We start from the raw sequence: 57671 nt of genomic DNA, 5'->3' as shown, positions 1-57671 counted from the left end.
CGCGGAGCTGCTGAGGTACCGGGAGGTGCGGGAGCAGTACGTGCGGGTGACCAGGGCCGGAACCGCCGTGGGGTGAGTTCGCGGGAAGTGGATCACTCGTCGGGGTGGCGGGGTTTTCCACAGGAGGCCGGTGGTCCACAGCGCTCAGCGGGCTCGGCCCGACGGAGGCAGTCTGGCTCTGCGGCGATCACGACGGAGGACGAAAGCGGTCGTGGCAGCAGACGCAGCCGTACGGGACGGGCCCGTACGCATGCCGGCCCGGCGTCGCAGACCCGGGCGAGGGAGGGGTTCACGATGAACGAGACGACGCTCTGTGTGGTGGGCAACGTGGCGACGCAGCCGGTGTACCGGGAGTTGGCCTCAGGTCCGTCGGTGCGCTTCCGGATGGCGGTGACGTCGCGTTACTGGGATCGCGAGAAGAATGTCTGGACGGACGGGCACACCAACTTCTTCACGGTGTGGGCCAACCGCCAGCTCGCGGTCAACGCGGCGGCCTCGCTGAACGTGGGCGAACCCGTCGTCGTCCAGGGCAGGCTGAAGGTGCGCACGGAGACGCGCGAGGGGCAGCAGAACTGGGCCTTGGCGGACATCGACGCGGTGGCGATCGGCCATGACCTGGCGCGCGGCACCGCGCTCTTCCGCCGCGCGGCCAAGCCCGAGGCGGCAGCGGCGCCGCAGCAGCCCGAGCCCAACTGGGAGACACCGACGGGGCAGTCGGCGGACACCCCGGCACAACAGCACGCGGAACCCGCTGTGGTGACGTGATATCAGCCACAATGACCGGTTGACCGAACTGCGGCTTATCGATGAATGCGCTCTGAACGACCCAGTGGATTTGTCGATAAGCCCTGCTCGCGAACCGTCATCGCGATAACGATTCCGATTCGGATCGGTCATCCGACGATAGGACCGGCAAGGCTGGTGTGCTTGATCCCTAGGATGCCGGGCGTAGCTCTCGGGGCTGCTGATTCTGCTGGTAGGACCGCACCCCCCACGTCAAAGGGTCCTGCTCGAAGGGGAATTCCGTGCATCTTGCATTCTCTGGGCTCTCCGGTACGTCCGCGCCGTCCGTGCGCGGGCGGGGTGCGGCCCGCCTCGCCACCGCGACGCTGGTGTCGGCGCTCGTGGCCGCCGGTGTGCTCGCCGGGGCCGCGCGGCCGCCGCGGAGGGGGCCCCGCAGAACCAGGGCGGGGCGACCGCCACCATCCAGGGTCTGAAGACGTACGGCGAGGCCGTCGTCCACGAGGGCGGCAGCGACCTCAGAGTGGCCGCGGGCCTGTTCGAGATGTCGGTGGAGGGCGGCGGCACCTTGCAGACGTACTGCGTCGACCTCCACAACCCCACGCAGAAGGACGCCAAGTACCAGGAGACGCCCTGGAGCAGCACGTCGCTGGGCACCAACAAGGCCGCCGGCAAGATCCGCTGGATCCTGCAGAACTCCTACCCGCAGGTCAACGACCTGGCGGCGCTCGCCGGGCGGGCGGGCGTCACCGGCCTCACCGAACAGGACGCAGCGGCCGGCACCCAGGTGGCCATCTGGCGCTACTCGGACGGAGCGGACGTCGACGCCGTCGACCCGCAGGCCGAGAAGCTCGCCGACTACCTCGAGAAGAGCGCACGCGACCTGGCCGAGCCGAGGGCCTCGCTGATCCTCGACCCGCCCGCGGTCTCCGGCCGTCCCGGCGACCGGGTCGGGCCGGTGACCGTCCACACCAACGCACGCACGGTGACGGTGACACCACCGGCGAACGCTGCCACCAGCGGAGTCCGGATCGTCGACGCCGCCGGCAAGGTCATCACCTCGGCGCAGGACGGCAGCCGGCTGTTCTTCGACATACCCGAGGACGCCGCCGGCGGCGCGGCCGAGCTGACCGTGCAGGCGTCGACGACCGTGCCGGTCGGCCGCGCCTTCGCCTCCGAGAGCCGCAGTCAGACGCAGATCCTGGCCGGCTCCAGCGAGTCGACGGTCTCCGCCACGGCCAGTGCGACCTGGGCGGAGAAGGGCGCGATACCCGCGCTGTCGGCCCGGAAGAACTGCGCCGTGGGCGGCGTGGACATCAGCGCGGCCAACAAGGGCGACAAGCCCTTCACCTTCGAGCTGATGGGCACCGAGTACTCCATCCCGGCGGGCAACGCACGCACCGTGACCATCCCGCTGCAGGAGGACCAGGGCTACGACTTCACGATCACCGGGCCGAACGGCTTCGCGCAGCGCTTCAGCGGCGTCCTCGACTGCAAGACCCAGGCCGGCGCGGGCGGCGAGTCCACCCAGACGCTCAGCGAGCCGAGCCCGGCCACGGTGGGCGGCACCTCCGGCGGCACCAACCTCGCCGCCACCGGCGGCACCAGCGCCACCCCCGTGATAGTGGGCGTGGCCATCGCCCTCGTCGTGATCGGCGGCGCGGCCCTCGTTCTGCTCCGCAAGCGGGAGACGCCGACCGGGGACTGAGCCGTACGACCCGTACGACCCGCGCGATAGGGCACTGGCGGCCCGGCATGAGCCGTACGGCACGTGCGGTACCGCACGAGCGTGACTGCATCTTGAGAACTCAACAGTGAGTGGCCGACACGTGACTCTCCGAACAAACGGCCCCGGCCCGCGCCCGCACGGCACAGGGGCCACCCCCGCACCCCGACGACCGACGGTCACCAGCCGGTTTTCTCCGGTGCCCGGCCATGCGGCAAGATGGGGTGTGTCTGCCCACTGCCAGATTTCAAGCTGCCGGACGGTTTCTCTTGGCTGAGTTCATTTACACCATGCGCAAGGCGCGCAAAGCGCACGGCGACAAGGTGATTCTCGACGATGTCACCCTGAACTTCCTGCCGGGTGCCAAGATCGGCGTCGTCGGTCCGAACGGTGCCGGTAAGTCGACCGTGCTGAAGATCATGGCTGGGCTGGAGCAGCCGTCCAACGGTGACGCCTACCTCTCGCCCGGCTACAGCGTCGGCATCCTGCTGCAGGAGCCCCCACTGAACGAGGAGAAGAACGTCCTGGAGAACGTCCAGGAGGGTGTCGCCGGGATCAAGGGCAAGCTCGACCGGTTCAACGAGATCGCCGAGCTCATGGCGACCGACTACTCGGACGCGCTGCTCGACGAGATGGGCAAGCTCCAGGAGGAGCTCGACCACGCCAATGCCTGGGACCTCGACGCCCAGCTGGAGCAGGCCATGGACGCCCTGGGCTGCCCGCCCGGCGACTGGGCCGTCACCAACCTCTCCGGTGGTGAGCGCCGCCGCGTCGCCCTGTGCAAGCTCCTGCTCGAGCAGCCCGACCTGCTGCTCCTCGACGAGCCCACCAACCACCTCGACGCCGAGTCGGTGAACTGGCTGGAGCAGCACCTCGCCAAGTACGCGGGCACCGTCGTGGCGATCACCCACGACCGGTACTTCCTGGACAACGTCGCCGAGTGGATCCTCGAGCTCGACCGCGGCCGCGCCTACCCGTACGAGGGCAACTACTCCACGTACCTGGAGACCAAGGCGACCCGTCTCAAGGTCGAGGGCCAGAAGGACGCCAAGCGGCAGAAGCGCCTCAAGGAAGAGCTGGAGTGGGTGCGCTCCAACGCCAAGGGGCGCCAGGCCAAGTCCAAGGCCCGTCTCGCGCGGTACGAGGAGATGGCGGCCGAGGCGGACAAGATGCGGAAGCTGGACTTCGAGGAGATCCAGATCCCGCCGGGCCCGCGTCTGGGCAACGTCGTGGTCGAGGTGAACGACCTCCAGAAGGGCTTCGGCGAGAAGATCCTCGTCGACGGCCTGTCCTTCACTCTGCCGCGCAACGGCATCGTCGGCGTCATCGGCCCGAACGGCGCCGGCAAGACCACCCTGTTCAAGATGATCCAGGGCCTGGAGACGCCGGACGCCGGAGACATCAAGGTCGGCGAGACCGTCAAGATCTCCTATGTCGACCAGGGCCGCTCCAACATCGACCCCAAGAAGACGCTGTGGGAGGTCGTGTCCGACGGACTCGACTACATCAACGTCGGCCAGGTCGAGATGCCCTCGCGCGCCTATGTCTCCGCCTTCGGCTTCAAGGGCCCGGACCAGCAGAAGCCGGCCGGCATCCTCTCCGGTGGTGAGCGCAACCGTCTCAACCTGGCGCTCACCCTGAAGCAGGGCGGCAACCTGCTGCTCCTCGACGAGCCCACCAACGACCTCGACGTCGAGACCCTGTCGAGCCTCGAGAACGCTCTGCTGGAGTTCCCGGGCTGCGCCGTGGTCGTCTCCCACGACCGGTGGTTCCTGGACCGCGTCGCCACGCACATCCTCGCCTACGAGGGTGAGTCCCGGTGGTTCTGGTTCGAGGGCAACTTCGAGTCGTACGAGAAGAACAAGATCGAGCGGCTCGGACCGGATGCCGCGCGTCCGCACCGCGCCACCTACAAGAAGCTGACCCGGGGCTGATCTTGCGGCACATCTACCACTGCCCGCTGCGCTGGGCGGACATGGACGCGTACGGCCACGTCAACAACGTGATGTTCCTCCGCTACCTGGAGGAGGCCCGTATCGACTTCCTGTTCCGCCCGGAGAAGGACTTCAAGCAGGGGTCCGTGGTGGCGCGCCACGAGATCGACTACAAGCGGCAGCTCGTCCACCGGCACGCGCCGGTGGTCATCGAGCTGTGGGTCACGGAGATCAGGGCGGCGTCCTTCACCCTCACCTACGAGGTGAAGGACGACGACCTGGTCTATGTCCGGGCGTGCACGGTGATCGTGCCGTTCGACTTCCAGGCGCAGCGGCCGCGCCGGATCACCGCGGAGGAGCGGGAGTTCCTCCAGGAGTACACGGACGACAAGACCGCCGACAGCGAGGAGGAGGCCGTCGCCGCATGACGGTGCTCCACCTCGCCGACGAGAGGGAAACGGCCGACCTCGCGGCCTTCCTCTCCCGGCTGCTCCGCTACGACCGTGGAGCGGCGGTACGCCTCCAGGCGGCGGGGAAGGCGCTCGCCGTGTTCGGGCGGCCGCCGTCCTTCGAGGTGCTGGCGATCCGCGCGGTGCGGCTGGCGAAGCCGTACGAGAACGGGCTCGACGCCACGCTCGACGTGACCGTGTCCGCGGGTGAGTTCCTGGAGTCCGTGGACGAGTCGGCGGCCACGGCCGCCGTCCCGGCTGCGGTGACCGGGCCGCCGTGGGCGGGAGTCCTTCCGCCGCGCGCCGGCTGGCGCGCCGCGCCGGGGCTTCCCGCACCGGACGCCCTGCGTGCCATGGTCGGCGCGGCGGTCGCCGAATTCCGGTCCCGTACGCAGGAGTTGGCGCCGGAGCGGCGTACGCGGGCCGAGCTCGACCGGGTCGGGCGGGAGATCTGGTCCCGTACGGTCGGCGAGACCCCTTTGCCGGTACGGGCCGTGCACGCGGCCCAGTCACTGGGATTCCTCCGGACGCCCGCCCCACCGGGCACTGCGCACCCGACCACTGAGCCGCCCCCGGCGCTCCTCTCCTGCGGTGCGTGGCTGAGGCTGCGCACGCCCTACGGTTCGATCGCCGTGCGCAGGGCGGGCCTCGGTGAGCTGGACGTCAGCGTCCGCTGAGAGACGCTTTTCTTGCCGGTCTGGGCTCCGGCCGGTGATCATTCGCTTGACCGGATCGTGATCGGATTCCAGTGCCGTACGACCGGAATCCGACGCTCAGGGTGGCGGCGAGCACCGCCGTGCTTACTCCGGGGTGTTCACCATCGAGGCCGCCGCGTACGTCAGGTAGTTCCACAGCGTCTGCTCGTGCTCCTCGGACAGGCCGAGATCGTCGACGGCCACCCGCATGTGCTTCAGCCAGGCGTCGTGCGCGGCCCGGTCGACCGTGAAGGGGGCGTGGCGCATACGCAGGCGGGGATGGCCGCGGTTCTCGCTGTAGGTCGTCGGGCCGCCCCAGTACTGCATCAGGAACAGGACCAGCCGTTCCTCGGCAGGGCCCAGGTCCTCCTCCGGGTACATCGGCCGCAGGAAGGGGTCCGCGGCCACCTCCTGGTAGAACCGGTGGACCAGCCGGCGGAAGGTCTTCTCCCCGCCGACCTGCTCGTAGAAGGTCTGCTCCTGAAGCGTGTCGCGCCGAATCTCGTTCACCCGTACATGGTCTCAGACCGGGTGGCCCAGGACTCAAGGCCCAGGACCGGCGGGCAGCCGCCCGTGCTCGCCTCCCGTCGTCCGGCGCCGCACAGTGGAGCCATGGGCGCGCATGCTCCCGGCTGGGACCTGGACGACGTCGCCGCCTCGGCGCGGGCGGCGCTGGCGCGGGAGATCGACGCGAGCGGCGCCTGGGACGAGGACCCGGTGTGGCGGGAGGCCTTCGAGCAGGTGCCGCGGCACCTCTTCGTGCCGTACTACTACATCGGTGTTCTGGGCGGCTACGAGCGCTGCTGGAGCGAGAGCCCCGATCCGGGGGAGCGCGAGCGCTGGGTGAGCGGTGCCTACGCGGACACCCCGCTGGCCACGCGGGTGCGCGACGGCGAGCTGGTCACCTCCAGCAGCCAGCCCTCGCTGATGGCCGACATGCTGGTCGCGCTGCGGGTGCGGGACGGCGACCGGGTCCTGGAGATCGGTACGGGCACCGGATACAACGCGGCCCTGCTCGCCCACCGGCTCGGCGACGACGACCTCGTCACCACCGTCGATCTGGATCCGGAGATCACCGAGTCGGCCCGGCAGCACCTGGCGGCGGCCGGGTACCACCCGGTGGTGGTCACCGGCGACGGTGCGCGCGGAGTCCCGGAGCGCGCCCCCTTCGACCGGATCATCGCGACCTGCACCCTGCCGACGATCCCGCGTGCCTGGCTCGCCCAGTGCGGCCCCGGCGCCCGGATCCTGGCACCCCTGTCCACCGGTCTGATCGCGCTGACCGTGCGGGACAGCGAGCAGGCCGAGGGCCGCTTCCTGCACACGCCCGCCTACTTCGTGCCGCTGCGCGGCGAGCACCGGCGCGAGGCGGAGCCGCCGCCCCTGGCCGGAGTGCCGCGCCGGGCCCGGGGACACGAGCTGTTCCGCTTCCTGCTGGCGCTGACCCGGGGCGCCCTGGAGCCGCGGGAGGCGTACGTGCTCTGGGACCACGAGGGCATGCCGGAGCGCGAGCGCTACGGCATCACGGTCGGCGCCGAGCGCGCGTGGGCATGGCTGGACGACCCGGAGGGGCCGTACGCCTGGCCCCTCCCGGGCTGACCGCCGGCGTCAGCCGCGCCGGATCGTGATCGTCGTCCAGGCGCCCACGTGCACCTGGTCCCCGTCCTGCAGCGGTACCGGCACGAAGGGCTGGATCGGCTCCTCCGAGCCGTTGACCGTCGTACCGTTCGTCGAGTTCTGGTCGACGACCGCCCAGGTGCCGTCCGGCTGCTGGACCAGGACCGCGTGCTGGTGCGAGACGCCCGGGTCCTCCGGCGGCACCGCCAGGTCGATGTCGGGGGTGTCGCCGGTGGAGTGGCGGCGGCGGCCGATGGTGACCTGGTTGCCGGTGAGCGTGCGCTGCTGCTCGGGCGAGTACGCGGGCAGGTTGAGACCCGTGGCCTCCGGTCCCGAGCGCTGCATCATCGCCATGAAGTAGTCACGGTCCGGGCCGATGGTCGCCGTCCAGGTGACCGGCCCCTGTGGCACCTGCCCGAAGGCGGGGCCGGACGGGGCCTGGGTGGCGCCGGGCTGCGGGTAGCCGTAGCCACCGCCCTGGCCGGACGGGCCGGCGGACGGCGGGGAGATGACCCAGTCGTCGTCACCGCCGCCGAAGGACGGACCACCGGCCGGCGGACGGCCGGTCTCCTGCGGGAAGGCCGGGGGAGCGGGCGGGGCGGGCTGCTGGAAGGCCTGCGGGGGGCCACCCGCCGTGCCACCGGGGCCCGGGGCGGCGGAACCGGCCGCGAGGGGTCGCCGCCGAAGGCGCCGGGGGCACCGGGCGGCCCGGGAGGACCGGAGGGCTCACGGCCGAAGGGCGGCGGACCGCCCGGAGCCTGGCCCCCGCCGAAGTCCGGGCGGCCGGAGGGACCCTGCCCGCCGCCGAACGCCGAGGGGCCGGGGCCGCCGGGGCCGCGCTCATTGCCGAAGGGCGGCGGACCGGCCTGGCCGCGATCGTTGCCGAACGGCGGCGGACCGCCCTGGCCGCGATCGTTGCCGAACGGCGTCGGGCCCGACGGCTCGCTGCCGAACGACGGGATCGGCTCCGCGGGACGGTTCATCTGCGAGGGGCGTGAGCCCTGGTACTCGTACGAGTCACCAGCGCCGTAGGACTGGCCGGGCGGCGGCTGGAAACGCGGTGCGCCCTGGCCGGGCCCGGCAGGGCGCGGAGGGGCGGCCGGGGTGTACGAGGTGGCCGTGTTGGTGAGGAAGTTCCACCGGCACTCCTCGCAGAACGGCGCGCCGCCCTCGCGGGGCGTGCGGCACTGCGGGCAGAGCTCCGGCTCCAGGTCCGGCACGGCGGACAGGTTCGGTCGGCCGGCGGGGCGTTGGCCGGGGCCGCCCGGAGGCGGTGGCGGGAAGCCGTATCCGCCGCCGGCGGGCGGGGGCGGAGGAGGCGGAGGTACGGCACCGGCCATGCGGTGACCGCAGACCTCGCACCAGTCGTCGGAACCCGACTGGTGTCCGTTCGGGCAGGTCGGCATGTCGGCGCTTCCCCCTCTCTGTCAGGATCTTCCTGAGGTCGCTCTAGGTCACTTCTTTACACGAACAGTCTTTGTGGACCGGGTCTCGAGGGTCATCTCGTCGGCCTCCGCGACCTTCGCCTTCAGTCGCACAGTACCCGTCGCGGCATCGACCACGTCCACCACCTTCGCAAGCAGTTTCGCAGTATCGGCGTTCCCGGAGACGCTCGCGAGCTGAACGGCCCGGCCCAGTTTGGCCGTTGCTCCATCCATATCGCCCGCTTTGCGAAGGTCCAGCCCTTGCTGGATGACCTGTGCCAGTTCGGCCTGGCCCGTGTAGTGGGCGACCTGGGGGTTGATCGAGGTGGACGCGACCATGTCGTCGGTCCACACGGCCCTCACCAGGCCCTGGGCGCCGAGGTTCTGCACGGTTCCGTCGGGCTGCGGTACGACCAGGGAGACCCGGGCGGCCAGCATCTCCTGGCCCAGACCGGCCGTGGGGACCTCGACGCAGATGTGGTAGTCACGGGACTCGTCTCCCCAGGAGCCGGTCGGATAGTCCCCGGCGCGCGGGCCGGCCTCCGTGCGACGGTCCGTCAACTCCACCACGGTGGGCGCCACTTGCTTGACGAACTTGATGGCCGTGCCGACCGGCGTCCACACCCGCAGGGCGACGTCCGCGACCTCCTTGCCCATCGCCGTCTCCATCATCTGCGTGAAGTCGGCGGCGAGGCCCGTGGGGTCGGCGACGATGTCGGCGGTGCCAAGCAGGGCGGAGGCGATTCCTGTGACTTCTTTCACTTCCCAGTCGGTGCCCACGCCCCGGGCGTCACAGGTGAAGCGTCCGGCGCAGGAGTCGAGCGCGGCGCGCAGGTCCTCGGGTGACTCGTGCTCGTTGCGGCCGTCGGTGAGCAGGATGCCGTGCCGGATGGCGACGTCCGCCGAGGACAGCAGACGGTCGGCGAGCCGCAGCCAGGTGCCGATGGCCGTACCGCCGCCGGCGCTGAGCTTGCGCAGCGCCTGCTTGGCCTGATCGCGGGTGGTGGCGTCGGCGACGGCGAGCCGTCCGTTGCCGGGGTAGACCTCCTTGGCGATGTGTGTGCCGCCGATCACCGCGAAGTGCACGCCGTCGCGCAGGGTGTCGATCGCGGCGGCCGTGGCGTCGCGGGCGTTGCGCATCTTGGTCGGCGGGTAGTCCATCGAACCCGAGCAGTCGACCATGATCGCCACGGCCGCGGAAGGGCCCTGCCCGGCCGAGTACAGATGCGGCGCGCCGACCGCGCTCCCGATGGTGCCGCCGCCCGTCGCCGTCACGGTGACGATCGCGTTGACCTCGCGGCCGCCCTCCGGCAGGTACTCGTTCTGGTACACGTCCATCGAGAACTGCGGCACGTTCGATTTCGAGAAATTGGCCATGACTGCTCTGAATCCCCCTCTGACCCCACGGGTTGCGTGGGTGACGACTGTATGCGGACCGGTCCCCTCCGGTCCGCTCAGGGTTCCCCGTATGTGACTGTTGGCTCCGTATGCGGCCTCAGGCCGATCCTGCCCCCTGCGGCGGCGCGGGGAACGGGACGACGGCCACTGTTACGTTGTCGTGGCCCCCGCCGTCCAGCGCGTGCCCGACCAGGACCCGGGCGCTGTGCAGCGGGCGGTCGGCGGCGTCCGACGGGATGGCCTCGGACATCTCCTCCGCCGACTCCGCGTAGTTCCACAGGCCGTCGGTGCAGACCACCACCACACCCGGCCGGTCCGGCTTGAACGCGGCGGTGTGCGGCTCCAGTTCATAGGCGTCCGCGCCGAGCCAGCCGGTGATCGCGTGGGCGCGCTCGTCGGCGTACGCCTCCGCCTCGCTCATCAGGCCCGCGGCGACCATCTGCGCGGCCCAGGAGTCGTCCTCGGTGAGCCGGGCCGGGGGCGAAGCACGGTCCACCGGCACCCAGTAGGCGCGGCTGTCGCCGACCCAGCCGACGACCAGCAGACCCGAGGTGACCACCGCGCCGACGATCGTGCAGGCCGGGGCGTTCTGGTGCGGGGCGTGCTCACGGGCCGTCGCGGGCTCCTCGGCCAGCGCGTTGACCGCGTGCGAGGCCGCGACGATCGCCTCGTGCATCGCCTGCTGCGGATGCGTACCGCGCGGCAGGGCGGCCAGCAGCGACTCGCCGGCCGCCTGCGACGCGGCGAGCGAGGCGTCGTCGGGACGGGTCGCCGAGGACACGCCGTCGCAGACGATCGCCACCAGCGTGGGCGTGCCGTCGGGCAGCGCCGTGTGGCCGATGGCGAAGGCGTCCTCGTTGCGGTGGTGGCGCAGCCCGCGGTCGCTGACCGCGGCGACCGGGCCGGACTCCTGCTCCATGTGGTCGCGTTCGCGCGGCTGCGCGTGCCCGCAGTTCTCGCAGTAGCCGTCGCTGTCGACCCGGCCCGCCCGGCAGGCCACGCACACTTTGCTCTCCCCGGCCGCCGCGAGGTCGGCGGCCACCCGCGGGTCCGGAGCCTGCAGCGGGTACTCCTCGGGCTCCGGCGGCCGGTCGAACCGTACGCCCGAGGCCGGGGACACGGCAGAGCCCGGCGCGGGCGGCAGCGGCGAGCCGCCCGAGTCGGTCCCCGCCAGGTCCGTCGGCAGGTGCACCGCCGCTGGTGTGTCGGAGCCGGACGGCTCGGACGCTACGGGCCAGGGTGCACCGTCCGCGGACGCGGAGAAGCCGTTCATGGCGAGCGTCGGGTGGTCCTGCGAAGGCGTGGGCACCACCGACAGGTCGTGCCCGCACGCACCGCAGAAACGGTCACCCGACTCAAGCGGCTCCGCGCAGTTCGGGCACTTCGACGGTGCGGTCTGCTGGGGCATCTGCGACATCAACTACACCCACGTCCGGGGGCGGTAACGGTTGGCCCGTTCCACCAGGTCGATCCTCTCCTCGCCGCCGGGCGCGAGCCGGGCCAGCGTGCGGTACGAGCGCTCCAGACCGAAGCGGAGGCCCCGCTCGTCCAGGCCGCTGCCGAGCAGTACCCGTTTGCCGGCGGGAGGCTGTGCGTGCTGGCCACCGGAGAGTATCCAGTCGAGCGCGCTGCCGAGCACCTCCGCCGACAACTGCTCGCGCCGTGCCGGGTCCAGACCGTATGCGTCCAGGGCCTCGACCTGCCCGGCGGCGGCGGTCAGGTCCTCCAGGAACGGCGCGTCCCCGGCGGTCGCCGTGCGCCGACGCAGCCGCGCCCGTACGGCGGCCACCCGCGCGGCCGTGTAGTGGATCGAGGACTCCGGGACCGACTCCAGCGTCCGTACGGCGCTGCGCCGGTCGCCCGCCGCGAGCTGCACGCGGGCCAGGCCGAACGCCGCGCTCACATAGCTCGGGTCGGTCGACCACACCAGCCGGTAGTACTCCGCGGCGTTGTCCAGCTGGCCGAGCACCTCCGCGCACAGGCCGAGTGCCAGCTTGGGCGCCGCCTCGCCGGGGAAGGCGTCGTAGACCGCGTCGAAGGCGAGCGCGGCCGCCTCGAAGTCACCGGTGACCAGCGAGGTCACGCCCCGGTACCACACCACCCGCCAGTCGTCGGGCTGTTCGTCCTCCAGCTTCGCCAGGGACATCAGCGCGGCCTCGGAGTCGTCGTTCTCCAGCCGGGCACGGATCTGCCGCAACCGTGTCTCGACGGTCTGCTGCGGAGCCGCGGCGAGCGCGCCGAGCAGCTCACCCGCCGCGGAGGCCATCAGACCCGCCAGGAAGCCGGCGTTGGGGTCCGAGGGGTCCACCAGCGGAACGGGCAGCGCCAGGGCGGCGGCGGGCGTGGCGACCGGCTTGACGAGTCCGAGGGCGCCGTTCGGGGACGCCGGAGCGGGAGCGGCGGAGGCGCCCTGTTGTCCGGAGGTCCCCTGCTTTCTGGACGGCACCTCTCTCGACCCCAGCCGCGACACGTCCCCGTCCAGCTTCGGGAACAACTCCGTGTCGGTGACCTTGAGCTCGGGCCCGAGCAGCGTCGACAGCGCGGGCCGTGCCCGCCCCGTCTGCAGGGACACGACCTCCCGCAGCACACCCGTCAGCTGCTCGGACATCTCCTGCGCGGAGGCGAACCGGCGCGCCGGGTCGGGGTCGGTGGCGCGCACCAGCAGCCGGTAGAAGGACTCGTACTGGCGGAAGACCTCGATGTTGTCGGGGTCCGGCAGGGAGTCCACGAAGACATTCGTGTAGCCCTGGAAGTCGAAGGTCAGCACGGCGAGCGTGCGGCCGACCGTGTAGAGGTCGCTCGCCACCGACGGGCCGACCTCCGCGACCTCCGGCGCCTGGTAGCCGACCGTGCCGTAGATGGCCGACTCGTCGTCGTCCATCCTGCGCACCGCGCCCATGTCGATCAGCTTGAGCTGGTCCTCGGTCTGGATCGCGTTGTCGACCTTGAAGTCGCAGTAGAGCAGATTGCGGCTGTGCAGATGGCCGAGCGCCTCCAGGGCCTCGATGCCGTACGCGCACGCCTGCTCCACCGGCAGCGGATCGCGTCTGCCGTCGGGCGTGCGGCGCGCGTTGGCGATCTCCTTCAGCGACTTGCCGCCGACGTACTCCATGACGATGTAGCCGTCGAGCGAGCCGGTGCGCTGGTCGAGGTGCTCCACGAAGTTGTAGATCCGCACGATGTTGGCGTGCTCGATCTCCGCCAGGAAACGCCGCTCGGAGATCGCCGCCGCCATCGCGTCCTGGTCACCGGTGTCCAGCAGGCCCTTGAGCACCACCCAGCGGTCGGAGACCGCACGGTCCACCGCGAGGTAGATCCAGCCCAGACCGCCGTGCGCCAGACAGCCCACAACCTCGTACTGGCCGTGCACGATGTCGCCGGACTTCAGCTTCGGCACGAACGAGTACGGGTTGCCGCACTTGGTGCAGAAGCCCTCCGTACGGCCCTCGCGCTCACCCCGCGACCGCCCCACCGGCGCCCCGCAGTCCGAGCGCGAGCAGAACCGCTTGCGCTCGGGCACCTCCGGGTTCTCCAGCACCATCGCGCGCGGGTCTGGCCGCGGCACCTGGGGCACCGTCACCAGTCCGGCGCCCAGCCGGGCGCGCCCGGACGAGCCGGAGGCGGAGCCGGAGCTGCGCACCGACACCGAGCGGCCCGTGGACTTGCCCGACACCGAGCGCGACAGCCGCCCCGACACCGAGCGCCGTGACTTCGACGACTGTGACGACGTACGCGAACTGCGGGCGCTGGCGCGCGAACCGGCGCTGCCCGCCGAGTCCTTGCCGCTGCCGCTGATCCCGGTGGGCGGCGAACCGACCGTACCGTTCGCGGAGACGACGGGAGCCAGACCGCACGTGTCGCAGTACAGCTCACCGCCGCCCACGTCCTCGTACGACCCCTCACACCCGGGCCGCTGACATGTCTGCCCTGCCTGACTCATGGCTGACTACTCCCCCCTCCGGTCCTGAGGCCCGCCCTGCCCCGGCACCCGCGGGGCGCCCAGCAGTTCGGCCGCCGCCCGCTGATAACGCAGGACGGCCTGTTCGGCTACGCGCAGGTCGCACGGAGCGCTCCACAGCATGCGGCGCGCTGCGTCGTACCGTTCCACGAGGAACGGATCCTCCGCGAGTCCGTGCCGGGCGACCTTCGCCTTGTACGCGTCGAGACGGCCGCGCAGCTCGGCGCGGACCGCCAGCGGCGCGGTGACCGCGGTCAACGACTCGCGGGCGCGCAGCAGTTCGTCCTCCGCCTTCTGCTCCAGGGACTCCAGGAGCGGGGACAGGCGGTGCCACTGGGCCTGTCTGCGGTACTCGGCGGCGGTCGCCAGCTGCTCCTGCAGCACGGTCGGCGGCCCGCTGACGACCGGCACCTCCGTGGCGGCGATCTTCGCCAGGACCTCGCCGCGCGCGGTGCGCGCCTCGGCGAGCGTGCGGTCCGCGCGGGAGAGCACGTCCCGCAGCTTCACCAGACGCTGCTCCGCGTCCTGGCGGACCGTCAGTACGGCATCGATCTCCCGCCGTACTTCCTCCAGGGCCCGCGCCTCACGGTCGTACACGGTTGTGTCCGGACGGCCGCCGCCCGGTGCCGAACTGCCCGGCGCCGGCACCCAGAAGGCGAGCGGGTCGGAGACGACCTCCTCACGCAGCTTCGTCAGCGTGCGTGTGATCCGCTCCAGGTCGTCGCCGGACGGGTGCTCGCCGGGGCGCACGCCGACGGAGTGCGCGAGCTTGCGGGTGCGCTGGAGCTCCGCGGCCAGTAAATCGATGCGGGCGGGCAGCGCCGACCACACCGCGTCGGCGGTCACGACCATGTCCAGCGAACTCGCGTACAGCTCGTTCATCCGGTCCACGAGTGCCGCCAGCGTGAACCGCTGGCTGAGCCGGCCCGCCGCGGACAGCAGCGTCGGCGCGTTCGCCGTCGCTGTGGCGCTGCCCGCGACCGTGACGGACTCGCCGCGCAGCAGCTCGGTCAGCTCCACCAGGTCCTCGCGGCTGGACCAGCGGCGCCGGGCGCGGATCTCCCGGGCGCCGCGCAGCGCGGCCGTGTACGCGTCGAAGTACGCCCACAGCAGGGTGATCGACGCCTCCGCGGCCGTCCAGCGCTCCTTGGTCGTGCCGGTGAGCTCGGCGCCTTCGAGGAGTCTGCGGCCCGCGTGGTCCTGAAGGGCGAGCAGCGAGCTCTCGATCGCCTCGTGCTCCGCGCCGAGCCGCGCCAGCGCACGGTCCACCTCGTCCCGGTCCATCACCGGCCCGGCGGGGTCCGTGACGCCCATCGATCACCTCTCGCTGCTGTGTGGGGTCTGTGTCGGCTGTGTGTTCGCGATCCGTTCGACCGGAGGTCTTCCCGGAGGTCTTCCCGAAGACCGCCCGGGTGACGCCCGGTCAGCTCTTGCGCAGGTATTGCGGCGCGGGCGGCTTCGACGGTGTCGCGTCCTCCCCCAGTGTCGCCGACAGCCACTTGTCGTACGACGCCTGCCAGCCGTTGGCGCGGTAGCCCACCAGGATCTGATTGACCCGGCGTACCAGATCGTCGGCGTCCTTCTTCATCGCCACGCCGTAGTACTCGGTGGTGAAGGCGGAACCCTTCAGGGCGACCGTCGGGTCCTGCGCGGCCTGGCTCGCGGCCAGCGCGCCGTCGGTGATCACGGCGTCGACCTCGCCCAGTTGCAGCCGCACCAGGCAGTCGAGCTGGTTGGGGACGTTGTGGTCGATGTCGGCGGAGGAGACCAGCTTTCCGGCCTTGCGGTCCGCGTCCAGCTTGGCGTACGCCGTGGACCCCGACGCCGTGCAGATCTTCTTGCCCGCCAGCGACTTGTCGTAGCCCGTGATGGACGAGGACTTGGGCGCCAGGACCGTCTGGCCCGTCTTGAAGTACGGGGCGGAGAACGCGACCTGGTCCAGACGGTCGCAGTTGATGGTCATCGTGCGGACGACCATGTCGACCCGGCCGTCCTGGATCGCCGTGATGCGCTGGCTGGTCGGGATCGCCTTGAACTGGACCGCGTTCGGGTCGCCGAGGATGTCCTGGGCGATCCGGTGGACCAGGTCGATGTCGAAGCCCTCCAGCTCCGCGTCCTTGTTGTTCGGGTTGCGGTAGCCCCAGTGGTAGCTGTTCTGGTCGACGCCGACGATCAGCTTCCGCTTCGCGCCCGTGCGGGCCTTGATCGCGTCGATCGTCTCCCCGTCCGCGCCGGACGGCGACAGCGTCTGCTTCTGGGCCTCCGAGTCCTCGCAGCCGTCCGCCCGCGCCTGGCTGCCGTTGGCCACGCCCTGGCCGCCGAGGCCCGCGGCGCCGTCCGTGTCGCCGTGCGTCTGGGTCAGCGGCAGCAGCAGGGCGGACGCCAGCGCCACGGCGCAGACGACCGCCATCGCGCCCACTCCGCCCCAGCCGCGCAGGGAGGCCCGCACACGGCGAAAAAAGCCCTTGCGCGCGTTCATCGTCACGCCCCCTCTCACCGGTACTCCGAAAGCCTGCGCCCGATGCCGAGCAGTGCGCCCGCCGCGCCCAGGCCGGCCAGCACGGCCGCACCGATGGGCAGTCCGGTCATCGCGTCCCGGCCGTCACCGGCCGACTGCCCGAACTCGGCCTGCTCGTGCGCGATCGCGGTCCTCAAATTGTTGTCGACACTGTCGAAGCATTCGCCGGTGGCGCCCTTGGCGCCGATCACCTTGTCCAGCGCCTGCTGGTAGTTGCCGTTCTCGTCCTCGGTACGGGCCGAGGTGTGGCGCTGCTTCCACACGGTCATGTTGGCCTCGGCCGCCTTGACCGGCTCGCCGCCCGACTTGTCGTCGGCCAGCCGCTCCGCCTCGGTCAGACCCTTGCCCAGGGCCTTCATGTCCTTGTCGAAGTCGTAGTAGAACGCGTCGTACGTCGTGTCGCCGACCGTGATCGTCTCGGCCCCGCGGGCCACCAGGCTCAGGTTCTCGTTGCCCCGGGCCTTCAGGGAGGCGATGCGGGCGTCGTGCAGCACGTTCAGCGAGCGGACGCCGTGGTCGTAGGAGTCGTTCAGGCCCGCGCGGGCGACGCTGTGGCCGACGACCAGCCACAGCAGGACCACTGTCGCGAAGGCCGTGGCGCCGACCAGTCCGTGGTTCAGTACCCGGTTGGTGCGCCGGTAGTTGCGGTGCTGGGCCCAGCCGAGCGCGGCCAGGGCGAGAACGCCGAGGGCGATCGCCGCCCACGGGTAGGGGGTGGCGTTCCCGTAGTCGGACCGGAGCTTGTCGTTCTCCTTCTTGTAGAGGTCCTCCGCCGCCGGGAGCATCTCGCTCTGCATCTTGTCGTTGGCGTAGCGCAGATAGGCGCCGCCGACCGGGTAGCCCTGCCGGTTGTAGGTGCGGGCCCGCTCGACCAGCCCCTTGTACTCCGGCAGGAGCTTGTTGAGCTTGGATATCGCGGCTTCGGAGGGCGAGCCGGGGTCGGAGGCCGCGGCCGCCGTGACCAGCTTGGCGGCGGCCGTGCTGATGTCCTTCTCGTACCGGTCGCGGGAGGCGGCCGTCTCCTGGCCGCCCGCCAGGAAGCCGCTGGAGGCGGCCGTGTTGGCGTCCGCCAGGGAGCGGTAGATGTCGGCCGCGTCCGAGCTGAGCGGCTGGCTGCTGTGCAGCACGTCGTCGGCGGCGGCCGCGCGGTCGGTCGTCTGCCAGGCGGTGACCGCGCCGAACGCGACGACCAGGAGGGCCAGTACGGCACCGATGATGCGCAGCCGGCCGGGTTCGGTGGTCGCCGCGGCGCGCAGCCGCTCGGCGCCCTCGGCGAACGCCGTACGACGCGGCTGCCCCGGCCGGCCCGCGGACGCGGGGGTCGGGGCTGGGGCGGGACGGCCGGCATGGTGGGCATGCCGGACCCCGGTCCTGGTGGTGCCGTGCTGCTTGTCGGCGGGTGTGTCACTGCTGACCTCCCCCATGGTCATCGTTCGCCGCCAGTATCGCTGCCCGGACCGACATTCCGCACCGGCCTTCACTGGATCTTGATCGGATCGCAGTCCAGTCGACTTACGGCGCGGTGCGGTGTCCGCACCACCCCTGCCCATGAATACGCTGCGGGAATCTGTTCGGTTCCCTGGTGCGGGCCGCCCCGCTCAGGACTCCCAGTGGGCCCGCGCCCGCTCCTGCGCCTGCGCGCCCGCGCCCACCCGGTCGAGCCCCAGCAGCGCCGCCCCCAGCACCGGGCTCGCCGTCACCACGCGCGCCACCGCCTTCGGTGCCCGCGCCGACAGCAGGTCCCGGATGCCGTCGTCGAGTTGGGGGTGGCCGGCGGTGAGGACACCCCCGCCCAGCAGCACGGGCGTCTCCTCGTCGAGCAGCCGGAGCCGGGTCAGGGCGACGGTGGCCATGGTCACCACCTCCTCGGCCAGACGCGCGACGACCGAGCGCGCCACCGCGTCACCGCGCGCGGCCGTCTCGAACAGCACCGGCGTCAACTCATGGCGCCGGGCGTGCGCGACGTGCTCCAGGTGCAGGGCCTCGATGAGCGCGTACATCGAGTCGAGCCCGAAGTGGGCCGGAAGGGTCCGGGTCAGTTCCGTCGGGCCCCCGCGCCCGTCCTCCGCGCGGGCCGCGAACCACAGCGCCTCCTCGGCCAGCCCCCAGCCGCCGCCCCAGTCGCCGGAGATACGGCCGAGGGCCGGGAAACGGGCGGTGCGCCCGTCGGGGCGCATGCCGACGCAGTTGATGCCCGCGCCGCAGACCACCGCCACACCGCGCGGCTCGGCCACGCCCGCCCGCAGGATCGCGAACGTGTCGTTGCGGACCTCCACCGACGCGCCCCACCCGCGCGCGTGCAGCGCGGTCGCCAGCTGTTCCTCCTCCACGGGCAGATCGGCGTTCGCCAGACAGGCCGAGACATGGGAGACGGAGGTGACCCCGGCGTCGGCGTAGGCCCGCGCGATGGCCGCGGCCAGTTCGTCCACCGCCGTCTCCACACCCACCGCGGGCGGCCGGAACCCGCCGCCGCGTGCCGTGGCCAGGACGTTCCCGTCCCTCGTCAGCACCGCGACGTCGGTCTTGCTGTTGCCCGCGTCGATGGCGAGGACACTTGCGGTCAGGCCCACGCGAGGTGCTCCCGGTTGTGCGCGACCAGTCGGTCGGTCAGGGCTTCGGCGTACTCGTACTGGCCGATCAGCGGATGGGACAGCAGTGCCTTGAAGACCCGGTCCCGGCCGCCGCGCAGCGCCGCCTCCAGGGCCAGCTCCTCGTACGCGGTCACGTTCGCCACCAGGCCGGCGAACAGCGGGTCCACCGCGGGCACCGGCAGCGGGACGGGTCCCTTCGGGCCGACCGCCGCCTGCACCTCGATCACCGCGTCGTCCGGCAGGAAGGGCAGCGTGCCCCGGTTGTACGCGTTCACCACCTGGTACGTGCTGCCGGCGCCGCCCAGCAGCGACGCGGCCAGGTCCACGGCGGCCTCCGAGTAGTAGGCGCCGCCCCGCTCGGCGAGCAGCTCCGGCTTCTCGTCCAGGGCCGGATCGCCGTACATCCGCAGCAGTTCGCGTTCCATGGCGGCCACTTCCGCCGCCCGGGAGGGCTTGGTGCGCAGCTCCCGCACCACCGCGTCGTGCGCGTAGAAGTAGCGCAGGTAGTACGAGGGGATCACGCCAAGTCGGTCCAGGAGCGGACGGGGCAGCCGCAGGTCGTCGGCGACGGCGTCGCCGTGTTCGGCCAGCAGCTTCGGCAGGACGTTCTCGCCCTCGGGGCCGCCGAGGCGTACACCTGTCTCCCAGGTGAGGTGGTTGAGGCCGACGTGCTCCAGATGGACGTCGGCCGGTGCCACGCCGAGCAGCGCCGCGAACTTCCGCTGGAAGCCGATCGCCACGTTGCACAGCCCGACGGCCCGGTGTCCGGCCTGGAGCAGCGCACGGGTCACGATGCCCACCGGGTTGGTGAAGTCGATGATCCAGGCACGCGGGTTGGCGCGCCGCACCCGCTCCGCGATGTCGAGGACGACGGGCACCGTCCGCAGCGCCTTGGCGAGACCGCCCGCGCCGGTGGTCTCCTGGCCGATGCAGCCGCACTCCAGGGGCCAGGTCTCGTCCTGCTGCCGGGCCGCCTGCCCGCCGACGCGGAGCTGGAGCAGCACGGCGTCGGCGCCGTCGACGCCCGCGTCCAGGTCGGACGTGGTGACGATCCGGCCCGCGTGGCCCTGCTTTGCGAAGATCCGGCGGGCCAGGCCGCCGACCAGCTCCAGGCGTTCGGCGGCCGGGTCGACCAGCACCAGCTCCTCGATGGGCAGGGTGTCCCGGAGCCGGGCGAAGCCGTCGATGAGTTCGGGGGTGTAGGTCGAGCCTCCGCCGACCACGGTGAGTTTCACTGAAGGATCCCTCGCTTTCTGGTGCCGGGGGCGGTGATCAGAGGCCGGGGGTCCGGGGGTTGTCCCCCGGGTGAGCACAGCATGAACGGTTCAACCCTTCACTCCGGTGAGCGTGACGCCCTCGACAAACGCCTTCTGTGCGAAGAAGAACACGAGGATCACGGGGGCCATGACCAGCACCGTCGCGGCCATGGTGAGGTTCCAGTCGGTGTGGTGCGCGCCCTTGAAGGACTCCAGGCCGTAGCTCAGCGTCCAGGCGCCCGGGTTCTCGGACGCGTAGATCTGCGGGCCGAAGTAGTCGTTCCAGGCGTAGAAGAACTGAAAGAGCGCGACGGCCGCGATGCCGGGCTTCGCCATGGGCAGGACGACCTTCAGCAAAGTCCGCAGCTCGCCGCAGCCGTCCACCCGGGCCGCGTCCAGATACTCGTTGGGGATGGTCATCAGGAACTGGCGCAGCAGGAAGATGGAGAACGCGTCGCCGAACGCCATCGGGATCATCAGCGGCCACAGCGTCCCGGACAGATCGAGCTGCTTCGCCCAGAACAGATACATCGGGATGATGATCACCTGCGGTGGCAGCATCATCATCGAGATCACCAGCATGAGTGACAGATTCCGGCCCCGGAAGCGGAACTTGGCGAGCGCGTACGCCACCGGGACCGACGACAGGACCGTGAGGACGGTGCCCAGGCCGGCGTAGATCAGGGTGTTCTTCCACCAGGTCAGAAAGCCCGGGGTGTCGAACACCTTTTTGTAGTTGCCCCACTCCCAGGTGTGCGGGATCAGATCCCGGCTCAGCGCCTGGCTGTCGCTCATCAGCGAGGTCAGGAACACGAACACGAACGGCAGGGTGAAGAAGAGGGCGGCGGCGAGCCCGAGGGAGTGGACCGCGATCCACTCCAGGAGCGCCCTGCGGCGGGCGGTGCGCTCGGCGGGCGACGCGGCAGGGCGCAGCTCCACCGGCTTGTCCAGTACCTGGGCCATGGTCAGTCACCTGCCTGGATGAGACCGCCCCGGCGCCGCATCAGGAACGCGGTGAACACCATCGACAGGGCGAAGAGGACGAGGGCGACGACACACGCGGAGCCGTAGTCGAAGCGCTGGAAGCCGAGGTTGTAGACGAGTTGCGGGAGGGTGAGCGTGGACTTCTCCGGGTAGCCGGGCTCGAACTGCGTGCCCGCGCCCTGGATCACACCGGAGGCGACCTTCCCCGCGATCAGTGGCTGTGTGTAGTACTGCATCGTCTGGATCACTCCGGTGACGACCGCGAACATCACGATGGGGGAGATGTTCGGCAGCGTGACGTACCGGAAGCGCTGCCAGGCCGACGCGCCGTCCAGCTCGGCCGCCTCGTACTGCTCCGTCGGCACGTCGAGCAGCGCGGCCATGAAGATGACCATGAGGTCGCCGACGCCCCACAGGGCCAGCAGCGTGAGGGCCGGCTTGGACCAGGCCGGGTCGTTGAACCAGCCCGGCGCCGGGATGCCGGCCTTCTCCAGGAGCGAGTTGACCGGGCCCGTACCGGGGTTGAGCAGGAAGGCGAAGGCCATCGTGGCCGCGACCGGCGGGGCGAGGTAGGGCAGGTAGAACAGGGTGCGGAAGACGCCCGTACCCGTCTTGATCTTCGTGATGAGCATGCCGACGCCGAGTCCGAAGACGACCCGGAGGGTGACCATCACGAGGACCAGCCACAGGGTGTTGCGCAGGGCGGGCCAGAAGAGGGGATAGTGCTCGAAGACGTACGTCCAGTTCTTCGTTCCGCTCCACGTCGGCGGTTTGAAACCGTCGTAGTGCATGAACGAGAAATACACCGTCGAGATCAGCGGATACGCGAAGAACACCGCGAAGCCGATCAGCCAGGGCGACATGAAGGCGGCCGTGCGAAGCGCCGCCCGGCGGCGCTTCGACGCGAGAGTGATGGCGCTCATCACTTCGCCTGGGCGATGTCCGTGTCGATCTGCGCGGCCGTCTTCTTCAGCCCCGCCTTCAGATCGGTGGCCTTTCCGCTCTCGTAGTCGTATCCGAACTGCTGGATCGTCACCAGGTACACACCGCCGTTGATCGAGGCGGGCGTCGTCGTCGAATTCGGGTTCGCGGCGATGTCCAGGAACGTCTTGAACCGCGGGTCGTACTTCAGCTTCGGCGACTTCAGCGCGGCCAGCGTGGACGGCACGTTGTGGATGGCGTTGGAGAAGCCCACCACCGCGTCCGTGTCGGTGGTCATGTACTTCACCAGCTCCCAGGCCGCGTTCTGCTTCTTGCTGGTGGCGGCGATGCCCGCGATGGTGCCGGTGATGTAGCCCTTGCCGTACTGGGACGCCCGGTCGTCGGGGACGGGCAAGGGAGCGACGCCGATCTCAAACTTCGGCTTGGCCTCCTCGGCCATGCCCAGGCGCCACTCGCCGTCGAGCTGCATGGCGACCTGGCCGGTGTGGAAGGGGTGCTTGGCGCCCCATTCGTCGCCGAGCGTGGAGCGGAACTTCTCCAGCTTCTGGAATCCGCCGAGTTCGTCGACGAGCTTCTTCTGCAGCTTGAAACCGGCCTCGAACGCCGGGTCCTTGGCAAGCTCCGACTTTCCGCTGCTGTTGAAGTACGTCGGGGAGAACTGGGCGAAGTAGTGCTCCGTGGTGGATTCCCAGCCGTGGTAGTTCGGCATGAATCCGAGCTGCTTGTAACTGTTGCCCTGGGTGATCGTCAGCTTCTTGGCGTCGGCCTCGAATTCGGACCAGGTCTTCGGCGGGTCGGTGATGCCCGCCTTCTCGAACGCCGTCTTGTTGTAGTAGAGCCCGTACGCGTCACCCAGCAGCGGCACCGAGCAGCGGTTGCCGTCGAACCGGGTGTACTCGTTCATCGCCTTCGGGAAGGTCGTCTCCGGGTCGATGCCCGACTTCTTGAAGAAGGGGTTCAGATCGACCAGGGCGCCCGACGAACAGAACTTGCCGACGTTGTTGGTGGTGAAGGAGGAGATGACGTCGGGGGCCCGATCGCCGCCGGTGCGGAGCGCCTGGTTGATCTTGTCGTCGGTCATGTTGCCGACGACGTTCACATGGATGTTGGGGTGGGCCTTCTCGAAGCCGGCGATCAGCGCCTTGATCCCGGCGACCTCGTTCGGCGCGCTCCAGGCGTGCCAGAAGTTGATGGTGGTGTCCTTGGAGGCGTCGTCGTCGGCGCCCGAACTCGACTGGCCGGTACAGGCGGTGGTGAGCAGGACGGCGGAGGCGGTGAGGGCAAAAGCCGCCTTTCGGGCGACTCCGGGTATGGGTGTGGGCATGGCGAGGTCTCCCAGGGACGGGGCGTGGGTGAGAGAGGAGAGAGGAGGCGGAAGGAGAGGGGGGAGGTACGAGGGCTCAGTGCGAGGTGTCGAAGACCTCGTCGCGGGTGGCAGCCAGCGCGGTCTCCAAAGCGCCGCGCAGCACGGGGTGTTCACGGACGTCGCCGACGACGAGCCGCGGACGCGGCGCCGCCAGCTCCTCCAGTTCGGCCTGGACGAGAGCGCGCAGCACCTCGCCGCCGGCGGTGAGGGCGGCGCCGCTGAGGACGACGAGTTCGGGGTCGAGGACGGAGACGAGGGAGGCGAGACCGGTGGCGAGCCGGGTCGCGTACGTCCGCAGCAGCTCGCGGTGGGGTCCGGTGGTGTGGTCGGCGGCCCGGGCCACGAGTTCGGCGGCGACTTCCTCGTGCGGGCCTGTCGGCAGGTCCTCGATGCCGAGCTCCCGGGCCAGCCGGGGTACGGCCTGTGAACCGGCCAGCTCCTGGTAGCCGCCGCTGTTGGCCTTGGTCACCTGGCGCACCAGGGGAGTGCCCGGCACCGGCAGGAAGCCGACCTCGCCCGCGCCGCCGGTCCAGCCGCGGTGCAGCCGTCCGCCGAGGACCAGGGCGGCGCCGAGGCCCTCCTGGTTCCACAGGAGCACGAAGTCCGCGTGGCCCCGGGCCGCGCCCAGCCGCTGCTCGGCTATCGCGACGAGGTTCACGTCGTTCTCGTACTCCACCGGCATCGGCAGCGCGGCCGCGAGTTCGTCGAGCAGCGCGGGGGAGTGCCAGCCGGGCAGATGGGAGGCGTAGCGCAGCCGGCCGGTGTTGGGGTCGAAGGCGCCGGGTGTGCCGATGACCAGCCGGTGGACGTCGCCCCGGGCCAGCCCCGCCGCCTTCACCGCGCCGTCCAGGGCGTCGGTGACCTGCTGGACGACCGGATGGGCGGGACGCCGTCCCGGGGTCGGGAGTTCGTACTCGCCCACCGTGCGCCCGGTGATGTCGGCGACGGCGGCGCGGATGCGGCCGGGGGTGACGTCGAGCCCGGCGGCGTACGCGGCGGCCGGGTCGACCGAGTACAGCTGCGCGCTGGGGCCTGGCCGGCCCTCGCTGGTGCCGGTGGCCCGGACCAGTCCCGCCGACTCCAGACGGGCCAGCAGCTGGGAGGCGGTCGGCTTGGAGAGGCCGGTGAGCTTTCCGATCCGCGTGCGCGACAGCGGGCCGTGCTCCAGCAGCAGGTCCAGTGCGGCGCGGTCGTTCATGGCGCGCAGGACGCGCGGGGTGCCCGGCGTACCGGCGGTTCCTGCCATGGGGGTTCGACACCTGCCTTTCCGACTGACCAGCTTCCCAGTGACCTGGGCGGGAAGTCCACCCGGTGATCATCGGGCGGGGTACGCCGTCGATCGCCGTTGATCACTGTTAGGAAAGTTTCCTATTGGGTGGAAGGAACGTAAGCCCAGGACGAAGGGGGCGTCAATAGACACCGCCCCCGAGGCAACAGACTCGTTACCTCGGGGGCGGTGGGGTGGGCCTCGGCCGGCTCAGTCGGTGAGGAACGGGGCCGTGTCCAGCGTGGGGTAGGGGGCCGGGAGGGGGAGCGGGTCGCCGAGGCCGACCTTGTGGTCGGTGTTGTAGTAGGCCTCGGTGGGGTCGTCGCCGGGGAGGACGGGGTCGGTGTAGCAGTGGGCCGTCTTGGCGTGGCGGTCGATGAGGACGTAGACGGGGACGCCGGCGGCGGCGTAGGTGCGGAATTTGAGGCCGGTGTCGATCTCGTGGTTGGTGGAGGTGACCTCGCCTACGAGGGCGATCATGTCGATGGGATACCAGCCCTTGTTGGCTCTGCGGTACGACTCATCGAGTTCGGTCGGCTCTCGGCGCAGGATGTAGAAATCAGGGATGACGAGAGCCATCGTGTTGCCGTCCTTGCCGGCGGCCCGAAAGCCATTTCCCACGCCCGCCAGATCGAACCCCACGGTGAAGAACTGGACGGCGAGCTTGAACGCGCCGTGGTTGTGTTCGTGGTTCGGCTGCGGTGACACGATGACGGTCCCCTCGATGAACTCGGGCCGAGTCGGCGCCACAGACGCCTCCTCGAACGCGATCAACAAATCGATGGGGTCCTGCTGCGTCATCACCGGCTCCATGATCGGTTCGGCGCTCATCGCGGTTCTCCTCGTCATGCTGGTGCCAGGCTAATCCCGCCCTGGGTGCCCCGGCAGAACGATGGGGCACCCAGCGCCTGCGCGGCGCCGGATGCCCCGGCTGTTCACTCGAACGAGTGTGCTGAAACCGTTCCTCGGATTCCGTGCCCCTACTTGATAGGAGGCGCCGCCCGCTGCGGAGCGATCGGTGTCGCTGCCATCGACTGCGGGGAGTCAGCGTTGGAGAACACCGACGGGGCCGCGACCACCGCCGTGGGGTCGGGGGTCTCGTCCGCCACCACGGCCGTTTCGCCGCCCACGATGCGGATCTGCGCCGCGTCGAAGGCGCGCTTGATGCGCCAGCGGAGCTCGCGCTCGACGGTCACCGACTTGCCGGGCATGGTCTTGGCCGAGACGCGGACCACCATCGAGTCGATCAGGACCGAGTCCAGGCCCAGGACCTCGATCGGGCCCCACAGGAGCTCGTTCCAGGGCTCCTCCTTGCTCATCTGCTCGGCGACCTCGTCGAGGGTGGCCTTGACTCGGTCCAGGTCTTCGGAGGACCTCACCGTCACGTCCACCCCGGCCGTCGCCCAGCCCTGGGACAGGTTGCCGATGCGCTTGACCTCGCCGTTGCGGACGTACCAGATCTCGCCGTTGGCGCCGCGCATCTTGGTCACCCGCAGGCCGACCTCGATGACCTCGCCCGAGGCGACGCCCGCGTCGATCTGGTCGCCGACGCCGTACTGGTCCTCGAGGATCATGAACACGCCGGAGAGGAAGTCGGTGACCAGGTTGCGGGCACCGAAACCGATCGCCACACCCGCGACACCGGCGGACGCCAGCAGCGGGGCCAGGTTGATCTGGAACGTGGCCAGGATCATCAGCGCGGCCGTGCCGAGGATCAGGAACGAGGCGACCGACCTGAGCACCGAGCCGATCGCCTGCGAGCGCTGGCGACGCCGCTCCACGTTGACCAGCAGGCCGCCGAGCGCGGTGCCGTCCATCGTCTGGACGGTCCGGTTCATCCGGTCGATCAGCTTGGTGATGGCCCGCAGCACGACCTTTCTCAGGATCGCCGCGATCACCAGGATCAGCAGGACCCTGAGTCCGATGGCGAGCCACGTCGACCAGTTCTGCTCGACCCAGCCGGCGGCGTTGGTCGCGCTTTCCTGGGCGTCCTGGAGCGTGGGGACCGCCGGGGTCGCCGGCTCGCCGGGAGTCGGCGACGGCGACGAACCGGCAGCCAGTAGGACGGCGGACAAGGACACGGCAGGTACCTCCAGGTGCTGCACTGCCCCGTCCGACGCGGGCGGTCAAGGTCGTCAAGGTCACGGAAAGGTCACCGGACGGGCAGAGTCACCACACTAACGGGGCATTGTGTGTGCGAGCGCCGCTTACCAAAAGGAGAGACCGTGCTCACCTGCGCTTGAACAGGCCTTGATCCTGGGGATGAAGCAGGTGTGGTCGAAAACACTCCCAGCCCGTTACCGGGACATGGTGGCGCTTCCACCAGGCATGAGGGGAGACTGACTGCAGATCGTCCCGGCGCGAGCCACGCGCCGCCGACGCCCAAGGAGGCACCCGTGCCGCATGTCCTGGTTCTCAACGCGTCGTACGAGCCCCTTGGCGTCGTACCGCTTCGCCGCGCGCTCGTCCTCGTCCTCGAGAACAAGGCAGTCTGTCTCGAGGAGTCCGGCGCCTTCATGCACAGCGCAACCGTCACCGTCCCCGCACCCAGCGTGGTCCGGCTCAAGCGATTCGTACGGGTTCCCTACCGGGGGCCCGTTCCTCTCACCCGGCGGGCACTGTTCGCCCGGGACGGGGGCCGGTGCATGTACTGCGGTGGCGTCGCAACCAGCGTCGACCACGTCATCCCGCGCAGCCGCGGGGGCAAACACGTCTGGGACAACGTGGTGGCGTCCTGCCGCCGCTGCAACCACGTGAAGGCCGACCGACATCTGTTCGAGATCGGCTGGCGGCTGCGCCACAAGCCGGCGCCACCCACCGGCCTGGCCTGGCGCATCATCGGCACCGGCCATAGGGACCCGCGCTGGCTGCCGTACTTGCAGCCGTACGGCGCGGACGACGCCATGGCCCGGATCGACGGCATTTCCGCCTGACGACCCGGGCCTTCGCGCACCCGGGGCACGCGTGTGCTCCGGTCCCGGGGGTCCCCTGTGCCCCCGGGACCGGACACTCATCGGGCGGTCACGCGTAGCGCAGCTGCGCGGGATGCGCCGAGCGGCGCAGCAGCGGGAGCGAGGTGGCCGCCGCCAGCAGACAGCACGCGTACACGCCCACCGGGACCAGCAGCGCCGCGTACGGCACGGTCCGGGTGACGTACTCGGCGGCCTGTGAGCCGTACCAGGTGCCGATGGCCATGCCGCCCGCGCCGGCCAGTGCGACCGCGGGGGCCAGCGGCAGCGCGGTCTCCAGGAGCAGCGCCCGGCCGAGCACCGCCCGCGGCACCCCGGCGGCGACCTGTGCGGCCAGGCCGCGGCGGCGGTCGGCCAGGGACTCGGCGGTGCCGACGGCGAGGCCGGACAGGGTGATCGCGAGGGCGACGAGGATCGCCGCGCCCGTCAGGTCGATGCCCGTCGTGTAGAAGGACATGCGCATACCGAGGTGGCCCTCGCGTGCCATGCCGTGCAGATCGGCGAGGAGCGCCTGGCGGATGCCGACGAAGCCCGTGCCGACGATCGTGACCAGCAGCACCGCCGCATGCGTACGGGCCGCGGCCCACGGGTCGTCGCGCAGCCGTTCCGCCGCGATCAGCGTGGCCGCGGAACGGGCCCGGCCCGCCAGCAGCCGTCCGACCAGCCGGGCCGTGCCCCCGGCCAGCCACACCGTGCCCGCACCGACCGCGAGGACCAGAGCGAACACCGTCAGCGGGACCTGCCCGCGATCCCTGTTCGATGTGTTCATGACGGCCCACAGCGCCAGCAGCAGTACGACCAGCACCCCGCCCACGAACAGGAGCCCCGGCCCCCGCCCGCTGCTCGGCCGCACCCGCCGTACCCACCCGAGCGGCGAGGCCACCACCCGGCGCAGCGCCAGCGCGCCCGCCGCCGCGCCCAGCACCGGCACACCGAGGGCGACCAGCGTCATCCCGGCCCAGGTGACGGCGCTCGGGGCGTCCCACAGACCCAGCAGGACCGGGACCCCGACAGCGGTGGACAGGGCCGAGCCCAGCAGACAGGCCGGGCCCGTCTCCAGCGCGGCGATCCGGCGCACCTGGGCCGGAGTGGCCCCGGCCAGCCGCAGACCGGCCAGCCGCCGGTCCCGGTGCACGGCGCCGATCCGCGCGCACTGCCCGAGGAAGCCCAGCACCGGCACCAGCAGGAGCAGCAGACTGACGATCACGCCCGAGCGCTCACCGGGGTTGTCCAGCAGACCGCCGGCGAAGGAGAAGCGGTGGTACCCGCGCACCGAGGCCAGCGCCACCGCCGCGAGGGCGAACCCCGTGGCGAGCGCCGCCCCCACCGCGGTCAGCGCGAGCCGCCACCACTCACGCCGGTCGGACCCCCGGGTCAGCTGCCAGGCGAGACGGACGTCCGCGGCGATCACGCGGCCACCTCCAGCGGTGCCACGGTGCCGTCGCTCAGCCGCACCTCGCGGTCCGCGTACGCCGCGACCTGCGCGTCATGCGTGATCAGCAGCACCGCCGTGCCCGACTCGCGGGCCGTGTGCACCAGGGACGTCATCACCTGCTCGCCCGCCAGCGAGTCCAGCGCCCCCGTCAGCTCGTCCGCGAACACCACCTTGGGGCCCGTCACCAGCGCCCGGGCCAGCGCGACCCGCTGCGCCTGGCCGCCGCTCATCTCACCCGGCCGCAGCTCCTCCTGCCCGCGCACCCCGAACCGCTCCAGCCACTCGCCCGCCCGCGCCCGCGCCTCGGTGCGCACGACCCCGGCCAGCATCAGCGGCAGCGCCACGTTGTCGGCGGCGGTCAGCTCGGGGATCAGCTGGCCGAACTGGAAGACCACGCCGAAGTCGGAGCGCCGCAGCTCGCTCAGCCGCTTCTCCGGCAGCTGGTCGAGGCGCAGCCCCGCGTAGGCCACCGACCCCTGGTCCGGGCGGACGATGCCCGCCAGACAGTGCAGCAGCGTGGACTTGCCGCTGCCGCTGGCCCCGGTCACGGCGAGGATCTCGCCGGCGTGCAGTTCGACCGAGGCACCGCACAGCGCCTGCGTCCTGCCGTGTGCCTTGACGAGGTCCCGGGCCGCCAGGAGCGGCGCCGAGGCGTCCCGCTTGTTGCTCATGCTGCGTCCTTGGCTCATGCGGCGTCGACCTCCGCGGTCAGAGTGGTCAGCCGGGCCGCCGTGGTGTTCATCCAGCGGAGGTCGGCGTCGAGGTGGTTGAGGGCGTAGTCCGCCGAGAGAACGCTCGCCAGATCGGCGGTGCCGGCGGTCTTGAGGGTCGTCAGTTCCCGCATCCGCTCCATGTGCGCGGCGCGCTGGGCACGGAGGTAGGCGGCCGGGTCGCCGCCCGCGAGGATCGACACGACGACCTTGGCGAAGATCTCGTTCGCCACGAAGGGCGCCGGCGGGGCGATCTCCCGCGCCCACTGGGCCAGTTCGTGCGAACCGGAGTCCGTCGAGCGGTACAGCGTCCGCTCCGGACCGCCGTCGGCGTCGGTGCCGTCGACCTCCGCGAGACCGTCGCGTACCAGGCGCTGCAAGGTCGTGTAGACCTGCCCGTAGGCCAGCGGACGGGCCTGCGGGAAGCGTTCGTCGTGGCGTCGCTTGAGGTCGTAGCCATGGCTCGGCCCCGCCTCGAGCAGCCCCAGAAGGATGTGCCGGGTGCTCATGGAGATCAGTATGCACTGGATACATGTACTGAGTGAATAGTGAGGGCGTCGGTACGACGCCCGTCCGATGCGCATCCGACGCGTATCCGCACTCCACCAGCCGTCGAGAGTGTGTTCCCGCCCGCTGGGTAGGCCTGCCCATATCCGGCAGACCCCGCAGTGCCCGACGTACCGACAAGGAGGCCCCCGTGGCCGCACCGGCTCACATTCCGCTCCCGGCCCAGTTCAAACCCGAGGCGGAGCCGTCCGCCGAACCCGAGGACCCGCACTTCTGTGTCTTCAGCGCGGAGGCCGCCTTCGCCGAGGCCCCGCTGACCAGCGAGCCTCCGCTGCCCGACGCCGAGCCCCTGACCAGCGAGCCGCCCCTCGCCGACGCCGCCCCGCTGACCAGCGAGTCCGACGCGACCGCGGACTGCTACGCCCCGGGGCTGTAGATGACCGCGCCCGGGCCCCTCGACGAGGAGCTGTCCCGGCTCGCCGGCCTGCACGGCGTCGCCACCTCCTACCGCCCGTCCCCGGACCGTACGGTCGCCGCCTCCGCCACCGCCGTCGTCGCCGCCCTGGCCGCGCTCGGCGTCGACGCGAGCACTCCGGAGGCCGCCCGGTCAGCACTCGCCGCCCGCGAGAACGAACTGCGCGAGCGACTGCTGCCGCCCACGGTGGTCCACTGGACCGGCACCCCGGGCGAAGACCCTGGCATCCCAGGTGAAGGCTTCGGCATCCCGGGCGAAGACCCCGGCACCCCCGGCGAAGCCCCCGCCGCCCTCGCCGCGCTCCCGCCCGGCACCCGGCTGCGCATCGAGACCGAGCAGGGCGAGACCCTCACCGCCGTCGAGCCGCTCCCGGCCGGCGTCCACCGCGTGACGGCCACCGCCCCCGACGGACGCACCGCCGAGACCCATCTGATCGTCGCCCCGGCCCGGCTGCCCACGCCCCCCGGACGCTCCTACGGACTCCTCGTCCAGCTCTACTCCCTCCTGTCCCGGCGCTCCTGGGGCATGGGCGACCTCGGCGACCTGGCCGAGCTGGCCGCCTGGGCCGGACGCACCGCCGGCGCCGGATTCGTGCAGGTCAACCCGCTGCACGCGGCCGTACTCGGCACCCCCACCGATCCCTCGCCCTACCGGCCCTCCTCGCGCGGCTTCCCCGACCCGGTGCACCTGCGGGTGGAGAACGTCCCCGAATTCGCCTATGTCGCCGACCACGAGCGTGTCCACGCCCTGCTGGAGCGGGCGGAACGGCTGCGCGCCGCGGTGCTGGACAAGGGCGCGCTGATCGACCGGGACGCGGTGTGGGAGCTCAAGCGAGAGGCGTTGGAACTGGTACGGGAAGTACCCCTGGGGCCCGGACGGCAGGCCGCCTACGCCGACTTCCTCGCCGGCGCGGGACAGGCGCTGGAGGACCATGCCACCTGGTGCGCGCTCGCCGAGACGCACGGCTCCGACTGGCACCGCTGGCCGGCCGAGCTGCGCGACCCCCGCTCGCCCGCGGTCGCCCGCGCCCTTACCGAGCTGATGGACCGCGTCGACTTCCACTCCTGGCTCGCCTGGCTCACCGACGCCCAGCTCATCGCCGCCCAGCGCGCCGCGCGCGAGGCGGGCATGCCGGTCGGGATCGTGCACGATCTCGCGGTCGGCGTGCACCCCACGGGCGCCGACGCCTGGGCACAGCAGGAGTACTTCGCCGCCGGGATGTCGGTGGGCGCCCCGCCCGACGCCTTCAACGCCCGCGGCCAGGACTGGGGCCTGCCGCCCTGGCGGCCGGACCGCCTGGCCGCCTCCGGCCACGCCCCCTACCGCCGCCTCCTGCGTGCCCTGTTCCGCTACGCCGGCGCCCTGCGCATCGACCACGTCATGGGCCTGTTCCGGCTGTGGTGGGTGCCCCAGGGACAGCCACCGACCGAGGGCACCTACGTCCGTTACGACGCCGAGGCCATGCTCGCCCTCCTCGCCCTGGAGGCAACCCGGGCCGGGGCCGTGGTGATCGGTGAGGACCTGGGCACCGTGGAGCCGGGCGTGCGCGAGACGCTCCAGCGGCGCGGGGTGCTCGGCACGTCCGTGCTCTGGTTCGAACGGGACTGGGAGGGTGACGGGCACGCCCTGCCGCCCGCCCGCTGGCGTGCCGACTGCCTGGCCACCGCCACCACTCACGACCTGCCGTCCACCGCCGCCCGCCTCACCGGCGAACACGTCGAACTCCGAGACCGCTTAGGCCTGTTGACCCAGCCACTGGAGGAGGAACGCGCGGCGGCCGCGGCCGACACCGCGGAGTGGCTGGCCCTGCTCACCCGGCTCGGCCTGCTCCAGGGCACGGCCGGAGGCCACTCGCCCGCCACCGAGGAGGCGGAGATCCAGGCCGTCCACCGCTTTCTGCTGCGCACCCCCGCCCGCATGATCGGCGTCTGGCTCCCGGACGGTGTCGGCGACCGCCGCCCGCAGAACCTCCCCGGCACCTGGGACCAGTACCCGAACTGGCGCCTGCCCGTCGCCGACGCCGACGGCCGCCCGGTGACCCTGGAGGAGCTGACCGCCTCACCGCGCCTGCACGCGCTCCTCGAGGTGCTGCGGGACGGGCGGTGAGGGCGGGCACCGGGAGGGCGGTGAAGGCCGGCGAGGGGCCCGCGCGCTCGTCTACGGCACCCCGGGCGCGCAGCCTGTTCAGGCGTTCGCTACTTTGGCACTGTGGACAAGAAGAACGCCCTGCGCGCCGGCGCCCTGGCTGCCGGTACGACGCTGATGATGCTGCTCATGTCGTCCCCCGCGCTCGCGCTCACGCGCGACGACGGTGACGACCCCGGTCAGGGCCTGAGCGTCATCGAGACGCTGGGCCTCTATGTCGTGGCACCGCTCGTCCTGTTCGCCGTCATCACCGGTCTGGTGATGGTCCTGGACAAGTCCAAGTACCGCGTGACCAAGTCCAGGGCGAAGGCCTGAGCCAAAGCTGACCTGTACGCCGAGGGCGCCGTCCTCCCGCCACGTTCGCGGTGAGGCCGGCGCCCTCGGCGTGTCCGCGTCCGTGTCCGTACCCGTATCGGTGTGCGTGCCTGCGCCTCAGGGACTGGGCGCCGTGAGGTACCGCTGCACCGTGGGCGCGAGCCATGCCATGATCTCCTCCCGGGCCAGTGCCACGGCCGGGGGGAGGCGCAGCACATAGCGGGTGAGCGCCAGCCCGAGCAGCTGCGAGGCGCACAGCGCGGCCCGCGCCGGGACCTGCTCGGGGTCGGGGCACACCTGTAGGGCCACCGGCAGCAGCTGGTCGCGGAAGATGCCCTGCATACGCTCGGCCCCCGCCTGATTGGTGGCGCCGACCCGCAGCATCGCCGTGAGCTCCTCGTTCTCCTCCCACAGCGCGAGGAAGTGACCCACGAGCGCCCGGCCGACCTCGTCGCGCCCCACCGCCACCAGGTCCGGGAGCCGCAGATCGAGCGCGACGGCCGCCGCGAAGAGACCGTCCTTGTTGCCGAAGTACCGCATCACCATCGACGGGTCGATGTGCGCGTCCTTGGCGATCGCGCGGATGGTGGCCCGCTCATAGCCGTCGGCGGCGAAGCGCTCGCGGGCGGCGGTGAGGATCGCGTTGCGGGTGGTCTCGGAGCGGCGCGCTCCGCTGGGGGAGCCGGTGGAGCCGGAGGCGGCGGAGCCGGTGTTGCTCGCAGTCATGTCAACGATCGTAGGCCAACGTGCGTAGGCCAACAAGTATTGACGTCTCAGTGCCTCAGTCGTAATGTTGCCAACAAGCGTTGACCAACAAGCGTTGGCCAGCGACCGTTGGTCAACAGGTGTTGGCAACCCAGGAGGCCCCCCATGAACGGCACGACTGGCACCACCCGCAACCCGCTCCCCGTCATCGTCGTGGGCTCCGGCCCCACCGGCCTCCTCCTGGCCGGCGACCTCGCCACCGCGGGCGTCCCCGTCACGCTTCTCGAAAGGCGCCCGCACAAGATCAGTAACCTGTCCCGGGCCTTCGTCCTGCACGCCCGCACCCTGGAGCAGCTCGACGCACGCGGCCTCGCCGACGACCTGGAGGCCGCCGGGCAGCCCCTCGACCGGCTCGCCCTCTTCGGCCGCCTCACCATCGACCTCGACACGCTCCCCTCCCGCTTCAACCACCTCCTGGTCCTTCCGCAGTACGAGGTGGAGAAGGCGCTGGAGCGGCGCGCGGTGGAGGCGGGGGTGGACTTCCGTCACGAGACCGAGCTGACCGGGCTGGTCCAGGACGCGGACGGCGTCACCGTCGAGGTCCGCGGTCCCGGCGGCGAGGCCCAGAGCCTGCGGGCCGCCTATGTCGTCGGCGCCGACGGCATGCGCAGCGCCGTGCGTGACGCGATCGGGCTGCCCTTCCCCGGCAGGTCGGTGATCCGTTCCGTCGTCCTCGCCGACGTCCTGCTCGCCGAGAAGCCGGACACGCTGCTCACCGTGAACGCCGTCGGCGACGCCTTCGCCTTCATCGCCCCCTTCGGCGACGGCTACTACCGTGTCATCGGCTGGCACCGCCGCCGTAACGTCGCCGACAGCGAGCCCATCGACCTCGAGGAGGTCAAGGAGATCACCAGGCTCGCCCTCGGCCGTGACTTCGGGATGCACGGCGCCCGCTGGATGTCCCGCTTCCACAGCGACGAGCGCCAGGCCCCCGCCTACCGGGTCGGCCGTGTCTTCCTGGCCGGCGACGCCGCGCACGTGCACACCCCGGCCGGCGGCCAGGGCATGAACACCGGTCTGCAGGACGCGGCCAACCTGGGCTGGAAGCTGGCCGCGGTCGCCAACCACCACGCGGACCCGGCGCTGCTGGACACCTACCAGGCCGAGCGTCACCCCGTCGGCAGGTCCGTGCTCCGCAGCAGCGGCGGCATCGTCCGCCTTGCCATGGCCAAGCGCCCCTGGACCCTGGCCCTGCGGGCCACCCTCACCGCGTTCCTCGACACCGTCGGACCCGCCCGCCGCAAGGCGGTCGGCCAGATCACCGGCATCGGCTACCGCTACCCGGCCCCCCGCGGCTCCCACCGCCTCACCGGCACACGCGTCCCCGACGTCGCCCTCGCCGACGGCGGCCGCCTCTACGAGGCCCTGCGGGGCGGGCGGTTCGTACTGATCACCCCGGCGACGTACGAGGGCGGACAAGGCGGTCGGGACCGCGCGGAGCGGCTGACCGTGGCGCACTGGGCGAGCGACCGCCGCATGGCCCTGCTGGTGCGCCCCGACGGATACGTGGCCTGGGCAGCCGACGCCACCGACCCGGCGACGGTGGAAGCCGCGCTGACCGCCCACATGGGGTGACCCGGAAGCGGGTCCGCTACCGGCTCAGGCGCCTTGCTCAGGCCTCGCCGCGGGCCGCGCCCGCGAGCAACTCGTGCGACAGGTCGCCCAGTCAGCTGACGAGACCCCACGCGGCCGAGTGCTCGACGTCCCGCACTGAGCAGCCTGCGGCCTGCGGCCTGCGGCCTGCGGCCTGCGGCGGCCAGCGGCCAGCGGCCAGCAGACAGCGGCCTGCGGCGGCCAGCGGCCAGCGGCCTGCAGCTCGCGGCCAGCGGCCAGCGGCCTGCGGCCTGCGGCCCACGCGGCCTGCGGCCCACGCGGCCTGCGGCCTGCAGCTCGCGGCCTGCGGCCCACGCGGCCTGCGGCCAGCAGCCCGCAGCCCACGCGAACCAAAGGGGGCGCCCGGTGAAGCACCGGACGCCCCCAAGGTCGTAGCGACAGCGACTACGCGGTCGCCGCGTCCGCCGCCTGTGCCTTCAGGGCCCGCTCGATGCCCGAGCGGGACTCCGAGACGAGGCGGCGCAGGGCCGCGGTGGGCTCGGCCGAGGCGAGCCAGGCGTCCGTCTTGGCGAGGGTCTCCTCGGACACCTGGATCGACGGGTAGAGGCCGATCGCGATCTGCTGGGCGATCTCGTGCGAACGGGAGTCCCAGATGTCCTTCAGGACCTCGAAGTACTTGTCCGTGTAGGGCGCCACCAGCTCCCGCTGGTCCGTCTGGACGAAGCCGCCGATCACGGCCTCCTGCACCGCGTTCGGGAGCTTGTCGGACTCGATGACCGACGCCCACGCCTCCGCCTTGGCCTCCGGCGTCGGGCGGGCCGCGCGCGAGGTGGCCGCGTGCCGCTCACCGGCCGCGGTCTTGTCCCGCTCGTACTCGCCCGCGATCTCCGCCTCGTCGAAGCGGCCCACCGCGGCCAGACGCTCCACGAACGCCCAGCGCAGCTCCGTGTCGACGACCAGGCCCTCGATCGTCTGGGTGCCGTCCAGCAGGCCCTCGAGAAGGTCCAGCTGCTCCGGTGTACGGGCCGTCGCCGCGAACGCCCGCGCCCACGCCAACTGGTGGTCGCTGCCCGGCGCGGCGGAGCGCAGATGGGTCAGCGTGGCGTCCGTCCAGCGGGTGAGCAGGGCCTCGCGGGCGGCCGGGTCGGCGTACAGCTCGATGGCCAGCTTCACCTGCCGCTGCAGCGACTGCACGACACCGATGTCCGACTCCTTGCCGATGCCCGACAGGACCAGACTGAGGTAGTCGCGGGTGGCGAGTTCGGCGTCGCGGGTCATGTCCCAGGCCGACGCCCAGCACAGGGCGCGGGGCAGCGAGGACTCGAAGTCGCCGAGGTGCTCGGTCACGAAGGCCAGGGACCGCTCGTCCAGGCGGACCTTGGCGTACGACAGGTCGTCGTCGTTGAGCAGGACGACGTCCGGGCGGCGGCGGCCGGCCAGCTGCGGTACGGCGGTCAGCTCGCCGTCCACGTCCAGTTCGATACGGTCCGCGCGGACCAGCTTGCCGCTGTCGCCGTCGAGCTCGTACAGACCGACCGCGATCCGGTGCGGGCGCAGCGTCCCACGCGGCGGAGCCGCATCATCGGATACAGCGCCCTTGGCCCCGGCGGGCAGGGCCGGGGCCTCCTGGCGGATGGCGAAGGAGGTGATGACACCCTCGGCGTCCGTCTCGATCTCCGGGCGCAGGATGTTGATGCCGGCCGTCTCCAGCCATTTCCTCGACCAGGTCTTCAGATCGCGCCCGGAGGTCTCCTCCAGCGCGCCCAGCAGGTCGGACAGGCGCGTGTTGCCGTACGCGTGCGCCTTGAAATAGGCCTGCACGCCCTTGAAGAACTCGTCCATGCCGACGTACGCGACGAGCTGCTTGAGGACGGACGCGCCCTTGGCGTAAGTGATGCCGTCGAAGTTGACGAGCACGTCGTCGAGGTCGTTGATCTCGGCCATGATCGGGTGGGTGGACGGCAGCTGGTCCTGCCGGTAGGCCCACGTCTTCATGGAGTTCGCGAACGTCGTCCAGGCGTGCGGCCAGCGCGACCCGGGGGCGTAGGACTGGCAGGCGATGGAGGTGTAGGTGGCGAACGACTCGTTCAGCCACAGGTCGTTCCACCACTCCATGGTGACCAGGTCGCCGAACCACATGTGGGCCAGCTCGTGCAGGATCGTCTCCGCGCGGACCTCGTACGCCGCGTCGGTCACCTTGGACCGGAAGACGTACTGGTCGCGGATGGTCACCGCGCCCGCGTTCTCCATCGCGCCCGCGTTGAACTCCGGCACGAAGAGCTGGTCGTACTTCTTGAACGGGTACGCGTAGTCGAACTTCTCCTGGAACCAGTCGAAGCCCTGCCGGGTCACCTCGAAGATCGCGTCCGAGTCCAGGAACTCGGCGAGCGAGGGACGGCAGTAGATGCCGAGCGGGACCGACTGGCCGTCCTTCTCGTACACGCTGTGCACCGAGTGGTACGGCCCGACGATCAGCGCGGTGATGTACGACGAGATGCGCGGCGTCGGCTCGAAGACCCAGATGTCGTCCTTGGGCTCCGGCGTCGGCGAGTTGGAAATGACCGTCCAGCCAGTCGGTGCCTTCACCGTGAACTGGAAGGTGGCCTTGAGGTCCGGCTGCTCGAAGGAGGCGAAGACCCGGCGGGCGTCGGGCACCTCGAACTGGGTGTAGAGGTAGGCCTGCTCGTCGACCGGGTCGACGAAGCGGTGCAGGCCCTCGCCGGTGTTGGTGTACGCGCAGTCGGCGACGACACGCAGGACGTTGCGGCCCTCCAGGAGGCCCGGCAGGGCGATCCGGGAGTCCTTGAAGACCTGGTCGGGGTCGAGCGGGTCGCCGTTGAGGGTGACCTCGTGGACCGTCGGGGCCACCAGGTCGATGAAGGACGCGGCACCGTTTTCTGTGACGTCGAAGCGCACCGTGGTCACGGACCTGTAGGTGCCGCCCTCCTGCGCGCCGGAGAGGTCGAGATCGATCTCGTACGAGTCAACGGTCAGCAGCTTCGCCCGCTGCTGCGCCTCATCGCGAGTCAGGTTTGTGCCAGGCACGCGGTCATCTCCTCGTTATGTGTGGGTTGCGTCATCCTTCCATGGGACCCGCGCGGAACGCGATGTCCGGATCCCGCCGGTCGAGCGGGCCCGATCGCGCCAGCCTGGGCAGATGACGACGTACACCGCAGGACTGACGACGTACACCGCAGGACTGACGACGTACACCGCACGACCCATCGACCCGCCGGTCCTGAAGGAGCTGCGCTCCACTGACGACGCGGGACGCGAGTCGGTTCCCGTGACGGACGAGGAGGGTGGTGCGCCACTGCGCTGCTGTCTGCGCCGGAGCGTCCCCGGCGAGCCGATCGCCCTCGTCTCCTACGCCCCCCTGCGCCGCTGGGCCGCCCGGACCGGCGCCGAGCCGGGCGCCTACGACGAGCAGGGTCCCGTCTTCATCCATGCGCGGGAGTGCCCGGGGCCGGACGGCGGCGCCCTGCCCTTCACCGAGGCCCACCGCACCGTCCGCCGCTACTCCGCCGACGGGCACATCCTGGGCGGCCGGCTGGTCGAGCACCCCGGCGACTTCGAGCAGGCCTTCACGGAGGCCTTCGCCGACCCCCAGGTGGCGCTCGTGCACGTACGGGCCGTGGAGTACGGGTGCTTCCTGTACGAGGTGCGGCGGCCGTAGGGCCGGACCCAGGCATGCGGAAGGGCGGCCACGCGATCGTGGCCGCCCTTCGTCGCAGGTTGCCGCGCGTTACTTCGCGCGGAGCTCCGCCGCCACCAGTTCCGCGATCTGGACGGCGTTCAGGGCCGCGCCCTTGCGGAGGTTGTCGTTGGAGATGAACAGGGCCAGGCCGTGCTCGACGGTCTCGTCGCGGCGGATACGGCCGACGTACGAGGGGTCCTTGCCGGCCGCCTGGAGGGGGGTTGGGATGTCGGTGACGACGACCCCCGGCGCGTCGGCGAGCAGATCGGCCGCCCGCTCCGGGGCGATCGGGCGCGCGAAACGGGCGTTGACCTGCAGCGAGTGGCCGGAGAAGACCGGGACGCGCACACAGGTGCCGGAGACCTTGAGGTCCGGGATCTCCAGGATCTTGCGGGACTCGTTGCGGAGCTTCTGCTCCTCGTCGGTCTCGTTCAGGCCGTCCTCGACGAGGTTGCCCGCGAAGGGGAGCACGTTGAAGGCGATGGGGCGCTTGTAGACGCCCGGCTCCGGGAAGTCGACCGCCTCGCCGTCATGGGTCAGCTTGTCCGCGTCGGCGATCACCTTCTGCGCCTGCCCGTGCAGCTCCGCCACACCCGCGAGCCCGGACCCGGACACCGCCTGGTAGGTGGCGACGACCAGCGCCTCCAGGCCCGCCTCGGCGTGCAGCGGCTTCAGCACCGGCATCGCGGCCATCGTGGTGCAGTTCGGGTTGGCGATGATGCCCTTGGGCCGGTCGGCGATCGCGTGCGGGTTCACCTCGGAGACCACCAGCGGCACCTGAGGGTCCTTGCGCCACGCGGAGGAGTTGTCGATCACCACGGCACCCTGGGAGGCGACCTTCTCGGCCAGCGCCTTGGAGGTCGCGCCGCCCGCCGAGAAGAGGACGATGTCCAGGCCGGTGTAGTCGGCGGTCGCCGCGTCCTCCACCGTCACGCCGTCGAGGACCGTGCCGGCCGAGCGGGCCGAGGCGAACAGCCGCAGCTCGTCCAGCGGGAAGTCGCGCTCCGTGAGGATCCTGCGCATGACCGTGCCGACCTGACCGGTGGCTCCGACGATTCCGACCCTCACTGCGACTCCTTCACATGGCTTGCTTGTGCCCCCTGCGTGGCCGGGGCCTTTCCATCATGCGTCTCACCCCGGCCCACGTGTCCAATCCTTTGCCCGAGGAATGGGACGGGGCTCACGTCGGGCGCGCACTCGGTGATCCACTTGCCGGACGTCCTGATCCGGAGGAATCCTCCCGGAACGCGCCGCAGACCGGAAGCCGTGCTGGCCCGGCGCACCGGTTCCAGGCGTTCGTCCAGTTCCCGAGCACCACCAGGGCCGGTGCCCCGCGCGGCTCGTGCCCGACCGGCGCCTCGCCCCGGCCCGGTGTGACGTACGACTCCATCGGCTGGGCGGTGTCGGCAAGGCGCGGAAATCACTCCGAACCTTTCGGCCCGCCCCGGCGTCATAGGGGAAACGCGGCGAGGGGAGGGGTGGCTGTGCTGCGCAGAAAGGCCCGCCGCGGCCAGGGTGCGGATCACGGAGGGGACGATCCACTGGACGCGGCCCAGGAACGCCGGGTGCGGGCGGTGCTCGCGCTGGGCGGGGTGCCTCAGGCGGACCTGCTGGACGGGGTGCAGCAGGTCCGCCTTCGGCTGCTGGAGCGGGCCGCGAAGGGCGAGGAGGCGCCGCGTGACGTCTCGGCCTGGGCGGCGGTGGTGGCCTCCAACCTCGCCATGGACTGGCACCGCGCCAAGCGCCGCCAGGAACGGCTCGGCGAGCGGCTGGCCTCCCTCCGGCAGGGCGACCACCCCTCCGGCGAGGACACCAGCGTGCTCTCCCTCGCCGTCGCCCAGGGCCTGGACGACCTGCCCGACAGCCAGCGCCAGGTCGTCGTCCTGCGCTTCTACGCCGACCTGCCGGTGCGCGGGATAGCCGAGGAGCTCGGCATTCCCGAGGGCACGGTCAAGAGCAGGCTGCACACGGCGGTACGGGCCCTGCGCGCCCGCCTGCACGAGGACGAGGTGGTGTGACGTGACCGCCGAACACGATGGATACGAGGCGTACGAGGCATACGACGGGCACGACGTCGGGCACGACGGCGGTGACGCCGGCCTGGACGCGTTGATGGCCGTCCTCACGGACCGGCCGCTGCCGGACGAGGCCCGCGCCGACGCCGCGTTCATGGCCGAACACCGGGCGGCGACCGCCGACGTGGTACTGCTCCGGGAGCAACTGGGCCTTCTCGCGGAGGCGTTGAGCGAGCCCGCGGCGGTACCGAAGCCCGCACCGATGAACGCGGTACGGCCCGTGCGCACCCGTCGGCCCCGTGCGCTGAACCTCGCCTTCGGGGCCTTTGCCGTGGTCGCCGTGGCGGCCGTGCTGTCCGGGATGGCCTGGCTGCTGACCCAGACGGGGAGCACCATGGCGGGCGGCGCGAGCGACAGCGCGGCCAAGGCCTCCGACGGAAAGTCGGACCAGGGGCCGATGTACGTGGCCTGCTCCCGGCTCGTGGCCGAGGGCGACGTGACCGCCGTCGAGCGGGTGCCAGGCACCGGACAGCGGCGGGTCACCCTGCGCGTGACCCACTACTACAAGCCGTCCCGGGGCAAGGACGAACTCACCTTCCTCACGGACGAGTCGATCGACCCCGCCCCCCGCGAGGGCGACCACGTGCTGGTCGGCTTCGCGGACCGGGCCGCCGCCCCGGACCTGTGGGTGACCGGCAAGCAGGAGATCGCCGACCGACGGGCCGCCCTCGTCCCCGACGCGTCACCGTCCGCTAGCGGCACTCCCGCCTGCGGATGACCCGCGCACACGAAGGGGCGGGCGCCCACCAGGACGCCCGCCCCAACTTCCCGCAACTGTGTTACGGGATGACCTTCTCGATCTTCACGCTGCCCACGCCCGCGACCGTCCCGCGCGCGTTGACCAGCTGGACCCGGCCGAAGAACTCGCGTCCTTCGGGGGCCGGCGCGGCCGCCGTGACCTGACCGGTCACCGTGGCCGAGTCACCCGTGCCGAGCTTCACCGGCGCCGAGCCGTCCACGGTGACGGAGCCGAGCGCGGAGGAGAAGAACACGTCCCGGTAGTCGTAGCCGGTCGAGCCCGACGGAACCGAGTAGCCCACGACCTCGATGGTGTAGGTGCCGGCGGCCGGTGAGGCGACGGAGACCGCCTCCTCGGAGTCGCCGTCGGCGGACTGCGCGACCTGCTTGCCGCTCGCGTCGTACACCGTCAGGTCGAGGTCGGCCGCCGTGTCGGAGACACCGCCGATGGCCACGTCCAGCGACTTGGCGCCCTCGGGCACGGTCACCGTGGTGGTCTGCGTCTCGCCCTCCTTGATCGACGGCCGGGCCGTCTTCGAGGAGCCGAGCGGGCCGCCGACGAGCTTGCCGTCCAGGGCAGCGTACTTGTCGGTCACCTTCCAGGAGACGGCGGCCGGGCTGCCGACCTTGGCCTCGGGCACGGTCACGGTCTCCGGGTCGAAGGCCGCGCCGAGGACGGTGACATCCAGCTTGTACGGGTTGTCGAGCAGCGGCGACGTACGGCGCGACTCGACCTCGATCTCCCAGACGCCGGCCTGCGGGTCCGCGTACGCGCGCACGTCGGGCTTGCAGCCGTTGCCGTCGAGGTAGTTGTTGTAGCAGAACGGCGTCGAGGTGTTGTCGACCGGAACGCCGTAGGGGTGGATCGCGATGAACCGCGTCTGGCTCTTGTCCTTCAGCCCGCTCATCGCGACCTCGAGGGACTTGGCGCCCGCCGGGACGTTCAGGAAGTACGACCGGGTGCTGTTGCGCTGCACCGAACCCGACGCGGAGGCGGTGTAGCCGACCGGGGTCGACACGACGACCGTGGTGAGGATCTGCTTGTCGATGCCCTCGGTCCTCGGGTCGTCGACCTCCAGGATCGCGCTCTTGATGCCCGCGGACCGCGGAGCCGCCTGGACCTTGACGGTCACCGGCTGGTTCAGCGGCAGCCTCACCATGTCGTCGCCGACGATCCGGAAGGTGTCACCGGCGTTGTTCGCCAGGTGCAGCTCGTGCCACAGCGCGCGGTCCGGGCCGGAGGTACGGGTGACGGTGACGTCGTACCACTTCTTCTGCCCGGCCTTCAGACCGCCCTCGCGGTCGTACAGGCCCGTGCCGAAGCCCGGCGTCTTCAGGGCGAAGTCGATCGCGGTGTCGACGGGTGCCTTGACCGTGTAGTCGTGGGCGGTCGCCTCGTCGCGGATCGCGTCCCAGGCGTCGACGATGTCGATGCGGCCCGCACCCTCCTCGTACGCCTGCGCACCCTTGATGTGGTGGGCGGTCGAGGTGAGAGCCGTGCGCAGGTCGGCCGGGCTGAGGGCGATGTCCTTCTGCTTGGCGGCGCTCAGCAGCAGCGCGCTCGCGCCGGTCGCCTGCGGGGAGGCCATCGAGGTGCCCTGGAGCATCGAGTAGCCGGCCGGCAGGGAGTAGCCCGCCTCGGCGACCGGGGAGCCGGGCAGCCAGGTCTGGGTGGAGTTGATCGAGGCGCCGGGTGCGACGAGCGTCGGCGTGAAGCCGCCGTCCTCGCGCGGGCCGCGGGAGGAGAAGGGCAGCAGCGCGTACTTCTTCTCCACGGCGGAGCCGTAGTTGGCGGCCCAGGTCTCCTTGGAGATGCCCGCGCCGACCGAGATGACCTTGTCGGCCAGGCCGGGGTCGCCGATGGTGTTGGCGCCGGGGCCGGAGTTGCCCGCGGAGATGACCAGCTGGACGCCGTAGGTGTCGATGAGGCGCGTGTAGAGCTCGGCGCGCGCGTTGTTGCCGTCGTTGAGCGCCGGGAGACCGCCGATGGACATGTTGACGATGTCGACGCCGCGGTTGGCGACGAGGTCGATCATGCCCTCGGTGAGCGCGACGTTGGTGCAGCCGCCGGTCCAGGTGCAGGCACGGGAGGAGACGATCTTCGCGCCGGGCGCGGCGCCGTTCATCCTCCCGCCGAACAGACCGTTCGCGGAGGTGATGCCGGCGACGTGGGTGCCGTGCTCGGACTCGATGACACCGATGTTGACGAAGTCGGCCTTCTTGCCGACCCAGTCCCCGCCGTACGGGTCCATCGGGACGTCCTTGCGGATCTGCACGACGAACGGCTGCCGCTCGACCACGTCGGTGGCCGGGTTGTCGGTGCCGAAGTAGCCGATCTGGTAGCCGTCCTTGTACGGCTTCATCGGCGTGTCGTCGGAGAAGTCGTAGTTGTTGTTCAGGTCGACGGTGACCGTGCCGGCCGCCGCGTCGTACAGGACGCCCCAGGAGTCGGTGGTGTCGCCGTCCCGGTTGGCGTCGCCCGCCGCGTCACCGCCGGTGGTGTACGACTCCTTGAACGTGCTGATCCGGTACGACCCCGCGGGCGCCGTCCAGCTCCGGCCGCCGTAGCTGAAGCTCGGCCCGGACACGGCCGTCACCATCGGACGCCAGGTCTGGTCGCTGTCGACGATCGGGTCGGTCGCCGTCACCCAGTCGACGATCTTCCGCTCGCCGGTGGTGGTCTTCTGCAACGCCGGGTGGCCGAGGTCGACACCGGAGTCCAGGATGCCGATGGTGACGCCGCGGCCGTCCGCCTTCGGGTGCTCCTTGACGAAGTCCACGGCGCCGGTCTCGAAGGACGGGTTGTACGGGTTCGTAGCCGGGGTGTTCTTGCCCGGTGCGGGGTAAGCGGCCGCGGTCCCCGAGCTCTTGGCGCCCTTGGCGGTGTCCGCGCTCGGTGCCGGGTCGTCGAGCTGGATCTCCTGGCGCAGGTCGATGGCGTGCACCGAGGACAGCTTCGCGGCGGCGGCGATCGCCGAATCGGCCCTGCCGGTCGGGACGGTGGCGCGGACGTAGCCGAGCTTGTCGTACGTACGGCCCACCGAGCCGCCCTTGACCGCGTCCAGCTCCTGGGCGACCTGTTCGGTCTTGCCCGGGGCGGTCGCGATCATCATCGTGACGTTCTTGTCCCCGGCGGCCTTGGCCTCGGCGAGCAGGTCGGCGTCGTCCGAACCGAGCTTGTCGTGGGCGGACTTGACGCCGGGGTCGGCGGCCGTGGGCGGTGCGTCGGCGGAGAAGGCCATGGGTATCGGCCCTGCCGCGGAGAGAGCGGCGACCACGCCCACAGCCACGGCCAGGCGGGCCAGGCGTCTCGGGCCGGGTATGGGTTCGCGCTCGGGGGTGTGGGTCATCGGCATCCCTTGTAGGTGGAGACTTCCGTGCCGGACGAGCGCACAGCTTTACCCAAGAGACGGAACTTTGGGGAGTGTTGACCGAAACGAAATCGATGTATGGGGAAAACCCGCTATCGGATGTGGGGGATATGCGGGGTTGAATCCCGAATCGGTCAGGCTTCTTCCTTCAGGGCTTCCCCTTCAGGACTTCGTCCTTGGAGCGGGCGTAATGCCGGGACGCCTTCGCGCGGTTGCCGCACGCGGCCATGGAGCACCAGCGGCGGGTGCCGTTCCTCGACGTGTCGAAGAAGTGCAGGACGCACGACTCATGGGCACAGCCGCGGATCCGGTCGGGGGCGGTGGCGAGCAGCTCCAGATAGTCGCGGGCGGCGAGCCAGGCCGGCCCCCAGGCGGGATCACTCAACTCGGCCCGCTCGCCCGGCCCTTCGGCGGCGAGCGTGGGCCGGATCCGGCCGTGAGCGAGGACGGCGTCGACGAGCGGCGTGCCTTCCTCGGGCACACCGGGCACCCCGTCCACCACGGCCGTCAGCGCGTCCCGCGCCTGAAGAAGGTGACGCAGCACCTCCGCGTCGGCGGCGTACTCACCCGCCAGCCCATTGCTCGCCAGCCACACCGCCAGCCCTTCGGCGCCCGTGAGCAGGTCCTGGGTGACGCCGTCCCGGTTCCACCGCGTGTTGAGCAGATCGAGCGAGAGCGGCTCACCGGTGAGCGGACGGGGGTCGGAACCGACGGACATGGGGGCACTCACTCCTCCTCTGCTGACCACTCACGTTAACGTCCCCCCGTGCGTGAGAAGTTGAGGGTGGCGGCCTACGCCGTGTGCGTCCGCGACGACCAGATCCTGCTCGCCCGCTCCCCGGCCCCCGACGGCACCCCCGAGTGGGTGCTGCCGGGTGGCGGCATGGAGCACGGCGAGGATCCCTACGACACCGTCCGCCGCGAGGTGACCGAGGAGACCGGCTACCGCATCGAGGTGACCGGACTCCTCGGCCTGGACTCCTCCCGCCATCTGCGCGGGCGCCAGGGGCTGCGCTCGGCCATGGACCACCACGGCGTACGGATCATCTACGAGGGCCGCGTCGTCGGCGGTGAACTCCGCAACGAGATCGACGGCTCCACCGACCTGGCCGCCTGGCAGGACCTGTCCGCGGTGCCCGGACTCACCCGGGTGCGCCTGGTCGACATCGCCCTGCGGCTGTGGCGCGAGCGACCGGCGGAGGGACGGGTGGAATCCGTCTGACGGGGTCGGCCGCGACTCCACCGGACACGGACGCGGCCACGAGCCCCGGGGACCGTCCCCTACCCCGTGAGATGAACACTGAGTGACCGCCCCCGGGCCACCCGAAATCCACTCCATGACCGCCCCCGTACGCCGTGATCCACGTACGGTGATCGGTGCTGCCCGTTGCCGTCGCGTTCACGCGCAGGTCATCCCCGCTGCCAACGATCCAAAGTGAGCGGGAAGTTCGCGACAGCGATCGCCCGCGACCACAGCCGACGCGTTCGTACTCGGGGAGATCGCGCCATGTCGCGCACACGCTCTGTCGTCACCTCCGCGCTGGGGGTCAACCGCCGCACCGTCCTCGCCGCCGCCGGAGCGGTGTCCGTCTCCGCGGGCATCGGCTACGCCCTGCGCCCCACCGACAGTCAGGCCGCCACCACGTCCCAGGCACCCGTCGCCTCCTCCCTCCCCCAGTCTCGGCTTCGCTCGACCGGGGGGACCCCCATGGCCGCAGCGGCCCCCCTCGCCCCCTACACCAAGGGCACCACCCTCGCCACGGTCGCCGCACCCCGCAACAGCACCGGATACCGCCGCCTCGGTGACGGCGCCGGCTGGAAGCGCGTCGTGCGCGGCGAGCTCGCCGCCCCCAAGTCAGGCCGGTCGGGCCGCCGTACGCCCCTCGCCGCCTTCGTGCAGTTCACCGATCTGCACCTGATGGACGTCCAGCACCCGCTGCGCCTGGAGTTCCTGCGCTCCACCGACCCGCACGCCTGGCGCCCGCAGGAGGCGCTGACCGTACAGGGCGCCATCTCGCTCGTCGAGCGGGTCAACGCGCTGCGGGGCGCCCCGGTCACCGGATCCCCGCTGCACTTCGTCATGACGACCGGCGACAACACCGACAACAACGCCCACTCCGAACTGGAGTGGTTCATGAAGGTCATGAGCGGCGGCCGCATCACCCCCGACTCCGGTGACCCGCGACACTACGAGGGCGTTCAGAACAGCGGTCTCAAGCTGTACTGGCAGCCGGACTCCACGCTCCGCGACGGCGACAAGGCGCTGGGATTCCCGCACCTCAAGGGCTTCTTGGCTGCCGCCGTCCGGGAGGTCCGCAGCCCCGGTCTCAACCTGCCCTGGTACTCCACCGTCGGCAACCACGACGCGCTGCCCCTCGGCTGCTACGGCTCCCACGGCGACCCCTACCTCGCCGAGGCGGCCATCGGCGGCAGGAAGCTCATGAACGTGTCCGCCGCCGACGCCAAGAAGCTCCAGGACGCCATCAAGAACGCCAAGGACCCCAAGGGCGTCGGCTACCGCGACTTCCTCAAGGCCCACGCGCGATCCATGCGCTCGGTCACGCCGGACGAGAAGCGCGCCCCGTACACCCCCGCCGACTATCTGAAGGCCCATCTGGACCCGGCCCACCAGGGCATCGGACCGGTCGGCCACGGCTACTCCTCCGCCAACCTGGCCGCGGGCACCCAGTACTACACCTTCCGCATCGCCGACGACGTGATCGGCATCAGCCTCGACACCACCGACGCCGGTGGCCACTACGAGGGCTCCATCGGCACCGCCCAGCTGAAGTGGCTGGACAAGACGCTGCGGGACAACAAGGACTCGTACGCCGTCGTCTTCAGCCACCACACCAGCAAGACGATGACCAACACCCGCCCGGACCCCGCCCACCCCGGCGCGCGCCGCCACAACGGAGCCGAGGTCGTGTCCGTCCTCAGCAGCCACGCCAACGTGCTGGCCTGGGTGAACGGTCACATCCACAAGAACGTCGTCACCCCGCACTCCGCGTCCGGCGGCCGCTCCTTCTGGGAGATCTCCACCGCCTCGCACGTCGACTACCCGCAGCTCGCCCGGGTGATCGAGCTGGTCGACAACAAGGACGGCACGCTGTCGATCTTCACCACGCTCATCGAGTCGGCGGCCCCCCACCGGACGGACTTCGCCGACCTCAGCCAGACGGGCCTGGCCGCCCTGTACCGCGAGCTCTCCTTCAACGCGCCCGGCGCCGGCAAGACCCTCGCGGGCGACGCGAACGACCGCAACACGGAGCTGGTGCTGAAGAAGGGCTGAAAGTCACTCAACCGCCCCCCTGGCAGGCAACCCGCGTCGTTCTCCGCGGGTCCCTCCCCCCGACCGAGCTGGACGGCGAAGTTGGGGGAAGACATGTCCGTACGTACGACTCTGGTGGGCGCCACGACCCTGGTCCTGTCGGCCGCGCTGGCAGGACCGGCCCTGGCGGCCGGCCCCGCCAGAGGCAGCGCCGAGCACTCCACCACCCGCAAGGCAATCGATGCGGCGGTCGCGGCGGGCGTGCCCGGCGTCACCGCGACCGCCAAGGACGCCCACGGCACCTGGTCGGCCACGGCCGGCGTCGGCAACCTCCGCACGGGCGCCGCGCGTTCGGCGGACGACCGCTACCGCGTCGGCAGCATCACCAAGACGTTCGTGGCGACGGTCCTCCTCCAACTGGAGGCGGAGGGACGGCTGTCCCTGGACGACACGGTGGAGAAGTGGCTGCCGGGCGTGGTGCACGGCCACGGCCACGACGGCCACCAGATCACGATCCGCCAGCTCCTCAACCACACCAGCGGCATCTACAACTACACGGCGGACGAAGACTTCGGCCGCACGTACTTCCTGGCGGACGGGTTCCTCCAGCACCGCTACGACACCCTCACCCCGGCCCAGCTCGTCGCGGTCGCGATGAAGCACAAGCCGGACTTCGCGCCGGGCACGTCCTGGAACTACTCCAACACCAACTACGTGCTCGCCGGAATGGTGATCAAGAGTGTCACGGGCCACTCGTACGCCCAGGAGATCACCCACCGCGTCATCGGCCCGCTGCACCTGAGGGCGACCTCCCTGCCCGGCACCCGTGCCACGGTCCCGCACCCCAGCAGCCGCGCCTACTCCAAGCTCGCGGAGACGACCACGGGCCCGACGTACGACGTCACGAAGCTGAACCCGTCCCTGGCGTCGTCCGCGGGCGAGATGATCTCGGACTCCGCCGACCTCGACCGCTTCTACCGCGCCCTCCTGCGCGGCGACCTCCTCCCGCCGCAGCAGCTGAAGGAGATGAAGACCACGGTCGAGATCGAGGGCGCCCCGAACATCGGCTACGGCCTCGGCCTCATGGACCGCACCCTCTCCTGCGGAGTCCACGTCTGGGGCCACGACGGCGGAATCCACGGCTCCACATCCTCCGCGGTGACCACACCCGACGGCCGCCACGCCCTGGCGTTCAACTTCAACGGCGACTGGACGGGCGACAGCGACGCGGTGGTGGAGGGCGAGTTCTGCGGACCGTGAACCGTGTTGGGCCGCGGTTCAGCTGAGGCTGACGTCGTCGCGCAGCACGCTGTAGGACACGCCGTCGCGCCACTGCCCGTCGCGGAAGACGATGCTGCGGAGCACGCCCTCCCGGGTGAAGCCGGCCTTCTCCAGGGCGCGCTGCTCCGCGATGTTCTCCGCCTCGGTGTCGGCCTCGATCCTGACCACGGGGGTGTGCGCGAACAGGTAGCGGACCAGGAGTTGTTGGGCCCGGGTGCCTACTCCGCGGCCGCAGGCGTGCGGTGCCAGCTGGATCCCCATGTTCCAGCAGTACGAGGCGGGCCCGGTGACGATCTTCCGCCAGGCCACGAATCCGAGCGGGTCGGTGTCTGTCACCACCATCAACTGGCCGCCGTCGTCGCCCAGCAGGCCGTTCTCCGCCCAGCGGCGTCTGAAGCGCCCCGGGTCCGACCAGCCGAACCACTGGAAGGGGCCGGTGGCCTCGGGGTCCGTCAGGAACCGCTCCAGCATCGGCAGGTCGTCCTCGCGGACGGGGCGCAGTATCACGGGTCCGTCGGTCACCGGACTCACACTACGGTCCGCGTACGACGAGGAGGGGCCCCGGCAGTCGGCCGGTGGCCCCTCCTCTCCCCTCCTGTTGCCCCCGGTGCGTCCCTATCGGGGCAGTACCAGGACATACGCGGCCGGCTCGCGGTCGTTCGAGGCCATCAGGGCCGTGCGCACCACCGCCGCCTGCTGTTCCGGGGAGTGCCTGAGCTTCCTGGGGGTGATGTGGACGACCGTGATGCCCAGGCGCTCCAGGTGCTCGCGCTTGCGGGCGTACTCCGACCACAGGACGTCGTCGTCCTGGCGCGGGGCCCGGGTGTCCAGTTCCACCGCGACCGCCTGATCGGGCCAGTACGCGTCCAGGCCGCCGAGGTGAGGACCGCCCGGGAGCCTCAGGTCCACGTTCCAGACCGGGTCGGGAAGGCCGTACTCACGCACCATCCGGTACAGGCGGTCCTCCGCCATCGCCCTGCCCTCGGCCACGAGCGAGTCCACCGCGTCCACCACGTGCGGCCGGCTCAGCAGCTTCGCCTGGGTCAACTCGCGTACCACCGCCGCCGGTTCGCAGTGGCCGGCGCGTACCGCCTCGGTCAGCAGCCGGCGTACGGCGCTGCCCTCGGTCAGTTCCGCCACCGCGTCGGCCAGGGCGCGGGCCACCGGGGCGACCGGGAGCCCGGTGACCTGGCGGGGGGTGGGCAGGGCCGGGGTGCGCAGGATGCGGACGCAGCCCGTCGTGCGCAGCCGGCGCAGCCGCGGGACCAGTACGTCGATGCGGTCCAGCGAGGTGAGCGGGGGAGCGGAGGCGAAGCCGTACAGGGCCAGGGCCGCCAGGCCCGTGATCATCGCCTCCTTGTACACCGGGCGGTGCGGTTCGTCCGCGCTCGGCTGGGACGGCACCCCCGGCATTCCCGCCGCCGATTCGCGTGCCGCGTACAGCAGTGCCGCGTGCAGGCGCTCCTCGCTCGTGGGCGGACCGGGGTGGAGCAGGACGATGCCGGGGAGGAGCTGCCGCCAGGCGCCGCCGGGGCGGCACCGCTCGTTGAGTTCGGCCGTCGAGATGCCGTGGGCGCGCAGCTGGGCCGTCGGCATCACCCGGCGGCGCACCTCGGGGAGGCGGCGTACGGGGCGGGGGGAGAGCGGGGTGTTGTGCGTCATGCCGTCGAGATTCCCGCGCCCCGTCCGTCCCTGAACCGCTGTTACACGCCCGTCGATGAATGCGGACAAGGTGGTACTAAAGGACGGGTGTTCGGGTGCCGAATAGGCACCGAAAACCCCTGGTCCGTTCGGGTGTGGACCAGGGGTTACGGCTGTTATTGCCTGAATTCCGTAACGGTCACTGACGGGCCAGGCTTTGGCCAGAGGTCGCCGCGTCGCACGCCTGTCCACGCAGCGCTCGTGCGAGGTCGTCCCGCGCCTCGAACACCAGTCGGCGCAGCGCCGGAGCCGCGTCCTTGTGGGCGTCGAGCCACGCGTCCGTCGCGTCCAGCGTCTCCGGCGAGTCCTGGAGGGACGGGAACAGGCCCTGGACCACGTCCATGCCGATCTGGATCGACCGGTCCGTCCACACCCGCTCGATCGCGGCGAAGTACTTCTGCGTGTACGGCGCCGTCAGCTCCCGCTGCGACGGCTGCGCGAAGCCCGCGATCGTCGCCCCGACCAGCGCGTTGGACAGCGCGTCCGACTCCACCACCTGCGCCCACGCCTGCGCCTTCACCGCGGCCGAGGGGCGGGCGGCGAGGCAGCGGACCTGGTGACGCTTGCCGGAGGCGGTGTCGTCACGGGCCAACTCGGCCGCCAGGACCGCCTCGTCCGCGACCCCCTGGGCCGCGAGCGGCTCCAGGAGCGCCCAGCGCAGCTCCTGGTCCACCTCCAGCCCGTCGATCTTGTCCGTGCCCTCCAGCAGACCCCGGAGCAGCTGGAGGTCCGCCTCGCCCGACGCGACCGTCGCGAAGAACCGCGCCCACGCCAGCTGGTGCTCACTGCCCGGCTCGGCCTGCCGCAGCTCCGCGAGCGCCCCGTCCGCCAGCAGACGCTCACCCGTGGCCCGCCACTCGGGCGCCGCGTAGTGCACCAGCGCCGAGTTCGCCCACGCGTGCAGCATCTGCAGGACGCCGATGTCCGACTCGCGGGCCGCGTGACGCAGCATCAGATCCACGAAGTCCCGGGCCGGCAGCAGCGCGTCCCGCGTCATGTTCCACAGCGCCGACCAGCACAGCGCCCGGGCCAGCGGATCGGTCACCGCTCCCAGGTGCTCGCCCAGGGCCGCGAGCGAGGTCTCGTCCAGCCGGATCTTGCAGTACGTCAGGTCGTCGTCGTTGACCAGGACCAGTTCCGGGGCCTCGGCGCCCGCGAGGTGCGGCACGACCGTGCGCGCACCCTCGACGTCCGCCTCCACGCGCGCGTACCGCTCCAGCGCCCCCTCGGGCGTACGGCGGTACAGGCCGACCGCGACCCGGTGCGGACGCAGCTCAGGGTGTGATTCCGGGGCCTCCTGGAGCACCGCGAGTTCGCTCACCCGGCCCTCCGCGTCCAGCAGCACCTGCGGGGTCAGCGAGTTGACCCCGGCCGTCTGGAGCCAGGAGCGGGCCCAGGCCGCCATGTCCCGGCCGCTCGTCTCCTCCAGCACCGACAGCAGATCGCCCAGGCGCGTGTTGCCGTACGCGTTCCGCTTGAAGTAGCGCCGCGCGCCCTCCAGGAACGCGTCCTGGCCGACGTACGCCACCAGCTGCTTCAGCACACTCGCGCCCTTGGCGTAGGTGATGCCGTCGAAGTTCAGCTTGGCGTCCTGCAGATCGCGGATGTCCGCCGTGATCGGGTGCGTGGAGGGCAGCTGGTCCGCGCGGTACGCCCAGGCCTTGCGACGGTTCGCGAAGGTGACCCAGGCGTTGGCGAACCGGGTCGCGCCGACGTTCGCGAAGGTGCCCATGAAGTCCGCGAAGGACTCCTTGAGCCACAGGTCGTCCCACCACTCCATGGTGACCAGGTCGCCGAACCACATGTGCGCCATCTCGTGCAGGATGACGTTGGCCCGCGCCTCGTACGAGGCCTGGGTCACCTTCCCGCGGAAGATGTACTCCTCGCGGAAGGTCACCAGGCCCGGGTTCTCCATAGCGCCCAGGTTGTACTCGGGCACGAAAGCCTGGTCGTACTTCCCGAACGGGTACGGGTAGTCGAAGTGGTCGTGGAAGAAGTCCAGGCCCTGCTTGGTGATCAGGAAGACGTCGTCGGCCTCGAAGTAGGGCGCGAGGCCCTTGCGGCACATGGCGCCGAGGGGGATCTCCAGACGCGCGCCGTCCTCGAGGACCCGCTCGTAGGAGTCGGTCACATAGTGGTACGGGCCCGCCACCACGCAGGTGATGTACGTCGAGATCGGCTTCGTCTCCGCGAACCGCCAGACCCCGTCGGCGAGTTCGCCCGCGCCGTTGCTCCACACCGTCCAGCCTTCCGGCGCCCGCACCTCGAAGCGGAACGGGGCCTTGAGGTCCGGCTGCTCGAAGTCCGCGAAGACACGGCGGGCGTCGGCCGGCTCGTACTGGGTGTAGAGGTAGACCTCGCCGTCCTCGGGGTCGACGAAGCGGTGCATGCCCTCGCCGGTGCGGGAGTAGGCGCACCGCGCGTCGACGATCAGCTCGTTCTCGGCGGCCAGGTCCTCCAGGGCGATCCGGGAGCCGTCGAAGACCTCGCTCGGGTCGAGGTCCTTGCCGTTGAGCGAGACGGCGGTCACACTCGGCGCGATCAGATCCGCGAAGCTCGACGCTCCCGGCTCGTTGCAGCGGAAGCGGATCGTGGTGACCGAGCGGAAGGTGCGCGGATCGCCGTCCCCGGCGTCGACGGCGGACCTGAGGTCCAGGGACACGTCGTACCCGTCGACGGACAGCAGGGCGGCCCGCTCCCGGGCCTCGTCGCGGGACAGATTCTCACCGGGCACGGGTGCACTCCCTCGTGGTCGCGTGCAAGGACGGCTTGCCGATGACGGCTGAACAGGACCGATCCTGCCATGCGCCCCTGACAGGGGGCAGCCGGGAATGGCCAGGTGGACCGGGACGTTCTCACCGGAATACGGGTAAGCGTTCCCCTTGAGGAGAGACATGTCGGAGAAGACCCCCGTCGACTTCTGGTTCGACCCGGTGTGCCCCTGGGCCTGGATGACCTCACGCTGGGTTCTGGAGGTGGAGAAGGTCCGCGACATCGAGGTCCGCTGGCATGTGATGAGCCTGTCGGTGCTCAACGAGAACAGGCTGGACGAGCTCCCGGAGGACTACGCCGAGAACATGCGCCCCGGCGGCAGGACCTGGTGGCCGGTCCGGGTGGTGACCGCGGCCCAGCAGCTGCACGGCGACGACGTGGTCGGCAGGCTCTACACCGCGCTCGGCACCCGCTTCCACAACGAGGGCCTCGGGGTGAACCGCGACAGCATCGCCGCCGCCCTCGCCGACGCGGACCTGCCCGCGGACCTGATCGAGTACGGCGACAAGGACACCTACGACGCCGAGCTGCGCGCCTCCCACAAGGAGGGCATCGACAAGGTCGGCCAGGAGGTCGGCACCCCGGTCATCTCCGTCCCCGGCCCCGCCGGCGAGGAGATCGCCTTCTTCGGCCCGGTCGTCACGCCCGCCCCCCAGGGCGAGGAGGCGGCCCGCCTGTGGGACGGCACCCTCGAGGTCGCCTCCGTCCCCGGCTTCTACGAGATCAAGCGGACCCGCACCAAGGGCCCCGACTTCAGCAACCTCTGATCCTCAGACCGGCTCGGGCGGGGGGAAGTATCCGCCGTCGTTCCATTTCAGCTTGCGCTGGTAACGACGGCACCCCTCCCGGGTGCAGCGGATGTACGCCTCCGGCGCGAAGTCCGGCTTCTCCTTTCGGACGTGCCCCTTCTCCTCCTCGGTGAGGTCACGGAACGCCTGAAGGGGCCCGCCGCAGCTCGGGCACCGCTTGAACTCCATGTGCGCTCCCTACTTCCGTGCTCCCCGTACCCGGGCCAGCCGCGCCAGGTGCTCCTCGTACCCCTTCGCGTAGTACGCCGCCCGCCCCGGGTCCGGTTCGACGACCGCCGTCGGGCCGGTCCAGGCGGCGGTGTCGAGCGTGATCCCGTACCGCTGAGCCGCCGCGAGGACCGCGCCCCGGGCGCCCACCTCGCCCTCCACCACCCGCAGCGGACGGCCCAGCACATCCGCGAGCAGCCGCATCCAGGCGGGACTGCGGGTACCCCCGCCGCACACCGCCAGCGTGCCCGTCAGACCCGCCGCCGCCAGACAGTGCCGGGCCGCGTAGCCGATGCCCTCGCAGGTCGCGCGGATCAGATCGGCGGGCGTCGACTCCAGACAGACCCCGGTCAGTTCGGCGCGCAGAGCGGGGTCGACGAAGGGGGCGCGCTCGCCGGACGGCGCGAAGTACGGGAGCACGCGGACGCCGTGGGCGCCGGGCGGGGTCTCGGCCAGCAGCGCGTCCACCTCCTCGTGCCGGACGCGCGTCGTGGACAGCACCCAGTCCAGGGCCGCCGTGCCGACCATCGCGGGCATCGCGCGCAGCCAGTGCCCGGGGCGGTCGGTGGAGATGTACAGACCGGCCGGCTCGCCGGTCAGATCCACCTCGGCGGTGGCCACCAGGGCGGCCAGACAGGTGCCGACGATCAGCAGACCGTCGCCGGGGGCGGTGACTCCGGCGCCCAGCGCGCAGGCGGGCAGATCGTACGGCCCGTTCGCCAGCCGGGTGCCGGGCGGCAGACCCGTGCCGCGCGCCCTGGCCGTCGCCACCGGATCACTGATCACGGGCAGCAGGCCCCGCCGGTGGGCCAGGCCCAGGAGCTCGACGACCCGGTTGTCGTACGACCGGGTGCGCGGGTCCAGGAACGGCATCGAGGCGTCCGACACATCCGTCGTGGCTCGTGCCCCGCCCGTCAGCCGCTGGAAGACCATGTCCTTGCAGTAGACGGCCGCGGCCGCCGCGTCCAGGGACTTCGGCTCGTAGCGGTCGAACCAGGCCAGCAGCGGGCCGGGGCAGCCCGGGAACATGGCGCTGCCGGTCCGCCGGAACACCGTCTCGAAGGTGCCGTCCGCCAGCCACTGGTCCAGCAGCTCGTGTGCCCGGCCGTCCATCCAGGAGGCCGCCGCCCGCACCGGCCGCCCCTCGCCGTCGACCAGCCACACCCCGTCGCCCTGTCCGGTGAGCCCCGCCAGCTCCACCGGCTCCGGCACCCGCGCCGTCACCGCGTCGAGCACGGCGACGACCGCCGCGTACACCTCCTCCATGTCCTGCTCGACCGAGCCGTCGTGCAGATCGAGCCCCACCGGCCGTGCCTCGACGGCCAGTTCACGACCTCCGGCGTCGAACGCGGCGGCTTTCACCAAGGACGTGCCCACATCGATTCCGACGTACATAGCCCCTCCCGGCCATCAGGTCAGACAGTGCGCCAACGGCTCGCCGCGCACCCAGCGCCCCACCTCCGCGGCCGCGATCCGCGCGGCCTTCTCCGCCACCGCCCGGCTGGCCCCGCCCAGATGCGGGGTGAGGACCACCCGGTCGGCGAGGGCGACCAGCCGTGAACCGGACGGCAACGGCTCATGGGCGTAGGTGTCCAGGGCCGCCGCCGACAGCCGGCCCGCCTCCAGCGCGTCGCACAGCGCGTCCTCGTCCACCAGCGGACCACGGGCCGCGTTCACCAGCACCGCGCCCGGCGGCAGCAGCGCCAGCTCACGGGCGCCGATCAGGCCGCGTGTCTCGGGCGTGAGCCGGGCGTGCAGGGTGAGCACCCGGCAGCGGCGCAGGAGTTCGTCGAGGGAGGCGACGCGCAGGCCGTGGATCTCACCGCGCACATACGGGTCGTACACCGTCACCCGCGCCCCGAACGCGCACAGCGCCCGTGCGACACGACTGCCCACCGCGCCGTATCCGACCAGGCCGACCGGCAGGTCCTCCAGCTCCAGACCGCTGTGCTCATAGGTGTAGTAGGCGGCCCCTGCCCAGCTCCCCTTCCCGGCGAGGAGCCCGTGC

At 71.3% G+C, this 57671-nt stretch carries 48 protein-coding genes and 2 pseudogenes (2 of these 50 only partly in view); 20 read left to right on the top strand and 30 right to left on the bottom strand.

The window, feature by feature from the left end; translation table 11 throughout:
• From N8I87_RS14335 to N8I87_RS14310, 6 genes and pseudogenes are all read left to right on the top strand, one after another.
• On the top strand, positions 1-76 hold the final stretch of the coding sequence (locus N8I87_RS14335; protein ID WP_263208877.1) for a YfjP family GTPase. Its footprint begins 2012 nt before the window's first position; the window shows 76 of its 2088 coding nt (coding positions 2013-2088); its start codon lies beyond the left edge, outside the window; its stop codon occupies positions 74-76.
• Positions 77-294: 218 nt separating this feature from the next.
• A complete protein-coding gene (locus N8I87_RS14330) occupies positions 295-765 on the top strand; it encodes a single-stranded DNA-binding protein (protein WP_263208875.1) in 471 nt (156 codons plus the stop codon).
• 305 nt (positions 766-1070) lie between these two features.
• Positions 1071-2449, top strand: a pseudogene (locus N8I87_RS14325) (Cys-Gln thioester bond-forming surface protein).
• A 287-nt stretch (positions 2450-2736) separates the two neighbouring features.
• The gene (gene ettA / locus N8I87_RS14320; protein ID WP_263208873.1) at positions 2737-4401 is read left to right on the top strand and encodes an energy-dependent translational throttle protein EttA; all 1665 of its coding nucleotides are present in this window, start codon (positions 2737-2739) and stop codon (positions 4399-4401) included.
• A 2-nt stretch (positions 4402-4403) separates the two neighbouring features.
• Positions 4404-4829 carry an acyl-CoA thioesterase gene (locus N8I87_RS14315; RefSeq protein WP_263208872.1) on the top strand — a complete coding sequence of 142 codons (426 nt, stop codon included), beginning with the start codon at positions 4404-4406 and terminating at the stop codon, positions 4827-4829.
• Positions 4826-5527, top strand: a complete 702-nt coding sequence (locus N8I87_RS14310) for a DUF8185 domain-containing protein (RefSeq protein WP_263208871.1) — start codon at positions 4826-4828, stop codon at positions 5525-5527. Before N8I87_RS14315 ends, N8I87_RS14310 begins: the two co-directional genes overlap by 4 nt.
• Before the next feature lie 123 nt (positions 5528-5650).
• On the opposite strand, the gene N8I87_RS14305 is transcribed toward N8I87_RS14310, so the two are convergent.
• Positions 5651-6055 carry a globin gene (locus N8I87_RS14305; RefSeq protein WP_263208869.1) on the bottom strand — a complete coding sequence of 135 codons (405 nt, stop codon included), beginning with the start codon at positions 6053-6055 and terminating at the stop codon, positions 5651-5653.
• Between the two features lie 102 nt (positions 6056-6157).
• Between N8I87_RS14305 and N8I87_RS14300 the strand changes: the two genes are divergently transcribed.
• Entirely contained in the window at positions 6158-7144 is a 987-nt protein-coding gene (locus N8I87_RS14300) for a methyltransferase domain-containing protein (RefSeq protein WP_263208867.1), read from the top strand.
• A 9-nt stretch (positions 7145-7153) separates the two neighbouring features.
• Here N8I87_RS14300 and N8I87_RS14295 read toward each other — a convergent pair.
• From N8I87_RS14295 to N8I87_RS14280, 4 genes and pseudogenes are all read right to left on the bottom strand, one after another.
• Positions 7154-8568 (bottom strand): annotated as a pseudogene (locus tag N8I87_RS14295) (FHA domain-containing protein).
• A 48-nt stretch (positions 8569-8616) separates the two neighbouring features.
• Positions 8617-9963 (bottom strand): vWA domain-containing protein, encoded by a 1347-nt coding sequence (locus tag N8I87_RS14290; RefSeq protein ID WP_263208865.1) that lies wholly within the window; start codon positions 9961-9963, stop codon positions 8617-8619.
• Between the two features lie 118 nt (positions 9964-10081).
• The gene (locus N8I87_RS14285) at positions 10082-11401 is read right to left on the bottom strand and encodes a PP2C family protein-serine/threonine phosphatase (protein WP_263208863.1); all 1320 of its coding nucleotides are present in this window, start codon (positions 11399-11401) and stop codon (positions 10082-10084) included.
• Positions 11402-11404: 3 nt separating this feature from the next.
• Positions 11405-13630 (bottom strand): serine/threonine-protein kinase, encoded by a 2226-nt coding sequence (locus N8I87_RS14280; RefSeq protein ID WP_438829312.1) that lies wholly within the window; start codon positions 13628-13630, stop codon positions 11405-11407.
• Positions 13631-13640: 10 nt separating this feature from the next.
• On the opposite strand from N8I87_RS14280, the gene N8I87_RS44735 reads away from it, so the two are divergent.
• Positions 13641-13901: a hypothetical protein gene (locus N8I87_RS44735; RefSeq protein WP_438829311.1), complete on the top strand. Its 261-nt coding sequence runs from the start codon at positions 13641-13643 to the stop codon at positions 13899-13901.
• Between the two features lie 29 nt (positions 13902-13930).
• Here the strand turns inward: N8I87_RS44735 and N8I87_RS14275 are convergent, their stop codons facing one another.
• The 11 genes from N8I87_RS14275 to N8I87_RS14225 form a co-directional block, all read right to left on the bottom strand.
• The gene (locus N8I87_RS14275) at positions 13931-15256 is read right to left on the bottom strand and encodes a hypothetical protein (RefSeq protein WP_263208860.1); all 1326 of its coding nucleotides are present in this window, start codon (positions 15254-15256) and stop codon (positions 13931-13933) included.
• A gap of 109 nt (positions 15257-15365) precedes the next feature.
• Positions 15366-16421, bottom strand: a complete 1056-nt coding sequence (locus N8I87_RS14270; protein ID WP_263208858.1) for a glutamate ABC transporter substrate-binding protein — start codon at positions 16419-16421, stop codon at positions 15366-15368.
• A 14-nt stretch (positions 16422-16435) separates the two neighbouring features.
• A complete protein-coding gene (locus tag N8I87_RS14265) occupies positions 16436-17890 on the bottom strand; it encodes a GlnX family signal transduction membrane protein (protein WP_263208856.1) in 1455 nt (484 codons plus the stop codon).
• A gap of 168 nt (positions 17891-18058) precedes the next feature.
• On the bottom strand, positions 18059-19030 hold the full coding sequence (locus tag N8I87_RS14260) for an N-acetylglucosamine kinase (protein WP_263208854.1): 972 nt from the start codon (positions 19028-19030) through the stop codon (positions 18059-18061).
• Positions 19021-20286, bottom strand: a complete 1266-nt coding sequence (locus tag N8I87_RS14255; protein ID WP_263208852.1) for a 6-phospho-beta-glucosidase — start codon at positions 20284-20286, stop codon at positions 19021-19023. The genes N8I87_RS14260 and N8I87_RS14255 overlap by 10 nt, the downstream gene beginning before the upstream one ends.
• Positions 20287-20376: 90 nt before the next feature.
• The gene (locus N8I87_RS14250) at positions 20377-21270 is read right to left on the bottom strand and encodes a carbohydrate ABC transporter permease (RefSeq protein WP_263208850.1); all 894 of its coding nucleotides are present in this window, start codon (positions 21268-21270) and stop codon (positions 20377-20379) included.
• Between the two features lie 2 nt (positions 21271-21272).
• Positions 21273-22214, bottom strand: a complete 942-nt coding sequence (locus N8I87_RS14245) for a carbohydrate ABC transporter permease (protein WP_263208848.1) — start codon at positions 22212-22214, stop codon at positions 21273-21275.
• Positions 22214-23557 (bottom strand): ABC transporter substrate-binding protein, encoded by a 1344-nt coding sequence (locus N8I87_RS14240; RefSeq protein ID WP_263208846.1) that lies wholly within the window; start codon positions 23555-23557, stop codon positions 22214-22216. Before N8I87_RS14240 ends, N8I87_RS14245 begins: the two co-directional genes overlap by 1 nt.
• A gap of 76 nt (positions 23558-23633) precedes the next feature.
• The gene (locus N8I87_RS14235; protein WP_263208844.1) at positions 23634-24845 is read right to left on the bottom strand and encodes an ROK family transcriptional regulator; all 1212 of its coding nucleotides are present in this window, start codon (positions 24843-24845) and stop codon (positions 23634-23636) included.
• A 231-nt stretch (positions 24846-25076) separates the two neighbouring features.
• Positions 25077-25697, bottom strand: coding sequence for a Uma2 family endonuclease (locus tag N8I87_RS14230; protein ID WP_263208842.1), 621 nt, complete (start codon positions 25695-25697; stop codon positions 25077-25079).
• A gap of 149 nt (positions 25698-25846) precedes the next feature.
• The gene (locus tag N8I87_RS14225; RefSeq protein WP_263208841.1) at positions 25847-26947 is read right to left on the bottom strand and encodes a mechanosensitive ion channel family protein; all 1101 of its coding nucleotides are present in this window, start codon (positions 26945-26947) and stop codon (positions 25847-25849) included.
• A 315-nt stretch (positions 26948-27262) separates the two neighbouring features.
• Between N8I87_RS14225 and N8I87_RS14220 the strand changes: the two genes are divergently transcribed.
• Complete coding sequence (locus N8I87_RS14220; protein ID WP_186280906.1) at positions 27263-27799, top strand: HNH endonuclease; 537 nt, start codon at positions 27263-27265, stop codon at positions 27797-27799.
• An 88-nt stretch (positions 27800-27887) separates the two neighbouring features.
• Here N8I87_RS14220 and N8I87_RS14215 read toward each other — a convergent pair whose 3' ends face one another.
• From N8I87_RS14215 to N8I87_RS14205, 3 genes are read right to left on the bottom strand one after another with little or no spacing between them, the layout of a single operon-like run.
• Positions 27888-29243: an FtsX-like permease family protein gene (locus N8I87_RS14215; protein ID WP_263216463.1), complete on the bottom strand. Its 1356-nt coding sequence runs from the start codon at positions 29241-29243 to the stop codon at positions 27888-27890.
• Entirely contained in the window at positions 29243-29941 is a 699-nt protein-coding gene (locus N8I87_RS14210; protein ID WP_263208839.1) for an ABC transporter ATP-binding protein, read from the bottom strand. Before N8I87_RS14210 ends, N8I87_RS14215 begins: the two co-directional genes overlap by 1 nt.
• A 14-nt stretch (positions 29942-29955) precedes the next feature.
• Positions 29956-30489, bottom strand: a complete 534-nt coding sequence (locus N8I87_RS14205; protein WP_263208837.1) for a PadR family transcriptional regulator — start codon at positions 30487-30489, stop codon at positions 29956-29958.
• Positions 30490-30677: 188 nt separating this feature from the next.
• Between N8I87_RS14205 and N8I87_RS14200 the strand changes: the two genes are divergently transcribed.
• The 3 genes from N8I87_RS14200 to N8I87_RS14190 all read left to right on the top strand — a co-directional run bounded on the left by N8I87_RS14200 (position 30678) and on the right by N8I87_RS14190 (position 33422).
• Positions 30678-30923, top strand: coding sequence for a hypothetical protein (locus N8I87_RS14200; protein WP_263208835.1), 246 nt, complete (start codon positions 30678-30680; stop codon positions 30921-30923).
• On the top strand, positions 30924-33068 hold the full coding sequence (malQ, locus tag N8I87_RS14195) for a 4-alpha-glucanotransferase (RefSeq protein WP_263208833.1): 2145 nt from the start codon (positions 30924-30926) through the stop codon (positions 33066-33068). It begins immediately after the preceding gene.
• Positions 33069-33170: 102 nt separating this feature from the next.
• The gene (locus N8I87_RS14190; protein WP_263208831.1) at positions 33171-33422 is read left to right on the top strand and encodes a hypothetical protein; all 252 of its coding nucleotides are present in this window, start codon (positions 33171-33173) and stop codon (positions 33420-33422) included.
• 117 nt (positions 33423-33539) lie between these two features.
• On the opposite strand, the gene N8I87_RS14185 is transcribed toward N8I87_RS14190, so the two are convergent.
• A complete protein-coding gene (locus N8I87_RS14185; protein ID WP_263208829.1) occupies positions 33540-34148 on the bottom strand; it encodes a TetR/AcrR family transcriptional regulator in 609 nt (202 codons plus the stop codon).
• A 144-nt stretch (positions 34149-34292) separates the two neighbouring features.
• Here N8I87_RS14185 and N8I87_RS14180 point away from each other — a divergent pair, with 144 nt between their 5' ends.
• Entirely contained in the window at positions 34293-35762 is a 1470-nt protein-coding gene (locus N8I87_RS14180; RefSeq protein WP_263208827.1) for an FAD-dependent monooxygenase, read from the top strand.
• Positions 35763-36185: 423 nt separating this feature from the next.
• Here N8I87_RS14180 and pepN (N8I87_RS14175) read toward each other — a convergent pair whose 3' ends face one another.
• Positions 36186-38786 carry an aminopeptidase N gene (pepN, locus tag N8I87_RS14175; protein ID WP_263208825.1) on the bottom strand — a complete coding sequence of 867 codons (2601 nt, stop codon included), beginning with the start codon at positions 38784-38786 and terminating at the stop codon, positions 36186-36188.
• Positions 38787-38898: 112 nt separating this feature from the next.
• Between pepN (N8I87_RS14175) and N8I87_RS14170 the strand changes: the two genes are divergently transcribed.
• The gene (locus N8I87_RS14170; RefSeq protein ID WP_263208823.1) at positions 38899-39417 is read left to right on the top strand and encodes a DUF1203 domain-containing protein; all 519 of its coding nucleotides are present in this window, start codon (positions 38899-38901) and stop codon (positions 39415-39417) included.
• 69 nt (positions 39418-39486) lie between these two features.
• Here the strand turns inward: N8I87_RS14170 and N8I87_RS14165 are convergent, their stop codons facing one another.
• The gene (locus tag N8I87_RS14165) at positions 39487-40506 is read right to left on the bottom strand and encodes an aspartate-semialdehyde dehydrogenase (protein ID WP_263208822.1); all 1020 of its coding nucleotides are present in this window, start codon (positions 40504-40506) and stop codon (positions 39487-39489) included.
• Between the two features lie 410 nt (positions 40507-40916).
• Here N8I87_RS14165 and N8I87_RS14160 point away from each other — a divergent pair, with 410 nt between their 5' ends.
• Both N8I87_RS14160 and N8I87_RS14155 read left to right on the top strand, forming a co-directional pair.
• Positions 40917-41456: a sigma-70 family RNA polymerase sigma factor gene (locus N8I87_RS14160; RefSeq protein WP_263208820.1), complete on the top strand. Its 540-nt coding sequence runs from the start codon at positions 40917-40919 to the stop codon at positions 41454-41456.
• A 1-nt stretch (position 41457) separates the two neighbouring features.
• Positions 41458-42231 carry a hypothetical protein gene (locus N8I87_RS14155; protein ID WP_263208818.1) on the top strand — a complete coding sequence of 258 codons (774 nt, stop codon included), beginning with the start codon at positions 41458-41460 and terminating at the stop codon, positions 42229-42231.
• A 61-nt stretch (positions 42232-42292) separates the two neighbouring features.
• Here the strand turns inward: N8I87_RS14155 and N8I87_RS14150 are convergent, their stop codons facing one another.
• Together N8I87_RS14150 and N8I87_RS14145 are read right to left on the bottom strand one after the other, a co-directional pair.
• On the bottom strand, positions 42293-45601 hold the full coding sequence (locus N8I87_RS14150) for a S8 family serine peptidase (protein ID WP_263208816.1): 3309 nt from the start codon (positions 45599-45601) through the stop codon (positions 42293-42295).
• Positions 45602-45770: 169 nt separating this feature from the next.
• Positions 45771-46340, bottom strand: a complete 570-nt coding sequence (locus tag N8I87_RS14145; protein WP_263208815.1) for a CGNR zinc finger domain-containing protein — start codon at positions 46338-46340, stop codon at positions 45771-45773.
• A gap of 48 nt (positions 46341-46388) precedes the next feature.
• Here N8I87_RS14145 and N8I87_RS14140 point away from each other — a divergent pair, with 48 nt between their 5' ends.
• The 3 genes from N8I87_RS14140 to N8I87_RS14130 all read left to right on the top strand — a co-directional run bounded on the left by N8I87_RS14140 (position 46389) and on the right by N8I87_RS14130 (position 50153).
• Positions 46389-46844, top strand: coding sequence for an NUDIX hydrolase (locus tag N8I87_RS14140; protein ID WP_263208814.1), 456 nt, complete (start codon positions 46389-46391; stop codon positions 46842-46844).
• A 285-nt stretch (positions 46845-47129) separates the two neighbouring features.
• A complete protein-coding gene (locus N8I87_RS14135) occupies positions 47130-48914 on the top strand; it encodes a TIGR03767 family metallophosphoesterase (RefSeq protein ID WP_263208813.1) in 1785 nt (594 codons plus the stop codon).
• Positions 48915-49007: 93 nt separating this feature from the next.
• Complete coding sequence (locus tag N8I87_RS14130; RefSeq protein ID WP_263208812.1) at positions 49008-50153, top strand: serine hydrolase domain-containing protein; 1146 nt, start codon at positions 49008-49010, stop codon at positions 50151-50153.
• Positions 50154-50171: 18 nt separating this feature from the next.
• On the opposite strand, the gene N8I87_RS14125 is transcribed toward N8I87_RS14130, so the two are convergent.
• The 3 genes from N8I87_RS14125 to pepN (N8I87_RS14115) form a co-directional block, all read right to left on the bottom strand.
• Positions 50172-50696: a GNAT family N-acetyltransferase gene (locus tag N8I87_RS14125; RefSeq protein ID WP_263208811.1), complete on the bottom strand. Its 525-nt coding sequence runs from the start codon at positions 50694-50696 to the stop codon at positions 50172-50174.
• A gap of 93 nt (positions 50697-50789) precedes the next feature.
• Positions 50790-51836: a hypothetical protein gene (locus N8I87_RS14120; protein ID WP_263208810.1), complete on the bottom strand. Its 1047-nt coding sequence runs from the start codon at positions 51834-51836 to the stop codon at positions 50790-50792.
• Between the two features lie 178 nt (positions 51837-52014).
• Positions 52015-54609 carry an aminopeptidase N gene (pepN, locus tag N8I87_RS14115; protein ID WP_263208809.1) on the bottom strand — a complete coding sequence of 865 codons (2595 nt, stop codon included), beginning with the start codon at positions 54607-54609 and terminating at the stop codon, positions 52015-52017.
• Between the two features lie 160 nt (positions 54610-54769).
• Here pepN (N8I87_RS14115) and N8I87_RS14110 point away from each other — a divergent pair, with 160 nt between their 5' ends.
• The gene (locus tag N8I87_RS14110) at positions 54770-55414 is read left to right on the top strand and encodes a DsbA family protein (RefSeq protein WP_263208808.1); all 645 of its coding nucleotides are present in this window, start codon (positions 54770-54772) and stop codon (positions 55412-55414) included.
• A gap of 3 nt (positions 55415-55417) precedes the next feature.
• Here N8I87_RS14110 and N8I87_RS14105 read toward each other — a convergent pair whose 3' ends face one another.
• The 3 genes in view from N8I87_RS14105 to N8I87_RS14095 are tightly spaced (at most 15 nt apart) and all read right to left on the bottom strand, a layout consistent with a single transcriptional unit that may run on beyond the window.
• Positions 55418-55624 carry a hypothetical protein gene (locus N8I87_RS14105; RefSeq protein WP_263208807.1) on the bottom strand — a complete coding sequence of 69 codons (207 nt, stop codon included), beginning with the start codon at positions 55622-55624 and terminating at the stop codon, positions 55418-55420.
• Between the two features lie 9 nt (positions 55625-55633).
• Positions 55634-57058, bottom strand: coding sequence for an FGGY-family carbohydrate kinase (locus tag N8I87_RS14100; RefSeq protein ID WP_263208806.1), 1425 nt, complete (start codon positions 57056-57058; stop codon positions 55634-55636).
• 15 nt (positions 57059-57073) lie between these two features.
• Positions 57074-57671, bottom strand: the 3' portion of a protein-coding gene (locus tag N8I87_RS14095) for a 2-hydroxyacid dehydrogenase (protein ID WP_263208805.1). The gene runs 431 nt beyond the window's last position; 598 of the gene's 1029 nt are visible here — the last part of the coding sequence; its start codon lies beyond the right edge, outside the window; it ends in the stop codon at positions 57074-57076.

Origin of the sequence: Streptomyces sp. HUAS 15-9 (assembly GCF_025642155.1) — a bacterium.
Lineage (GTDB): Bacteria > Actinomycetota > Actinomycetes > Streptomycetales > Streptomycetaceae > Streptomyces.
The sequence above is the reverse complement of the archived record's forward strand: the minus strand, read 5'-3'. Positions and strand labels throughout refer to the sequence as shown.

Bases quoted from the DNA above. Each gene is read 5' to 3' on its own strand.
- N8I87_RS14330 (WP_263208875.1), top strand. From the start codon at position 295: ATGAACGAGACGACGCTCTGTGTGGTGGGCAACGTGGCGACGCAGCCG.
- N8I87_RS14310 (WP_263208871.1), top strand. From the start codon at position 4,826: ATGACGGTGCTCCACCTCGCCGACGAGAGGGAAACGGCCGACCTCGCG.
- N8I87_RS14300 (WP_263208867.1), top strand. From the start codon at position 6,158: ATGGGCGCGCATGCTCCCGGCTGGGACCTGGACGACGTCGCCGCCTCG.
- N8I87_RS14290 (WP_263208865.1), bottom strand. From the start codon at position 9,963: ATGGCCAATTTCTCGAAATCGAACGTGCCGCAGTTCTCGATGGACGTG.
- N8I87_RS14285 (WP_263208863.1), bottom strand. From the start codon at position 11,401: ATGTCGCAGATGCCCCAGCAGACCGCACCGTCGAAGTGCCCGAACTGC.
- N8I87_RS14275 (WP_263208860.1), bottom strand. From the start codon at position 15,256: ATGGGCGTCACGGACCCCGCCGGGCCGGTGATGGACCGGGACGAGGTG.
- N8I87_RS14270 (WP_263208858.1), bottom strand. From the start codon at position 16,421: ATGAACGCGCGCAAGGGCTTTTTTCGCCGTGTGCGGGCCTCCCTGCGC.
- N8I87_RS14265 (WP_263208856.1), bottom strand. From the start codon at position 17,890: ATGACCATGGGGGAGGTCAGCAGTGACACACCCGCCGACAAGCAGCAC.
- N8I87_RS14250 (WP_263208850.1), bottom strand. From the start codon at position 21,270: ATGGCCCAGGTACTGGACAAGCCGGTGGAGCTGCGCCCTGCCGCGTCG.
- N8I87_RS14245 (WP_263208848.1), bottom strand. From the start codon at position 22,214: ATGAGCGCCATCACTCTCGCGTCGAAGCGCCGCCGGGCGGCGCTTCGC.
- N8I87_RS14240 (WP_263208846.1), bottom strand. From the start codon at position 23,557: ATGCCCACACCCATACCCGGAGTCGCCCGAAAGGCGGCTTTTGCCCTC.
- N8I87_RS14235 (WP_263208844.1), bottom strand. From the start codon at position 24,845: ATGGCAGGAACCGCCGGTACGCCGGGCACCCCGCGCGTCCTGCGCGCC.
- N8I87_RS14230 (WP_263208842.1), bottom strand. From the start codon at position 25,697: ATGAGCGCCGAACCGATCATGGAGCCGGTGATGACGCAGCAGGACCCC.
- N8I87_RS14210 (WP_263208839.1), bottom strand. From the start codon at position 29,941: ATGAGCAACAAGCGGGACGCCTCGGCGCCGCTCCTGGCGGCCCGGGAC.
- N8I87_RS14205 (WP_263208837.1), bottom strand. From the start codon at position 30,489: ATGAGCACCCGGCACATCCTTCTGGGGCTGCTCGAGGCGGGGCCGAGC.
- malQ (WP_263208833.1), top strand. From the start codon at position 30,924: ATGACCGCGCCCGGGCCCCTCGACGAGGAGCTGTCCCGGCTCGCCGGC.
- N8I87_RS14185 (WP_263208829.1), bottom strand. From the start codon at position 34,148: ATGACTGCGAGCAACACCGGCTCCGCCGCCTCCGGCTCCACCGGCTCC.
- N8I87_RS14180 (WP_263208827.1), top strand. From the start codon at position 34,293: ATGAACGGCACGACTGGCACCACCCGCAACCCGCTCCCCGTCATCGTC.
- N8I87_RS14170 (WP_263208823.1), top strand. From the start codon at position 38,899: ATGACGACGTACACCGCAGGACTGACGACGTACACCGCAGGACTGACG.
- N8I87_RS14150 (WP_263208816.1), bottom strand. From the start codon at position 45,601: ATGACCCACACCCCCGAGCGCGAACCCATACCCGGCCCGAGACGCCTG.
- N8I87_RS14145 (WP_263208815.1), bottom strand. From the start codon at position 46,340: ATGTCCGTCGGTTCCGACCCCCGTCCGCTCACCGGTGAGCCGCTCTCG.
- N8I87_RS14135 (WP_263208813.1), top strand. From the start codon at position 47,130: ATGTCGCGCACACGCTCTGTCGTCACCTCCGCGCTGGGGGTCAACCGC.
- N8I87_RS14130 (WP_263208812.1), top strand. From the start codon at position 49,008: ATGTCCGTACGTACGACTCTGGTGGGCGCCACGACCCTGGTCCTGTCG.
- N8I87_RS14120 (WP_263208810.1), bottom strand. From the start codon at position 51,836: ATGACGCACAACACCCCGCTCTCCCCCCGCCCCGTACGCCGCCTCCCC.
- N8I87_RS14110 (WP_263208808.1), top strand. From the start codon at position 54,770: ATGTCGGAGAAGACCCCCGTCGACTTCTGGTTCGACCCGGTGTGCCCC.
- N8I87_RS14105 (WP_263208807.1), bottom strand. From the start codon at position 55,624: ATGGAGTTCAAGCGGTGCCCGAGCTGCGGCGGGCCCCTTCAGGCGTTC.
- N8I87_RS14100 (WP_263208806.1), bottom strand. From the start codon at position 57,058: ATGTACGTCGGAATCGATGTGGGCACGTCCTTGGTGAAAGCCGCCGCG.